General features: G+C 65.1%; 57 protein-coding genes, 2 tRNA genes and 3 pseudogenes (1 of these 62 running past the window's edge). 40 read left to right on the top strand and 22 right to left on the bottom strand.

What is annotated here, in order from left to right; genetic code table 11:
- Positions 1-1,722, bottom strand: partial view of a PAS domain S-box protein gene (locus QJT78_RS07055; protein ID WP_049807406.1) — the 5' portion only. It extends 1,131 nt beyond the left edge of the window; 1,722 of the gene's 2,853 nt are visible here — the first part of the coding sequence; the start codon lies at positions 1,720-1,722; its stop codon lies off the left edge, out of view.
- Between the two features lie 195 nt (positions 1,723-1,917).
- Here QJT78_RS07055 and QJT78_RS07050 point away from each other — a divergent pair, with 195 nt between their 5' ends.
- Complete coding sequence (locus QJT78_RS07050; RefSeq protein WP_038941985.1) at positions 1,918-2,304, top strand: response regulator; 387 nt, start codon at positions 1,918-1,920, stop codon at positions 2,302-2,304.
- Positions 2,305-2,378: 74 nt separating this feature from the next.
- Here QJT78_RS07050 and QJT78_RS07045 read toward each other — a convergent pair whose 3' ends face one another.
- From QJT78_RS07045 to QJT78_RS07025, 5 genes are all read right to left on the bottom strand, one after another.
- Complete coding sequence (locus QJT78_RS07045) at positions 2,379-3,497, bottom strand: branched-chain amino acid ABC transporter substrate-binding protein (RefSeq protein WP_028147453.1); 1,119 nt, start codon at positions 3,495-3,497, stop codon at positions 2,379-2,381.
- A 161-nt stretch (positions 3,498-3,658) separates the two neighbouring features.
- Positions 3,659-4,402, bottom strand: a complete 744-nt coding sequence (locus QJT78_RS07040) for an ABC transporter ATP-binding protein (RefSeq protein WP_028147452.1) — start codon at positions 4,400-4,402, stop codon at positions 3,659-3,661.
- On the bottom strand, positions 4,399-5,238 hold the full coding sequence (locus QJT78_RS07035; protein WP_038941984.1) for an ATP-binding cassette domain-containing protein: 840 nt from the start codon (positions 5,236-5,238) through the stop codon (positions 4,399-4,401). The genes QJT78_RS07040 and QJT78_RS07035 overlap by 4 nt, the downstream gene beginning before the upstream one ends.
- Complete coding sequence (livM, locus tag QJT78_RS07030) at positions 5,235-6,554, bottom strand: high-affinity branched-chain amino acid ABC transporter permease LivM (RefSeq protein ID WP_028147450.1); 1,320 nt, start codon at positions 6,552-6,554, stop codon at positions 5,235-5,237. Before livM ends, QJT78_RS07035 begins: the two co-directional genes overlap by 4 nt.
- A 10-nt stretch (positions 6,555-6,564) precedes the next feature.
- A complete protein-coding gene (locus tag QJT78_RS07025; RefSeq protein ID WP_028147449.1) occupies positions 6,565-7,482 on the bottom strand; it encodes a branched-chain amino acid ABC transporter permease in 918 nt (305 codons plus the stop codon).
- 287 nt (positions 7,483-7,769) lie between these two features.
- Between QJT78_RS07025 and QJT78_RS07020 the strand changes: the two genes are divergently transcribed.
- Together QJT78_RS07020 and QJT78_RS07015 are read left to right on the top strand one after the other, a co-directional pair.
- Positions 7,770-7,940, top strand: a complete 171-nt coding sequence (locus tag QJT78_RS07020) for a hypothetical protein (RefSeq protein ID WP_193376118.1) — start codon at positions 7,770-7,772, stop codon at positions 7,938-7,940.
- Positions 7,941-8,120: 180 nt separating this feature from the next.
- Positions 8,121-8,657: a hypothetical protein gene (locus QJT78_RS07015; protein WP_028147448.1), complete on the top strand. Its 537-nt coding sequence runs from the start codon at positions 8,121-8,123 to the stop codon at positions 8,655-8,657.
- Here QJT78_RS07015 and QJT78_RS07010 read toward each other — a convergent pair.
- The 3 genes from QJT78_RS07010 to QJT78_RS07000 all read right to left on the bottom strand — a co-directional run bounded on the left by QJT78_RS07010 (position 8,619) and on the right by QJT78_RS07000 (position 11,334).
- Positions 8,619-9,011, bottom strand: coding sequence for a carboxymuconolactone decarboxylase family protein (locus QJT78_RS07010; protein WP_014494190.1), 393 nt, complete (start codon positions 9,009-9,011; stop codon positions 8,619-8,621). The two genes, QJT78_RS07015 and QJT78_RS07010, sit on opposite strands and share 39 nt — an antisense overlap.
- Before the next feature lie 109 nt (positions 9,012-9,120).
- On the bottom strand, positions 9,121-9,903 hold the full coding sequence (pcaD, locus tag QJT78_RS07005) for a 3-oxoadipate enol-lactonase (protein WP_038941983.1): 783 nt from the start codon (positions 9,901-9,903) through the stop codon (positions 9,121-9,123).
- Positions 9,904-9,978: 75 nt separating this feature from the next.
- Positions 9,979-11,334 (bottom strand): 3-carboxy-cis,cis-muconate cycloisomerase, encoded by a 1,356-nt coding sequence (locus QJT78_RS07000; RefSeq protein WP_028147446.1) that lies wholly within the window; start codon positions 11,332-11,334, stop codon positions 9,979-9,981.
- Positions 11,335-11,504: 170 nt separating this feature from the next.
- Between QJT78_RS07000 and QJT78_RS06995 the strand changes: the two genes are divergently transcribed.
- From QJT78_RS06995 to QJT78_RS06955, 9 genes are all read left to right on the top strand, one after another.
- On the top strand, positions 11,505-11,951 hold the full coding sequence (locus QJT78_RS06995) for a carbon monoxide dehydrogenase subunit G (RefSeq protein WP_038941982.1): 447 nt from the start codon (positions 11,505-11,507) through the stop codon (positions 11,949-11,951).
- Between the two features lie 135 nt (positions 11,952-12,086).
- On the top strand, positions 12,087-12,572 hold the full coding sequence (locus tag QJT78_RS06990) for a (2Fe-2S)-binding protein (RefSeq protein WP_014494194.1): 486 nt from the start codon (positions 12,087-12,089) through the stop codon (positions 12,570-12,572).
- Positions 12,573-12,604: 32 nt separating this feature from the next.
- Entirely contained in the window at positions 12,605-13,411 is an 807-nt protein-coding gene (locus tag QJT78_RS06985; protein ID WP_038941981.1) for a xanthine dehydrogenase family protein subunit M, read from the top strand.
- A gap of 62 nt (positions 13,412-13,473) precedes the next feature.
- Positions 13,474-14,382 carry a MoxR family ATPase gene (locus tag QJT78_RS06980; RefSeq protein WP_028147443.1) on the top strand — a complete coding sequence of 303 codons (909 nt, stop codon included), beginning with the start codon at positions 13,474-13,476 and terminating at the stop codon, positions 14,380-14,382.
- Between the two features lie 140 nt (positions 14,383-14,522).
- A complete protein-coding gene (locus tag QJT78_RS06975; protein WP_028147442.1) occupies positions 14,523-15,725 on the top strand; it encodes a VWA domain-containing protein in 1,203 nt (400 codons plus the stop codon).
- Between the two features lie 11 nt (positions 15,726-15,736).
- The gene (locus QJT78_RS06970; RefSeq protein WP_007602422.1) at positions 15,737-16,060 is read left to right on the top strand and encodes an XdhC family protein; all 324 of its coding nucleotides are present in this window, start codon (positions 15,737-15,739) and stop codon (positions 16,058-16,060) included.
- Between the two features lie 2 nt (positions 16,061-16,062).
- Positions 16,063-16,764: an XdhC family protein gene (locus QJT78_RS06965; protein WP_028147441.1), complete on the top strand. Its 702-nt coding sequence runs from the start codon at positions 16,063-16,065 to the stop codon at positions 16,762-16,764.
- Positions 16,761-18,365: a molybdopterin-binding/glycosyltransferase family 2 protein gene (locus QJT78_RS06960; RefSeq protein ID WP_028147440.1), complete on the top strand. Its 1,605-nt coding sequence runs from the start codon at positions 16,761-16,763 to the stop codon at positions 18,363-18,365. Before QJT78_RS06965 ends, QJT78_RS06960 begins: the two co-directional genes overlap by 4 nt.
- A gap of 230 nt (positions 18,366-18,595) precedes the next feature.
- Positions 18,596-18,985: a DUF4189 domain-containing protein gene (locus tag QJT78_RS06955; RefSeq protein WP_028147439.1), complete on the top strand. Its 390-nt coding sequence runs from the start codon at positions 18,596-18,598 to the stop codon at positions 18,983-18,985.
- Positions 18,986-19,115: 130 nt separating this feature from the next.
- On the opposite strand, the gene QJT78_RS06950 is transcribed toward QJT78_RS06955, so the two are convergent.
- The 3 genes and pseudogenes from QJT78_RS06950 to QJT78_RS06940 form a co-directional block, all read right to left on the bottom strand.
- Positions 19,116-19,529: a GFA family protein gene (locus QJT78_RS06950; RefSeq protein WP_028147438.1), complete on the bottom strand. Its 414-nt coding sequence runs from the start codon at positions 19,527-19,529 to the stop codon at positions 19,116-19,118.
- Between the two features lie 15 nt (positions 19,530-19,544).
- Positions 19,545-20,018, bottom strand: a complete 474-nt coding sequence (locus tag QJT78_RS06945) for an SRPBCC domain-containing protein (RefSeq protein ID WP_028147437.1) — start codon at positions 20,016-20,018, stop codon at positions 19,545-19,547.
- A pseudogene (locus QJT78_RS06940) lies at positions 20,015-20,349 on the bottom strand (metalloregulator ArsR/SmtB family transcription factor). The gene QJT78_RS06945 and the pseudogene QJT78_RS06940 overlap by 4 nt, the downstream one beginning before the upstream one ends.
- A gap of 102 nt (positions 20,350-20,451) precedes the next feature.
- On the opposite strand from QJT78_RS06940, the gene QJT78_RS06935 reads away from it, so the two are divergent.
- From QJT78_RS06935 to QJT78_RS06890, 10 genes and pseudogenes are all read left to right on the top strand, one after another.
- A complete protein-coding gene (locus QJT78_RS06935) occupies positions 20,452-21,141 on the top strand; it encodes a TetR/AcrR family transcriptional regulator (protein ID WP_028147436.1) in 690 nt (229 codons plus the stop codon).
- The gene (locus QJT78_RS06930) at positions 21,138-21,926 is read left to right on the top strand and encodes an efflux RND transporter periplasmic adaptor subunit (RefSeq protein ID WP_028147435.1); all 789 of its coding nucleotides are present in this window, start codon (positions 21,138-21,140) and stop codon (positions 21,924-21,926) included. Before QJT78_RS06935 ends, QJT78_RS06930 begins: the two co-directional genes overlap by 4 nt.
- Positions 21,923-22,855: an ABC transporter ATP-binding protein gene (locus tag QJT78_RS06925; protein WP_028147434.1), complete on the top strand. Its 933-nt coding sequence runs from the start codon at positions 21,923-21,925 to the stop codon at positions 22,853-22,855. Before QJT78_RS06930 ends, QJT78_RS06925 begins: the two co-directional genes overlap by 4 nt.
- Entirely contained in the window at positions 22,852-24,015 is a 1,164-nt protein-coding gene (locus QJT78_RS06920; RefSeq protein WP_028147433.1) for an ABC transporter permease, read from the top strand. Before QJT78_RS06925 ends, QJT78_RS06920 begins: the two co-directional genes overlap by 4 nt.
- 29 nt (positions 24,016-24,044) lie before the next feature.
- Positions 24,045-25,352, top strand: coding sequence for an adenylate/guanylate cyclase domain-containing protein (locus tag QJT78_RS06915; protein ID WP_028147432.1), 1,308 nt, complete (start codon positions 24,045-24,047; stop codon positions 25,350-25,352).
- Positions 25,353-25,464: 112 nt separating this feature from the next.
- Positions 25,465-25,653: a hypothetical protein gene (locus QJT78_RS06910; protein ID WP_028147431.1), complete on the top strand. Its 189-nt coding sequence runs from the start codon at positions 25,465-25,467 to the stop codon at positions 25,651-25,653.
- A gap of 128 nt (positions 25,654-25,781) precedes the next feature.
- Positions 25,782-26,513, top strand: coding sequence for a GntR family transcriptional regulator (locus QJT78_RS06905; protein ID WP_281460202.1), 732 nt, complete (start codon positions 25,782-25,784; stop codon positions 26,511-26,513).
- A 49-nt stretch (positions 26,514-26,562) separates the two neighbouring features.
- Positions 26,563-27,803 (top strand): annotated as a pseudogene (locus tag QJT78_RS06900) (MFS transporter).
- Positions 27,804-27,825: 22 nt separating this feature from the next.
- Positions 27,826-28,725, top strand: coding sequence for an amidohydrolase family protein (locus QJT78_RS06895; RefSeq protein WP_028147428.1), 900 nt, complete (start codon positions 27,826-27,828; stop codon positions 28,723-28,725).
- Positions 28,726-28,849: 124 nt separating this feature from the next.
- Positions 28,850-29,764 (top strand): PhzF family phenazine biosynthesis protein, encoded by a 915-nt coding sequence (locus QJT78_RS06890; RefSeq protein WP_028147427.1) that lies wholly within the window; start codon positions 28,850-28,852, stop codon positions 29,762-29,764.
- A gap of 25 nt (positions 29,765-29,789) precedes the next feature.
- On the opposite strand, the gene QJT78_RS06885 is transcribed toward QJT78_RS06890, so the two are convergent.
- Positions 29,790-30,251 (bottom strand): DUF488 domain-containing protein, encoded by a 462-nt coding sequence (locus QJT78_RS06885; protein WP_028147426.1) that lies wholly within the window; start codon positions 30,249-30,251, stop codon positions 29,790-29,792.
- A 9-nt stretch (positions 30,252-30,260) separates the two neighbouring features.
- Positions 30,261-31,097, bottom strand: coding sequence for a DUF72 domain-containing protein (locus tag QJT78_RS06880; RefSeq protein WP_085965506.1), 837 nt, complete (start codon positions 31,095-31,097; stop codon positions 30,261-30,263).
- Between the two features lie 100 nt (positions 31,098-31,197).
- Between QJT78_RS06880 and QJT78_RS06875 the strand changes: the two genes are divergently transcribed.
- The 4 genes from QJT78_RS06875 to QJT78_RS06860 all read left to right on the top strand — a co-directional run bounded on the left by QJT78_RS06875 (position 31,198) and on the right by QJT78_RS06860 (position 34,840).
- A complete protein-coding gene (locus tag QJT78_RS06875; protein WP_028147424.1) occupies positions 31,198-31,581 on the top strand; it encodes a hypothetical protein in 384 nt (127 codons plus the stop codon).
- A gap of 144 nt (positions 31,582-31,725) precedes the next feature.
- Positions 31,726-31,926, top strand: a complete 201-nt coding sequence (locus QJT78_RS06870) for a hypothetical protein (RefSeq protein WP_028147423.1) — start codon at positions 31,726-31,728, stop codon at positions 31,924-31,926.
- A 271-nt stretch (positions 31,927-32,197) separates the two neighbouring features.
- Positions 32,198-33,331 (top strand): glycosyltransferase family 2 protein, encoded by a 1,134-nt coding sequence (locus QJT78_RS06865; RefSeq protein WP_028147422.1) that lies wholly within the window; start codon positions 32,198-32,200, stop codon positions 33,329-33,331.
- Between the two features lie 6 nt (positions 33,332-33,337).
- Positions 33,338-34,840: a glycosyltransferase family 39 protein gene (locus QJT78_RS06860; RefSeq protein ID WP_281460201.1), complete on the top strand. Its 1,503-nt coding sequence runs from the start codon at positions 33,338-33,340 to the stop codon at positions 34,838-34,840.
- Positions 34,841-34,852: 12 nt separating this feature from the next.
- Here QJT78_RS06860 and QJT78_RS06855 read toward each other — a convergent pair whose 3' ends face one another.
- A complete protein-coding gene (locus QJT78_RS06855; protein WP_028147420.1) occupies positions 34,853-36,739 on the bottom strand; it encodes an adenylate/guanylate cyclase domain-containing protein in 1,887 nt (628 codons plus the stop codon).
- Positions 36,740-36,800: 61 nt separating this feature from the next.
- A complete protein-coding gene (locus QJT78_RS06850; protein ID WP_038943999.1) occupies positions 36,801-37,325 on the bottom strand; it encodes a FecR domain-containing protein in 525 nt (174 codons plus the stop codon).
- 668 nt (positions 37,326-37,993) lie between these two features.
- On the opposite strand from QJT78_RS06850, the gene QJT78_RS06845 reads away from it, so the two are divergent.
- The gene (locus tag QJT78_RS06845) at positions 37,994-39,076 is read left to right on the top strand and encodes a DUF2778 domain-containing protein (RefSeq protein ID WP_028147418.1); all 1,083 of its coding nucleotides are present in this window, start codon (positions 37,994-37,996) and stop codon (positions 39,074-39,076) included.
- Between the two features lie 60 nt (positions 39,077-39,136).
- On the opposite strand, the gene QJT78_RS06840 is transcribed toward QJT78_RS06845, so the two are convergent.
- Together QJT78_RS06840 and QJT78_RS06835 are read right to left on the bottom strand one after the other, a co-directional pair.
- Positions 39,137-39,961 (bottom strand): SDR family NAD(P)-dependent oxidoreductase, encoded by an 825-nt coding sequence (locus QJT78_RS06840; protein WP_028147417.1) that lies wholly within the window; start codon positions 39,959-39,961, stop codon positions 39,137-39,139.
- Positions 39,962-39,983: 22 nt separating this feature from the next.
- Positions 39,984-40,817: a MurR/RpiR family transcriptional regulator gene (locus tag QJT78_RS06835; protein ID WP_028147416.1), complete on the bottom strand. Its 834-nt coding sequence runs from the start codon at positions 40,815-40,817 to the stop codon at positions 39,984-39,986.
- A 136-nt stretch (positions 40,818-40,953) separates the two neighbouring features.
- Here QJT78_RS06835 and QJT78_RS06830 point away from each other — a divergent pair, with 136 nt between their 5' ends.
- From QJT78_RS06830 to QJT78_RS06800, 7 genes and pseudogenes are all read left to right on the top strand, one after another.
- The gene (locus tag QJT78_RS06830; RefSeq protein ID WP_028147415.1) at positions 40,954-42,246 is read left to right on the top strand and encodes an ABC transporter substrate-binding protein; all 1,293 of its coding nucleotides are present in this window, start codon (positions 40,954-40,956) and stop codon (positions 42,244-42,246) included.
- An 81-nt stretch (positions 42,247-42,327) separates the two neighbouring features.
- A complete protein-coding gene (locus QJT78_RS06825) occupies positions 42,328-43,272 on the top strand; it encodes a branched-chain amino acid ABC transporter permease (RefSeq protein WP_038975556.1) in 945 nt (314 codons plus the stop codon).
- 3 nt (positions 43,273-43,275) lie between these two features.
- A pseudogene (locus QJT78_RS06820) lies at positions 43,276-44,322 on the top strand (branched-chain amino acid ABC transporter permease).
- Positions 44,319-45,062: an ABC transporter ATP-binding protein gene (locus QJT78_RS06815; protein WP_028147412.1), complete on the top strand. Its 744-nt coding sequence runs from the start codon at positions 44,319-44,321 to the stop codon at positions 45,060-45,062. Before QJT78_RS06820 ends, QJT78_RS06815 begins: the two are co-directional and overlap by 4 nt.
- Entirely contained in the window at positions 45,059-45,760 is a 702-nt protein-coding gene (locus QJT78_RS06810) for an ABC transporter ATP-binding protein (RefSeq protein WP_028147411.1), read from the top strand. Before QJT78_RS06815 ends, QJT78_RS06810 begins: the two co-directional genes overlap by 4 nt.
- A complete protein-coding gene (locus tag QJT78_RS06805; protein ID WP_028147410.1) occupies positions 45,761-46,408 on the top strand; it encodes an ATP-binding cassette domain-containing protein in 648 nt (215 codons plus the stop codon). It begins immediately after the preceding gene.
- Positions 46,409-46,420: 12 nt separating this feature from the next.
- Positions 46,421-47,857 carry an NAD-dependent succinate-semialdehyde dehydrogenase gene (locus QJT78_RS06800; protein ID WP_028147409.1) on the top strand — a complete coding sequence of 479 codons (1,437 nt, stop codon included), beginning with the start codon at positions 46,421-46,423 and terminating at the stop codon, positions 47,855-47,857.
- Positions 47,858-47,896: 39 nt separating this feature from the next.
- Here QJT78_RS06800 and QJT78_RS06795 read toward each other — a convergent pair whose 3' ends face one another.
- The 3 genes from QJT78_RS06795 to QJT78_RS06785 all read right to left on the bottom strand — a co-directional run bounded on the left by QJT78_RS06795 (position 47,897) and on the right by QJT78_RS06785 (position 50,519).
- Positions 47,897-49,261, bottom strand: coding sequence for a caspase family protein (locus tag QJT78_RS06795; RefSeq protein WP_028147408.1), 1,365 nt, complete (start codon positions 49,259-49,261; stop codon positions 47,897-47,899).
- Between the two features lie 109 nt (positions 49,262-49,370).
- Positions 49,371-50,009 (bottom strand): glutathione binding-like protein, encoded by a 639-nt coding sequence (locus tag QJT78_RS06790; protein WP_028147407.1) that lies wholly within the window; start codon positions 50,007-50,009, stop codon positions 49,371-49,373.
- A 12-nt stretch (positions 50,010-50,021) separates the two neighbouring features.
- Complete coding sequence (locus tag QJT78_RS06785; protein WP_281460200.1) at positions 50,022-50,519, bottom strand: cysteine hydrolase family protein; 498 nt, start codon at positions 50,517-50,519, stop codon at positions 50,022-50,024.
- A 105-nt stretch (positions 50,520-50,624) separates the two neighbouring features.
- On the opposite strand from QJT78_RS06785, the gene QJT78_RS06780 reads away from it, so the two are divergent.
- The 6 genes from QJT78_RS06780 to lepB all read left to right on the top strand — a co-directional run bounded on the left by QJT78_RS06780 (position 50,625) and on the right by lepB (position 54,612).
- Positions 50,625-51,458 (top strand): LysR family transcriptional regulator, encoded by an 834-nt coding sequence (locus QJT78_RS06780; protein WP_038943993.1) that lies wholly within the window; start codon positions 50,625-50,627, stop codon positions 51,456-51,458.
- Positions 51,459-51,598: 140 nt separating this feature from the next.
- A complete protein-coding gene (locus QJT78_RS06775) occupies positions 51,599-51,886 on the top strand; it encodes a GIY-YIG nuclease family protein (RefSeq protein ID WP_028154365.1) in 288 nt (95 codons plus the stop codon).
- Positions 51,887-52,088: 202 nt separating this feature from the next.
- Positions 52,089-52,158, top strand: a tRNA-Phe gene (locus tag QJT78_RS06770).
- 4 nt (positions 52,159-52,162) lie between these two features.
- Positions 52,163-52,228, top strand: a tRNA-Asn gene (locus QJT78_RS06765).
- A 332-nt stretch (positions 52,229-52,560) separates the two neighbouring features.
- Complete coding sequence (locus QJT78_RS06760; RefSeq protein ID WP_038943992.1) at positions 52,561-53,712, top strand: slipin family protein; 1,152 nt, start codon at positions 52,561-52,563, stop codon at positions 53,710-53,712.
- Positions 53,713-53,865: 153 nt separating this feature from the next.
- Positions 53,866-54,612, top strand: a complete 747-nt coding sequence (lepB, locus tag QJT78_RS06755; protein ID WP_028154363.1) for a signal peptidase I — start codon at positions 53,866-53,868, stop codon at positions 54,610-54,612.
- Between the two features lie 77 nt (positions 54,613-54,689).
- On the opposite strand, the gene QJT78_RS06750 is transcribed toward lepB, so the two are convergent.
- On the bottom strand, positions 54,690-55,187 hold a 498-nt coding region (locus tag QJT78_RS06750; RefSeq protein WP_281460199.1), incomplete at its 5' end, for a TCP-1/cpn60 chaperonin family protein.

The following is a 55,187-nucleotide window of genomic DNA, read 5'->3' as shown; positions in this document are numbered from 1 at the left end:
CCTGAGCTGGGCCTCCGCGGCCTGCTTCTCGGTGAGGTCGCGGCCGATGAAGAAATGACGCTTCACCGGCTCCGACCAGGTGCCCATCCAGTTCAGCGTCACCTCGTGACCGTCGTAGTGGTAGTAGCGCGCCTCGAAGCTGCGCTTGACCGCGCCACGCCGCGCCGCGCGCATCTCGCTGCGGGTGTTGTCGAGGTCATCGGGGTGAATGAACTCGATGGCGCTGTGCCCGATCATGTCCTCCGGCTTGTACCCCAGGATGTCCTTCACGCTCGGGCTGATCTGGATGAAATTGCCGTAACCGTCGGTCACGAGGATCAGGTCCTGCGAGGTCTCGAAGATGCGCTGGCGCTCCTCGATCTCGCGGTTGAGGGCGGATTCCGCCCGCTTCCGCTCGGTGATGTCGCGGGCGACCTTGGAGGCGCCGATGATCTTGCCGTCGGTCGATCGCAACGGGACCTGGCTCAGCAGGACGTCGATCGGCTGGCCGCTCTTGTGCAGCCGCACGGTCTCGTGCTGGTCGATGACCTCGCCATTGCGGGTGCGGGCCAGCATTTCGGCGACTTCCTCGCGCTGCCCCTCGGGCATAATGATATCGACCTGGCGGCCGATCGCCTCGCTGGCGGAGTAGCCGAAGACGCGCTCGGCCGCCTTGTTCCAGGACGTGATGGTGCCGTCGAGTGACTTCGTGATGATGGCGTCGTTGGAGGACTCGACGACGGCGCTGAACAGCCGCTCGCGCTCGGCATAATAGTTCCGCTCCGAGCTCGACTGCCGCTGTAGCGCGCCGACCATGCCTGCCGTGTTCGCCTGGAGGCGCACGTTCTCGATCAGCAGCACCGCGAGCACGAAACTCGACGCAAAGAGGCCGTAGAGCCGGCCGGTGTAGAAGCCGAGGTCGAAACGCGCGACGTTGACGATCGCCGACAGCGCGATGTCGAACAGCCATGCGCACATCGTGACCATGAGCCAGACGTCGATCACCGTGTGCGGCTTGCGAAACCACAGCGTGACCAGCGCCGCGAAGCTCAGGGACCACACGAACGACACCACGCCGATCATGGTGGGGGTGTAGTGGCCGTCCTTGAGCAGGACCGGCAGCAGGCCGTGCTGCGCAGTCACCAGCCAGGCGAAGACGGTCATCGCGACGACCACGCCGGCGACGGAGAGAGCGATCGCGGGAGCCGCCGAGCCCGCGATCCTGTTGCCGCCGTTGCCGTCCTTGAGCCAGGCATAGGCCAGCACGAACAGCGGGAAACCGGCGTGCCAGATCATGTAGAGCCAGACGGTGGTCTGCGAGCCTGCACCGAACAATCCGGCCGGAGCGAACAGCCCGGGGAAGGTGAGGGCGTGGGTCACCGCGGCGGCCGCCGTGAACAGATAGCCGGTCGACAGCAGCAGCAGCGCGCGGCTGCGCAGGACGGCGAACTGCGACAGCAGCAAGACGGCGGTGATGATGTCGCTGACCGCGAGCGCCGACTGGTAGCTCGCCACGAAGGCCGGCACCTGTGCGAGCGGCAAGCCCGCAAACGGTACCGCCAGCGCGAACAGGATCGCGGAGATGCCGACGATCGCCAAGGCCGCCCTGCGATCGCTTCGCGTAGCCGGCAAGGTCGACAGGAATGTGCTTCGGTCGTTAGGCGCTAGCACGTCGATCTCTCGTAAGCCGGCATGATGACCTCCTACGTCAATCTCTTCCGGCCGGGAAGCCGCTACCCGCATGGTAGCCCGCTCCGGGCGCGCATCCTGACAGAAAGCGCATGCGACTCAACCGAAGGTTACAGCTTATTTAACTTGGGGTGGGACTTGGAATAGGTAGCTGGTAAGAGGTGATTTACCGGGACAGACCCATACTGCCTTGCCGGGCACTTGCGGTGAATTGAACCAAATAATGATACGTATCCGGGAGTTGTTCCCATGCGCCGTGTCCTCGTTGTCGACGACCAGAAGGAGGTCCGCGCCATGGTCGCGATCGTGCTTCGGGTCAACCGCTTTGACGTCGTCGAGGCCGAGAGCGGCGCAGCGGGCCTGAAAGCCTTCAGCGAGGGCGCTTTCGATGCCGCGATCGTCGATATTTTCCTGGCCGACACTAGCGGCGTCGACGTCATGGTGGCCATTCGCGAGCGAGTTCCCGGGTTCCCGATCGTCGCGGTCTCCGGCATGACCGCGCTGGATTTCATGGGCGAGGCGCCTGGTCTGGCCGACGTGGTATGCCTGCAAAAGCCATTTCGGCCGAACGCTCTCCTGCAAGCGCTCCACAAGGCCCAGGCTGCGGCGGGCGGCGAGCTCTCCGCAGCCGTGTGACCGCACGGCGAAAGAAAACGCCCCGGCGAACCGGGGCGTTGGATTGATCTGATTAAAAGGTCAGGCATCCTGTCTCAGGTGCCGTTGCCCTTGATCTCGGCGTAGCCGCCCTTGGCGTCCCATTTGTAGACGACATAGTCGAGCTGCTTGATGTCGCCCTTGGCGTCATACTCGATCGGGCCGATCACGGTGTCCCACTTGCCGGCCTTGATCGCCGCCATGACCTTCTTGGCGTCCGTGGTGCCGGCCTTCTTCGCCGCCTGCGACCAGACCTGCATCGCCGCGTAGGTGTAGAGCGTATAGCCCTCGGGGTCGATGTTCTTGGCCTTGAAGGCGTCGACGATCTTCTTCGCGGTCGGCTTGTTGCGCGGATCGGGGCCGAAGGTGAACAGCGTGCCTTCGCCGGCCGGACCGGTGATGGAGGCGTACTCCTTGTCGGCGAGCGCATCGCCGGCCATCAGGATCGTCTTGAGGCCCTGGTCACGCATCTGGCGCAGGATCAGGCCGCTCTCCTGATGATAGCCGCCGACATAGACGAGGTCGATGTTGTCGCGCTTCAGCCGCGAGACGATCGCGTTGAAGTCCTTGTCGCCCTTGTTGTAGGACTCGTACATCTTCTCGGTGATGCCGGCCTTGTTGAGCGCCTTCTTGGTCTCGTCGGCGAGACCCTTGCCGTAGGTGGTCTTGTCGTTGAGGATCGCGATGTTCTTGCCCTTGTAGTTCTTGGCGATGTACTGCGCCGCGACCAGGCCCTGCTGGTCGTCACGGCCGCAGACGCGCGCCACGTTCCAGAGTCCGCTGTCGGTGAACTTCGGATTGGTCGAGGCGGGGGTGATCTGGAGCACGTTGCCGTCGGCATAGGCTTCGGAGGCGGGGATCGACGACGACGAGCAATAGTGCCCGGCCACGAACGGGATTTTCGCGCCGGCGATCTTCTCGGCGATCGAGCGCGCCTGCTTCGGATCGCAGGCATCGTCCTCGACGTTGAGCGCGAGCTTCTTGCCGTTGACGCCGCCGGCGGCGTTGATGTCAGCCACGGCCATCTCGGCGCCGTTCTTCATCTGGCGGCCGAAGGCGGACTCTCCGCCGGTCATCGGGCCTGCGACTGCGACGGTGACATCCTGCGCGAACGCCGCGCTCGATAGCGCGATCGACGCGCCGAATGCCAGACCGATGAGCTTCAGTGATTTCATGAGATACCTCGCGGGTGGTCGTCTGTGGAAGTTGCCGGATACGCCCGGTCCAAACCGGCGCCATTCTCGAATGAATCTCGGGAGAAGTCACCGGCAAAATACGGGCATTGGCGGAGATATCTCGCCACATTCGGCCGCACGGGCTCCGCCGTCGGGCAGCCTCAGCCGTGCCGGCCGCCTTCCAGGTAGGCGGCGCGAATCTCGGGGCGCTGCAACAACTCGGCGCCGGTGCCGGCCAGCGTGATCAGGCCGTTGACCATGACGTAACCGCGATGGGCGAGCTTCAGCGCATGGTTGGCGTTCTGCTCGACGATCAGGACCGTCAGGCCGTCCTGGCGGTTCAGGGTGCGGATCGCATCGAAAATCTGTCGCGCGATCAGCGGCGCCAGCCCAAGCGAGGGCTCGTCGAGCAGCAGCAGGCGGGGGCGGCTCATCAGGGCGCGGCCGATTGCCAGCATCTGCTGCTCGCCGCCGGACAGCGTTCCACCGCGCTGGGCGTAGCGCTCCTTCAGCCGCGGGAACAGCGTGAACACGCGTTGCAGCGTGGCCTCGCGTTCGGCGTCGGTGCATCCGGTGGCATCCGCCCCCATCTGGAGGTTTTCCGCCACGCTCATGCGCGGGAAGATGCGGCGGCCTTCCGGCGATTGCGCGATGCGCAAACGGGCGATCTCATGGGTGGGAACGTCGGTGATGTCGCGGCCTTCGTACAGGATCTGGCCGGCGCGGGCGCGCGGCTTGCCGAAGATCGTCATCATCAGCGTCGACTTGCCGGCGCCGTTGGCGCCGATCAGCGCGACGATCTCGCCGGCGCTGATCTCGACATCGACGCCCTTCAGCGCCTCGATCTTGCCGTAGGCCGCGCGCAGGCCCCGGATCGAGAGCAGGGGAGTGGACGCCGACGTCACGACCCGCTCTCCATCACGGCCACGGCCACGGCCTCTTCCTCGTCGGTGCCAAGATAGGCGGCGATCACCTTGGGATCGTCGCGGATCTCGCGCGGAGAGCCTTCCGCGATCTTGACGCCATGGTCCATCACCACGATGTGGTCGGAGATCTCCATCACGACCGACATGTCGTGCTCGATCAGCAGGATCGAGGTGCCGAGCTCGTCGCGGATCGAGAGCAGGAGCTCGCTCAGGGCGGCGCTCTCGCGCGCGTTGAGACCCGCGGCGGGCTCGTCCAGGCACAATAGCGCGGGCTCGGTGCACATCGCGCGCGCGATCTCGAGCCGGCGCTGGTCGCCATAGGCGAAATTGCCGGCGGCATCGTCGGCGCGGTCGAGCAGATTGACCCGCTTCAGCCAGTCGGTGGCGAGGTCGATCGCGCGCTTTTCGGCGTCGCGGTAGCCGGGCGCGCCGATGAGGCCGAGAAGGGTGAAGCCGGAGGCGCGCATCAACGCGTTGTGCTGCGCCACCATCAGGTTTTCCAGCGCGGTCATGCCGGGAAACAGGCGGATGTTCTGGAAGGTGCGCGCCACCTTGGCCTGCTTGGCGATGCGGAAATCGTTCAGCCGCTCCAGCGCAATCACCTTGCCGTCGTCATGGGTGAGGCGAATGGCGCCGCCGCTCGGCTTGTAGAAGCCGGTGATGCAGTTGAACACGGTGGTCTTGCCGGCGCCGTTCGGTCCGATCAGCGCGGTGATCTTCTTCCGCTCGGCAGCGAATGAAAGATCCTGCACGGCGACGATGCCGCCGAAGCGCATGGTCAGCCGGTCCACACCGAGAATCTTGTCGCCACTCATCCGTGACCTTCCTTGACGAGGTCGGAGGAGATCGCCTGCGCCTTGGTCAGATACACGGTCGGCGCGCGATGGCCGATCAGGCCGCGCGGCCGCCAGATCATGATCAGCACCATGGCCATGCCGAACACCAGCATGCGGTAGGTCTCGAGGCCGCGGAACAGCTCGAAGCCGCCGATCATGGCAAGCGCGGCGAGCGCGACGCCGAGCTGCGAGCCCATGCCGCCGAGCACGACGATGGCGAGCACCAGCGCCGATTCCTGGAAGGTGAAGGATTCCGGACTGATGAAGCCCTGGCGCGTCGCGAAGAACGCACCGGCAAAGCCGCCGAACATGGCGCCGGTCGCGAACGCCGTGAGCTTGGTGGTCGTGGTGTTGATGCCGAGCGCGCGGCAGGCGACCTCGTCCTCGCGCAAGGCCTCCCAGGCGCGGCCGATCGGCAGGCGGCGCAGCCGGATCGTCACCCAGTTGGTGAGCAGCGCGAGCGCCAGGATCAGGTAGAACAGGAAGACGATGCGGTGGGTCGGCGAATATTCGATGCCGAGCCTGGCGGCGAGCCCGTTGTCGCTGTTGTCCAGCGGGATGCCGAAGAACGAGGGGCGGGGAATGCTGGAGACGCCGTTGGGGCCGCCGGTGAGGCTCTGCCAGTTGATGATGACGAGGCGGATGATCTCGCCGAAGGCGAGCGTCACGATGGCGAGATAGTCGCCGCGCAGGCGCAGCACGGGGAAGCCGAGCAGCACGCCCCAGAACGCGGCGAGGATGCCGGCAAGCGGCAGGCAGACCCAGAACGACCAGCCGAAATTGGTGGCAAGCAGCGCGTAGGAATAGGCGCCCACCGCGTAGAAGGCGACGTAGCCGAGATCGAGCAGGCCGGCGAGCCCGACCACGACGTTCAGCCCCCAGCCCAGCATCACATAGGTGAGCACGAGGATCGCGAGATCGAGGATATAGCGCTGGTCATAGAAGATCACCGGCACAAGCACCGTGAAGATCAGAAGAGCGGGCGCCAGGTAGCGGCCCAGAAACGACATGCCGCTGCGTACAGCCGGTGGCACCAGCTTGTCGGTGCCGCTGGGACCAATCCACTGTCGCAAAAGCCCGAGCACGATCGAGCCGCCGAACACGGCGGCAACGAGGGAGGCGACCTCGCCGAAGCGGGTCCAATAGGTGAGCTGGCCGTCGGAACCCGCTTCGGTGCGGACGCCGACCATCAGCGAGAACAGCACCAGCGCGATCAGGGCGTTGACGAAGGCCGTCTTCAGCAGAGCGGGGATGTCCGTTGCAGGTTTGGCCGTATTGCTCGAGAGAACTGTCACGCGGCGACCGTCAGACTTTTTCGACTTCGGGACGGCCGAGCAGGCCGGTCGGCATGAAGATCAGCACGACGATCAGGATCGAGAACGCCGCGACGTCCTTGTACTCGACCGAGAAATAGGCCGACCAGAACGTCTCGATCAGGCCGATCGCGAGACCGCCCAGCATGGCGCCAGGCAGCGAGCCGATGCCGCCGAGCACGGCCGCGGTGAACGCCTTGATGCCGGCGACGAAGCCCATGAAGAAATCCACAAGGCCGTAATAGAGCAGGTACATCAGGCCCGCGACTGCAGCGAGTGCGGCGCCGATCACGAAGGTCATGGAGATGGTGCGGTCGACGTTGACGCCGAGCAGCGCCGCCATGGTCTGGTCCTGCTCGCAGGCGCGCATGTCGCGGCCAAGCCGGGTGCGCGACACCAGCCAGGTGAAGATCCCAAGCAGCACGATGGTGGTGAGAACCACCATGATCTGGATGTTGGAGAGCTGGATCACAAAGCCGTCCGCGCTTTCGTGCAGCGTATAGCCGCCGGTGATGAAGGGCGGAATCGGCTTGACGCGCGCTCCCTGCGCCACCTGCGAGTAATTCGTCAGCACGAAGGACATGCCGATCGCCGACAGCATCGGGGCGAGGCGGAACGAATGACGCAGGGGCCGGTAGGCAATGCGCTCGATGGTCCAGCCATAGAGCGCGGTGATCGCCATCGACACCAGCAGCACCACCAGCAGGATCACCGGGATCGCGGTCAGGCCGAGCGAGATCAGGATCAGGAAGGTGATCAGGGCGATGAAGCCGCCGATCATGAAGACATCGCCATGGGCGAAATTGATCATGCCGACGATGCCGTAGACCATCGTATAGCCGATGGCGATCAGGCCGTAGATCGAGCCCAGAACGAGACCGTTGATGAGCTGCTGGGCGAAATAATCCATGGGCTGCCGTTACCACCTGACGCGGCTCAAAGGGAGCTCTTCGAGAGAGAGTTTCTGCGAATTTCTTCTCGGGCCCCGGCAGCCCCTAAGCATTCTTCCCGTTTTGTAACAGGAGGGAACTGGCGGCTGCAACTGGCCATGCCTCGGCACAAAGGCTTGTACAGTGGTCATTTCGTTACGGACGTCATTTCGGTTCCGCAGGTGCGAGGAACCGGGTTCCGCAGAGCAACCAAACTGAATCCCGGCCGTTGTCTCTCCTCTGAGGTCCAACAAGGGAGTTCCCCCGAATGTCGAAGCAGCAAGATCAGAATCCGGGCCAGCAGACTCAGAACCCCGGCCAGAAACCCGGGCAGCAGCAGGGTGGCGGGCAGAAACCCGGACAGCAGCAGCAGGATCCGCAGCGCCAGGGCGAGAAGCCCGGCCAGCAACAGGGCGGCCGGCACGGTCAGGACAAGTAGTTTCGGAGCCAGGAGTGAAGAGGGCCCCGCCGGGAGGCGGGGCTTTTTCCTTGGGCGCGCCGCCCGGCGGGCCGGTTAAGGTAAACAAAGGGTTTAAATTGCCGCCATGGTCTGATGCGAGTTAGCTCCTCGGCAAAGCCTTCCCATGGAAGGCGCGCGGCGAGCGAAGCGGGAAGCGGCATGTTCAGGAATTGGCGGATCGGTTCGGTCAACGGCGCCCTGCTGGCGGCCTATTTCATCCCGGCCTGGACGCTCGTGGCCTTCAACATCATGGTGGCACCGGTGCACGGCCTTTACGAGCGGCCGAGTGTCGCGGTGGCGCTGTTCCTCAGTGATCATCTTCAGATGGCGGGGATGAGCACGGTGCGCGCCGCCTGGCTGCTGGCGCTGGGTCGGCTGACGGTGGTGGCGTTCTTTGCCATCTATCTCGCGCTTCTGTGCATTCCCCGCGTCCGCAAGAATGGCGGCAGCGACGAGGCGCTCGGCATTGCGCTTGCGATCGGCAGCCTCATTTCGTTTACGAGCATGTTGATGGCCTCGAAGGTCGGCGAGCTGGCCGCGCTCCGGCTGCATGCCACCGAGCTCCTGCTGCTGCTCGGCGCTGCCATCGTGGTGGTGATCGAGCGGCCCGCGCCGGCGCCCAAGGACGTTCGGGAGACCGTCGAGACCGCCGCGCCGCTAGCTCTTGAGCAGGCCGAGCTCCTGCACAATGGCTGAGGCTTCCTTGACGGCGTGGTTCGCCGCCGGCACGCCGCAATAGATTGCCTGCTGAAGCAGGATTTCCTTGATGTCGTCGGGGGTGAAGCCGCCCTCGGCGAGTGCCGCGCGCACATGCAGGCGGAATTCGTCCCATTGCCCCAGCGCGACCATGGTGCCGATCACGAGCACGCGCCGCGTGCGCTCGTCGAAATGCGGTCGCGTCCAGATCTCGCCCCAGGCGTAGCGCGTGATCATGTCCTGGAAGTCGGTGTTGAAGGCATTGCGGTTTGCGATCGACTTGTCGACCCAGGCATTGCCCAGCACTTTGCGGCGCACGTTCATGCCGGCATCGCGGCGCTTCTGGTCGTCCATGTTTTTTCCTCCTCTCCGTCATTGCGAGCGTAGCGAAGCAATCCAGTATCCCTCCGCGGCGATAGTCTGGATTGCTTCGTCGCTACGCTCCTCGCAATGACGGCCGTGGTTAGCGCTGGGTCAAAAAGCCGACCACCGCGTCGGTGAACGCGTGCGGCTGCTCGACATTGGAAATGTGCGCGGCGTCGATGATGGTCATGCTGGCGCCGGGAATGTTGGAGCGGATCAATTCGCCCGCCGAGATCGGCGTCGCCATGTCGTGGCGGCCGGCGATCACCAGCGTCGGGCTCTTGATCTTGGCGAGCATCTCGCGCTGGTCGAGCGTCGACAGCGCCTCGCAGCAGGCGAGATAGCCTTCGACGGGGGAAGCGAGCAGCATCGACTTCATCTTCGCCGTGATCTGCGGCTCGCGCTCGCGGAAATCCTGGGTCAGCCAGCCCGCGATCACGGCATCGGCCACCGCGGCGATGCCGCCCTTCTTCACCGCGTCGATGCGCTCCAGCCATTTGGTCGGCTCGGCGTAGTAGCAGGAGGTGTTGGCGAGGATGAGCTTGCCGAAGCGCTCCGGCGCATTGGCCCCTAGCCACTGCCCGACCATGCCGCCCATCGACAGGCCGCACCAATGCACCTTCTCGATGTTGAGATCGTCGAGGATCGCCAGCACGTCGCGGCCGAAGCGCTCCATCGTATAGGGGGCGGGCGGAACGCTGGACTTGCCGTGGCCGCGGCGGTCGTAGCGGATGACGCGGAACACCTGCGTCAACGCCTTCATCTGCGGCTCCCACATCTGCAACGTGCAGCCGAGCGAATTGGACAGCATCAGCGTCGGCCCGCCGTCGCGGCCCTCGACAGAGACGCTGATCAGGCAACCGTCGGCATCGATCATGGGCATGCTGGGCGTCTCCGTTCTGGAGCATGATCCGGAAAAGTGTGGAGCGGTTTTCCGAAAAAGATCATGCTCAAACAATTAATCTCGCTCGAGGCTGTCGAGCAGCCGGTCGATCAGGGCTTGGGAAGCCCCTTGATAGGCCATCGGCTCGAACAATGCCGCAATTTTTTCCTGCGAAAGATGCGCGGTCACCTGCGAATCGGCCGCGAGAACCTCGCGCAGGTGCTTCTTCTCGGCGACCGCGCGCTTGCTCGCGGCCTCGATCAAATGATGCGCATCGCTCTTGCCGATCTTGTCGGCCAGCGCAAACGTAACGGCTTCCGCCATGATGAGCCCATGCGTCGTATCGAGATTGCTGCGCATGCGCGCGGCATCGACGTCGAGGCCCTCGGCGATGTCGACGATGGCGGCGAGCGCGCCCGAGGCGACCAGCATCAATTGCGGCAGCGTCGGCCATTCCGCGTGCCAGGGGCCGGCGCTGCGCTCATGGTCCTGCACCTGGGCTGCAAAGATCGTCGCGGCGAGTTGCGGCGCCATGGTTGCGCAGCCCAGCGCGCTCGCGGCCGCGACCGGGTTGCGCTTGTGCGGCATGGTCGAGGAGCCGCCGCGGCCTTCGCCGGCGGGCTCGAACGCCTCGCCAACATCGGTCTGCATCATCAGCGAGACGTCGCGCGCGATCTTGCCGCAGCTTCCGGCGAGAATCGCAAAGCATGATGCGGCTTCGGCGATCCTGTCGCGATGGGTGTGCCAGGGCGCTTCCGGCAGCGGCAGGTTGAGCTCCTGCGCTAATCGCTCTGCAACGATGAGCCCCTTGTCGCCGAGGGCCGCGAGCGTGCCGGCCGCGCCGCCGAATTGCAGCGCAAGACCCTCGCGGGAGAGCCGCCGCAGGCGGCAGCGGGCGCGGGCGAGGCTTGATGCGTATTCCGCGGCCTTGAGCCCGAACGGCATCGGCAGCGCGTGCTGGAGCCAGGTCCGCGCCACCATGGCGGTGTTGCGATGGCTCCGCGCCAGGGCGGCAAAGCCCTTGATGGCGCGGCTGAGATCGGCATCGAGTGCGTCGATGCCGGCGCGAAGCGTCAGCATGGTCGCGGTGTCGATGACATCCTGGCTCGTCGCGCCCCAATGGACGTAGCGGGCGGCCTCCGCATCGGCCTTGCCGACATTGGCCGTGAGCGCTTTGACCAGGGGAATCGCGAGATTGCCGGATCGCGTCGCGGCCTCGCCCAGAGCGGCCATGTCAAAGCTATCAGCCTTGCATGCGGCTTCGATCGGGCCCACCGCGGATGCGGAAATCACATCCGTGGCGGCCTCGGCGCGTGCCAGGGCTGCCTCGAAATCGAGCATGTTCTGGAGGGTCGACCGGTCGTCGCAGACCGCGCGCATGGCTGGGCTCGACAGCATCGGCGCGAGCAGGGGGGAGAGGGCTGTGCTCATGTTGCGCGGGACCTAATCACCATGCCCCGGCTCTGCCAATCCCAAACCATCACCGCAAAGCTTTTTGCAGTTGCGAATATGCATTGCACGTGGCCGGGGGCTGCCCTTTCCTTTGCGGCCTCCGTGCGTTACTTGAGCAGCATTATAGCGAAGCATCCGGGAGGTACCCCATGGCCATGACGATGAACGGCGAAGTCCAGCTTGCGGCGCCGCGCGAGGCCGTGTGGGAGAAGCTCAACAATCCCGAGGTGCTGAAGGCCTGCATCCCCGGCTGCGAGGAGCTGGAGAAGACCGACGACGGCGGCTTTCGCGCGACGGCGAAAATGAAGGTCGGGCCGGTGTCGGCGCGCTTCAAGGGCAAGGTCACACTCTCCGATCTCGACCCGCCGAACGGCTACAAGATCTCCGGCGAAGGCGAGGGCGGGGTGGCCGGCTTCGCCAAGGGCGGCGCCGTGGTCAAGCTCGCGGAGCAGGACGGCGGTACGCTGCTCTCCTACGAGGTCGAGGCGCAGATCGGCGGCAAGTTGGCGCAGCTCGGCCAGCGCCTCATCAACGGCACCGCCAAGAAACTGGCCGACGAATTTTTCGCGAACTTCGCCAATGCGGTACAGGGCTGAAGGCTATCGCCTTTCGGCATGGCGCCTTGCGTCCGGGGCGATGTTGCCCCCGGGCATAATGGCCCATATGATGGGTTGGAATAATTATAAGAACCGCTTCGACGGGACCCGTCGGGGCGCTGATAGAGAGTGCTTATGGCAAAAATCTCCCTCATCGTGAACGGCAATCCTGTCACGGCCAACGTCGATCCCCGCACCCTTCTGGTGCAGTTCCTGCGCGAGAATCTGCGCCTGACCGGCACCCATGTCGGCTGCGACACCTCGCAGTGCGGCGCCTGTGTCGTGCATCTCGACGGCAAGGCCGTGAAGTCCTGCACCACGCTGGCCGTGATGGCCGACGGCCACGAGGTCAAGACGATCGAGGGACTGGCCGCCGACGGCGCTCCGCTGCATCCGATGCAGGAGGCCTTCCGCGAGCACCATGGCCTGCAGTGCGGCTTCTGCACGCCGGGCATGATCATGACGGCGATCGACATCGTCCATCGCAAGGGCCACGAGCTCGACGACCACACCATCCGCGAGGAGCTGGAAGGCAATCTCTGCCGCTGCACCGGCTACCAGAACATCGTCGCTTCGATCTCCGCCGGCGCCAAGGCGATGGCGAAATCCGATCTCGCCTAACCGCGCGCGCATTCTGCGATCAGGACATTCAGATGTACGAATTCAAATACCATCGCCCTGGGACCGTTCGCCAGGCGGCCAACCTCCTGGTGAAGAACGAAGACGCCAAGGTGATCGCCGGCGGCCACACGCTGATTCCCGTCATGAAGCAGCGTCTCGCGAGCCCGCCCCATCTGGTCGACCTCTCCCATATCGAGGGGCTCAACACGATCGAGATGAAGGGCCGCGCGCTCGTGATCGGCGCCACCGCCAGGCATGCCGAGGTCGCAAGCTCTGCGATCGTCGGTGAGGCGATCCCGGCGCTGGCCGATCTTGCCGGCCAGATCGGCGACCCCGCCGTGCGCCATAAGGGCACGATCGGCGGCTCGCTCGCCAACAACGATCCGACCGCGGACTATCCGGCCGCGGTGCTCGCGCTCGGCGCCACCATCGTCACCAACAAGCGCCGCCTCAAGGCGGAAGAGTATTTCCAGGGCCTGTTCACGACGGCGCTCGAAGCCGACGAGATCATCACCAAAGTGATGTTCCCGCTGCCGAAGAAGGCGGCCTACATCAAGTTCCGCAACCAGGCCTCGCGCTATGCGCTGGTCGGCGTATTCGTGGCGCGGCGTCCTTCGGACGTGCGCGTTGCCGTCACCGGTGCTGGCTCCGAAGGCGTGTTCCGCGCCACCGCGTTCGAGGAAGCTCTGAAGAAGCGCTTCGCCGCGAAGGCGCTCGACGGCATCGAGGTGCCGGCGGAAGGCCTCAACAGCGACATCCACGGCAGCGCCGAATACCGTGCGCATCTCATCGGGGTGCTGACGCGGCGCGCCCTCGACGCCGCCAACGCCAAGGAGTGAGTGAACCTCACGCCTCGGCCCAAACTTGTCCCCGGTGAGGGCGTAGCGAGACTGGCTTTTTCATGACTCTCACGGCCCTGCCGGCATCGGTCGATGCGATGCTCGAACTCTTGACTTCGCGCGGTTATCTCGCGGAGCGATCGCTGGCGACGGTGACCTATCTGTCGCTGCGCATGGGCCGGCCGCTGTTCCTCGAGGGCGAAGCCGGCGTCGGCAAGACCGAGATCGCAAAGGTGCTGTCGGCGGCGCTGGGGCGGAAGCTGATCCGCCTGCAGTGCTACGAGGGCCTCGACGTCTCCTCCGCCGTCTACGAGTGGAACAGCGCCGCGCAGATGATCGCGATCCGGATGGCGGAAGCCGCCGGCGACACCGACCGCGATCAGCTCTCGTCTGACATCTTCGCCGATCGCTACATGATCAAGCGGCCGCTGCTCCAAGCGCTCGAGCCCGACGTTGCGGGGCCGCCGGTGCTGTTGATCGACGAGCTCGACCGCGCCGACGAAGCGTTCGAGGCATACCTGCTCGAAATCCTCAGCGACTTCCAGGTGACCATTCCCGAATTCGGCACCGTGAAGGCGCCGCATCCGCCGATCGTCATCATCACCTCCAACCGCACCCGCGAGATCCATGACGCGCTGAAGCGGCGCTGTCTTTATCACTGGGTCGACTATCCCGAAGCCGAGCGCGAGCTCGCAATCGTCAAGACGCGCGTGCCCGGCATCTCCGCCAAGCTGTCGCAGCAGGTCGTGCGTTTCGTCCAGGCGCTGCGCAACCAGGATTTCTACAAGTCGCCAGGCGTCGCTGAGACCATCGACTGGGCCACTGCGCTGTCGGAGCTCGACGCCCGCTCGCTGACCCCGCAAGTGGTCGGCGACACGCTGGGCGCGCTGCTCAAGTACCAGGACGACATCACCCGCATGCAGGGCGACGCCCTGCAAAAGGTGCTGAAGGAAGCGACGAGCGAGAATTGATCTTGCGCCACTAGTACTCCGGTCATTCCGGGGCGACGCGCAGCGTCGAGCCCGGAATCCATAACCACGATCGGGAGTATGGATTCCGGGCTCGCGCCAAGCGACGCGCCCCGGAATGACGAGGGGATGGATACGAGACCATGGCCATCAACCACCTTGCGCCCGACCAGACCGAGCAGTTCGCCGACAACATCGTCGGCTTCGCCCGCGCGTTGCGTGCAGCCAGCATGCCGGTCGGGCCGGGGGCGGTGATCGATGCCATGAGCGCGCTCCAGGTGATTGACATCGGCAACCGCGCCGACGTCTTCACCACGCTGGAGGCGATCTTCGTCAAGCGCCACGAGCATGCGCTGATTTTCAGACAGGCTTTCAACCTGTTCTTCCGCGCGTCGGAAGAGTGGAAGCACATGCTGGATTCGGTGCCGTTGCCGGAGCAGGCCAAGAAGAAGCCGCAGGCTGGCTCCCGCCGCGTGCAGGAGGCGATGTCGCAGCCGCGGATGACGGAGACGCCGCAGCACCAGGAGCAGGATTTGCGTCTGTCGGTCTCCGACAAGGAGATCCTTCAGAAGAAGGATTTTGCGCAGATGAGCGCGGCTGAGATCACCGAAGCGCTCCACGCCGTCGAGCGGATGCGGCTGCCGCAGGCCGAGCTTCTGACGCGCCGGCACCGGCCCGATCCCCGCGGGCTTCGTCTCGATTTGCGCCGCACGCTGCGCGCGTCCTTGCGCACCGGCGGCGACATCATCGACATCCATCGCCTCGGGCGCATCGAGAAGCCGGCGCCGATCGTCGCGCTGCTCGATATCTCGGGCTCGATGAGCGAGTACACCCGCCTGTTCCTGCATTTCCTGCATGCCATCGGGGACGCGCGAAAGCGCGTCTCGGTGTTCCTGTTCGGCACCCGGCTGACCAACGTCACCCGGGCACTGCGCCAGCGCGACCCTGATGAGGCGCTGGCGAGCTGCTCGGCCTCGGTCGAGGACTGGGCCGGCGGCACCCGGATTTCGGCCTCGCTGCACAACTTCAACAAATTGTGGGCGCGGCGGGTGCTGAGCCAGGGCGCCATCGTGCTGCTGATCTCCGACGGGCTGGAGCGGGAGGCCGATTCCAGGCTCGCCTTCGAGATGGACCGGCTGCACCGGTCCTGCCGGCGACTGATCTGGCTCAACCCGCTTCTGCGGTTCGGCGGCTTCGAGGCCAAGGCCCAGGGCATCAAAATGATGCTTCCGCACGTTGACGAATTCCGCCCGGTACATAATTTGAGTTCAATCCAGGAGCTGATCACAACGCTCTCCCGGCCGCTGCCGCCGCATCACCGCAGCCTGATCCGTTCCGCAGCTTGAGAGGTTAAGCCATGCTCGATCGCGACGAGGATATTCTGAAGGCGGCGGAGGATTGGCAGAAGGCCGGCCGGGGCGTCGCGCTGGCCACCGTTGTCGAGACCTGGGGCTCGGCGCCGCGCCCGGCGGGCTCGAGCCTCGTCATCAATGATGAGGGCACGTTTCTGGGGTCGGTGTCCGGCGGCTGCGTCGAGGGTGCCGTGGTCACCGAGGCCATGGACGTGATCCAGAGCGGCAAGCCCAGGATGCTGGAGTTCGGCGTTGCCGATGAGACGGCCTGGAATGTCGGGCTGTCCTGCGGCGGCACCATCCGCGTCTTCGTCGAGAAGGTCGGCTAGCTGTGAGGCTCGCAATCCTGCACGAACTCAATGCCGAGCGCGCCGCGCGCCGGCCGGCGATTTTGGTGACCGACACCGAGACCGGCGAGCAGCGCCTGGTGAAGGCTGCGGATTTTGCAAAAGATCCGCTGCGTGCCGAACTGGACAAGCAGCTTCGCATGGGCAAGAGCGCCAGTGTCGAAGCCGGCGGCAAAAAACTGTTCCTCAACGTCTACGCGCCGACCGCAAAGCTCGTCATCGTCGGCGCGGTCCATATCAGCCAGGCCCTGGCGCCGCTGGCGCGCTCGCTTGGCTATGACGTCACCGTGGTCGATCCCCGCACGGCGTTTGCGAGCGCGGAGCGCTTCCCGGACATTCCCTTGGTCGCCGAATGGCCCGACACGGCGCTGCCGTCGCTCAATGTCGATGCCTACACGGCTTTCGTCGCGGTGACGCACGATCCGAAGATCGATGATCCCGCGCTGTTGCACGCCTTCGAGCGCAACTGCTTCTATATCGGCGCGCTCGGCTCGCGGAAGACGCACGCCAAGCGCGGCGACCGGTTGCGCGCGCAGGGCGCCGAGGACAGCGACATCGCCCGCATCCACGCACCCATAGGGCTTGCGATCGGCGCGGTCTCGCCGTCCGAGATCGCGGTGTCGATCATGGCCGAGATCACGGCGGTGCTGCGCCTGCCTCCCAAAGAAAAAGAAGAAGCGGCATGAAATTCGGACCGGCGAGCCCCAAGGATGCGATCGGCGGGGTGACCGTCCACACCCTGCGCCAGGGTCCGCTGGTGCTGAAGAAAGGCACGACGATCGGCCCGGCCGAGGTCGAGGCGCTGACGCGCGCCGGCATCAAGGACGTCGTGGTGGTGCGCATGGAGGAGGATGACGTCTCCGAGGATGTCGCCGCCGCCAGCATCGCGCTGGCCGTCGGCGGCGAGGGCATTCATGTCGAGCGCGCCTTCACCGGCCGCGCCAATCTGTTCGCCGCGCGCCCGGGCGTGCTGGTGATCGACCGCGCCGCGGTCGACCGCATCAACAATATCGACGAGGCCATCACCTTTGCGACGCTCACCGCCTACAAGCCGGTGGTCGAGGGCGAGATGGTCGGCACCGTCAAGATCATCCCGTTCGGCGTCGAAGGCAATTTGCGTGATGCAGCGGTGAAGGCGGCGGGCAGGGACGTGCTGAAGATCGCGCCCTACGTCATCAAGCGCGTCGGCGTGGTCTCGACGCTGCTGCCGGGCCTCTCGTCGAAGGTGATCGACAAGACGCTGCGCGTCACCGCCGAGCGGCTCGCGCCGGCCGGCGCCAGCATCATTGCCGAGCGGCGGGTGCAGCATGAGGAGCGGGCGCTGTCGGCCGCGATCAAGGAATTGCTCGGGCTCGGTGCGGAGCTCGTCATCGTGTTCGGGGCGTCCGCAATCGCCGACCGCCGCGACGTCATTCCGGCGGCCGTCACCGGGATCGGCGGTGAGATCGAGCATTTCGGCATGCCGGTCGACCCCGGCAATTTGCTGCTGATCGCGCGGGCCGGCGGGGTGCCGGTGCTGGGCGCGCCGGGCTGTGCACGCTCGCCGGTCGAGAATGGTTTTGACTGGGTGCTGATGCGGCTGCTCGCCGGCATCAAGGTGACGCGTTCCGAGTTGATGGGCATGGGCGTCGGCGGCCTCCTGATGGAGATCGTCACGCGGCCGCAGCCGCGCGCAGAACCCGCGATCGAGGGCAACAGCCAGGTCGCGGCCATCGTGCTCGCGGCGGGCCGCTCGACCCGGATGGGCGGACCGAACAAACTGCTAGCCGAGCTCGACGGCAAGAAGCTGGTGCGGATCGCGACCGAGCAGGCGCTGGCTTCCAAGGCCTCCGAGGTGATCGTCGTCACCGGCCATCAGACCGAGCTGGTCGAGCAGGCGCTGCAGGGCTTGAAGGTGAAGTTCGTCCGCAATCCGGATTTCGCCGGCGGCATCGCGAGCTCGGTCAAGGCCGGCATCGCGGCCGTGCCTGAGGCTTGCGACGGCGCCGTGGTCTGTTTGGGCGACATGCCACTGATCGATGCCGGCCTGATCGACCGTCTCATCGACGGCTTTGCGCCGGACCGCGGCAACCTCATCGTCGTGCCCGTCAGTGACGGGCGCCGCGGCAATCCCGTGCTGTGGTCGCGCCGCTTCTTCAAGGAATTGATGACGCTCGACGGCGACGTCGGCGCGCGCCATCTGATCGCCAAGCACACCGAAGCGGTGGCCGAAGTCCCCGTGGATGGCGAGGGCGCCTTCCTCGACATCGACACGCCGCAGGCGCTGGAAGCGGCAAGACGCGGATGACGGTGCCGTAGGGTGGGCAAAGCGACTTGTCCGCCGTAGCTCGTAGAGCGAAGGCGGAAGCGTGCCCAGCAATTTTGAATGATGGTGCGGATGGATGGTGGGCACGGCGCTTTGCGCCTTTGCCCACCCTACGGCACTCTCATTCGTTCGATTTCAACTCCTCGTTCACCATCTGGAAACGTCCACCGCCTAGAGTCCTCCCCACCTGCCTTGGGGGGAGGGGTTTTTCCATGGCTTCGAATGTCGTCGCGCGCCGTTGCGCGATGTTTTTCTTTGCGCTGTCGGTTTGTGTCGCCGGCGCTCGCTACATCACGGATGCGCATGCTGCCGGTGCGTTTGCGGTCGGCAAGTGCGGCGCCTATGGCCAGGCTTTTGATTACGGCGCCGAGCGCGCGGCCCGTGCCGCGGCACAGAAGCAGTGCAAGGGGGACTGCACGACCGTGACCATGAAGCGCGCTTGCGCCGCGATGTCGGTCGATATGGCCAACCCGTGCGGCGCCTATGGCTATGCCGTCAAGCCGAAGATATCGGCCTCGCTCAATGCCGCCACGCGCGAGTGCTACAAATACGGCGGCAAGGAATGCGTGATCCGCGCCTGGGCCTGCGACGCCAAGGGATAATCCTCCTGCTGTCATTGACGATGCGCCGGGTACCGCGCGAGGCGCGGACCGGAGCATTGCGTCAGGAATGACATTCGGGACAGTCCGGCCATGACGATGCCGAGACTTCGACACTCCAAATACAGTCGCCTCACCCCGGCGGCATGCCTGCGAATTTCGGCAGGTCGGGATCGAGACGATCCCAGTCATGTCCGCGTGCGGCGTAGGTGACCACCTGCGGCTTGTAGCGGGCGGGCTCGTCGAGGCTTGCGGCGCGGATGGTGAAGATGTCGGGCATTGCGGCGAAGGTCATGTAGACCGGCAAACCGCACTGCGTGCAGAAACCGCGTGTCTTCACGTTGCCGCTGTCGCCGACCATGTCCCAATGTTTTGCTTCGCCCGTCATCGTGACGCCGGCGCGTGCGAAGGTCATGTACGAGCCGTGGCCGCTACCACTTTCCCGCTGGCAATCCCGGCACTGGCAGTGATTGCTGAACAGCGGCTCACCCAGAATCGAATAGCGGATCGCGCCGCAGGCGCAGCCGCCGGTAAAAGGCCTGGTCATCGAAATATCTCCCACTCACTTCTCGCCACTGATCTCGTCGAGCTGGCGGACAACCTTCTTCCAGCCGCCGCTCATGACCGTGTAGGCCGACTCGTTCCTGGGCATGACGAAGCCCGCATGCACCAGGCGGATCCGCGTGCCGGCTTCGACCGGGGTGAGGGACCACGTCACGACGGTATCGAGCGGCGCGCCGTAGCCGGTGTTGCGTTCGTCGCCGCCCTTCCAGGCATAGACGAGGCGCCGGTTCGGTACGACTTCCAGAACCCGGCAATGGATCACGCCATCCCAGTTGCCTCCCGGCGTGGTCTGGAACGTGAAGGCCTTGCCTTCGACGGCTTCGAAGCCGGTCGGCTGCATCAGCCAGCGCGCGATCAACTGGGCGCTGGTCAGCGTCTTCCAGATCGTCTCGGGCGCGTGAGGGAAGACCTCCTCCAAAACAATGTCTTGGACGCTGTCTTTTGTCTCGGCTTTGAACTCGGCTGCACTCACGGATCGATCTCCTTCAAGAGGTCACGCAGATTCTGGAACGCTCGCGCCAGAACACGCCGTAATGGTCCATCCAGGTGACCAGCGGCTCGAGTCCTTGCGGCGCGGCGCGGTAATAGACGTTGCGGCCCTCGGCGCGCTCGGCGACGAGGCCGGCCTGCTTCAGCGACTTCAAATGCTGCGAGATCGCGCCCTGGGTGACGCCGCTGCCGCGGGTGAGCTCGGCGACGCTGATCTCCTTGCTCTCGAACACGCGCTCGAACACGGCACGCCGGGTCGGATCGGCGAGGGCGCGCATCACGGTGGTGACGGGATTTGGGGCGGCTTCGATCATGGACATTCAATTAGCATATGCTAATGCATTAGTAAATACTAATTTGTGCTTGGGCTAGATCGTTGTCTTGACTATGACTGACCAGTCAGTCATAAATGGGGGATGACAAAGAAGCCAACCGAAGCAGCCACGCCAGCCGCAGCTCGCGCCGATGCGAAGGGCCGTGCGCCCGCCGACGCCGCGCCCGCTTCGAACCGTGCCACACGTGCGGCCGAGCGTCGGTCGGCCATCGTGGAAGCGGCGATGGAGGAGTTCATCGCGCGTGGCTTTGCCGCGACGCGGCTCGACGACATCGCCAAGCGGGCGGGCGTGGCCAAGGGCACGATCTACCTGCACTTCAAGGACAAGGAATCGATGTTCGAGGAGCTGGTGCGCACGGTGATCGTGCCGGTCGTGGCGAAGCTGAATGCGCTGCCGCCGCCGACGGGCTCGGTGCGCGATCTCGTCGAGGCCTTCGCCGGCAACTTTTTGAAAGAGGTCATCGGCACGAGACGCGGCGATCTCGTGCGATTGATCGTGGCGGAAGGGCCGCGCTTTCCGTCCGTCGCCGATTTCTACTATCGCGAGGTCGTCTCGCGCGGGATCGCCGGCATGCGCGCGCTGATCGAGCTCGGCATTGCCCGCGGCGAGATCCGCGAGAAGAACCTCGCGCGCTATCCGCAGATCCTGGTCGCACCCGCGATGATCGCGGTGATCTGGCAGAGCCTGTTTGCGCGGCACGCGCCGCTCGACGCCCAGGACATGCTGCGCGTCCATCTCGATTTGATTTTTGGCGAACGGAGGACGACATGAGGTCGTCGCGGGCAATTTTTGTGTTGGCATTGGCTGCCGTCCTTGCAACCGGCCTTGCCGGTTGCAAGGACAAGCGCGATCCCGGATTTCAGGGTTGGGTCGAGGCCGACATGATCTTCGTCAGCCCCGACGAAGCGGGCCGGGTGACGAAGCTCAATGTCCGCGAGGGCGACGAGGTGAAGGTCGGCGATGCCCTCTATTCCGTCGACGACGATCTCCAGCTTGCCGACCTCAACCAGAACAAGGCGACACTGGCCAATGCGCAGCAGACCTATGATCGCGCGGCCTCGCTGAACAAGACCGGCTCCGGCACGCAGGCCAATCTCGATTCCGCCGTGTCGTCCTTGCGTGTCGCCGAAGCGCGGGTCGCGACGTCGGAGACGCGAATGGCGCGGCGCAGGGGCTTTGCGCCCGTTGCCGGCACCATCCAGCAGATCTACTTCCGCGAGGGCGAGATGGTGGCGGCGCAGCGGCCGGTGCTCTCGATCATGCCGCCCGGCAACATGAAGCTGCGCTTCTTCGTGCCCGAGACCGAGCTGCCGAAGCTTGCGATCGGCGACACGGTGCGCATCTCTTGCGACAATTGCGCGGCGGATCTCACCGCAAAGATCTATTTCATCGCGACCTCGGCCGAATACACTCCGCCTGTCATCTACAGCCTCGATGAGCGCAACAAGCTGGTCTATTTGATTCAGGCGCGGCCCTCGCGGCCCGATGCCCTGCGGGTCGGACAGCCAATCGACGTCTATCTCCATCCAAAAACGCCGGTGGCGGACAAGCGATGAACGGCGGCAACGGCATCGCGATCGACGTCAAGGGCCTGACCAAGTCGTTTGGCGGCCGCGAGGTCGTGCACGATCTGTCGATGCAGGTGAAGCGCGGCTCGATTTACGGCTTCCTCGGGCCGAACGGCTCGGGCAAGACCACCACCATCCGCATCCTCTGCGGCCTGCTCACGCCCGACAGCGGCGAAGGGACCTGCCTCGGCTACGACATCCGGCGCGATGCCGAAAAGATCAAGCGCCAGGTCGGCTACATGACCCAGCGCTTCAGCTTGTACCAGGACCTCTCGGTGCGCGAGAACCTCGAATTCGTCGCGCGGCTCTATGGGCTCGCTGATGCACGCGGCGCCGCGCGCGACATGATCAAGCGGCTCGGGCTGTCGGGGCGCGAGGAGCAGCTCGCGGGCGAGCTCTCCGGCGGCTGGAAGCAGCGGCTCGCGCTCGGGGCCTGCACGCTGCCCAGTCCGAAGCTGCTGCTGCTGGACGAGCCGACCGCCGGCGTCGATCCCAAGGCGCGGCGCGATTTCTGGAACGAGATCCATGCGCTCGCGGCTGACGGCCTCACCGTCCTGGTCTCGACCCACTACATGGACGAGGCCGAGCGCTGCCACGAGATCGCCTACATCGCCTACGGCCATCTGCTGGCGCACGGCACGGTGGAGGAGGTGATCGCGAAGTCCGCCCTGACGACCTACACCGTGACGGGCGAGGAGCTCAACGGGCTGACGGCCGCGCTCACCGGCAAGCCCGGTGTGGACATGGTGGCGCCGTTCGGTACTTCGCTGCACGTTTCCGGGCGCGACGTCGCCGCGCTCGAGGCCAGCATCGCACCGTGGCGCGAGAAGGGCGGCCTGCACTGGCACAAATCATCGCCCTCGCTCGAAGACGTGTTCATCGAATTGATGAGCCGTTCCAGGGACAATTTCCAATGAGCACCGCCGATCACCCCGCATCCGCGCACGAAATCCGCGAGCGCTTCGGCTTCTGGAAGCGCTCCTATGCGATGCTGGTCAAGGAGTTCATCCAGCTCAAGCGCGACCGGGTCTCGTTCGCGATGATCGTGATGCTGCCGGTGATGCAGCTTCTGTTGTTCGGCTATGCCATCAACACCACGCCGCACCATCTGCCGAGCGCGGTGCTGCTCCAGGAGGATTCGGATCTTGCCCGCTCGGTGTTGAAGGCGCTGGAGAACACCGCCTATTTCCGCTTCATCTACGAGGTGCACGACGTCGACGATTTCGACAACCTGCTGAAATCGGGCAAGGTGCTGTTCGGCGTCGAGATTCCGCGCGGCTTCGAGCGGGCGGTGCGGCGCGGCGACAGGCCGGCGCTGCTGGTTGCGGCCGACGCCACCGATCCCGTTGCGGCCAGCGCCGCGCTCGGCTCGCTCGGCATGGTCGTGCAGACCGCGCTTGCGCACGATCTCTATATCGGCAATCCGCCCGAGATGCCGTTCGAGATCCGCGCGCATGCGCGCTACAATCCGGCCGCGTCGTCCAGCCTCAATATCGTGCCGGGCCTCGTCGGCACCATCCTCACCATGACCATGCTGATCTTTACCGCGCTCTCGGTCACCCGCGAGGTCGAGCGGGGCACCATGGAAAGCCTGCTGTCGATGCCGATCAAGCCGGTCGAGGTGATGTTCGGCAAGATCGTTCCTTATGTGCTGGTTGGCTTCCTTCAGGCCTTCCTCATCATCGGCATCGGTGTCGGCTTGTTCGGCGTGCCCTTGCTCGGCAATCTGTTCCTGCTCGCGCTGCTGTCGACCTTGTTCATCGCGACAAATCTGTCGATTGGCTACACCATCTCGACGGTGGTGCAGAACCAGCTCCAGGCCATGCAGATGGCCATGATGTTCTTCCTTCCAAGCATTCTGCTCTCCGGATTCATGTTCCCGTTCGCCGGCATGCCGGTCTGGGCGCAATATCTCGGTGAATGCCTGCCGCTGACCCACTACTTGCGGATCGTCCGCGCCATCATGCTGAAGGGCGCGACCATGCAGAATTTGCGCTTCGACACGCTGGCGCTGGCGATCCTGATGCTGGTCGCCATGACCATCGCGGTGACGCGCTTCCGCCGTACGCTGGATTGAGGCACAATGCCCCTGAATCGAGGGGAGAAATGGTCAGGTTTGCCAGCAGGAAGACCCGGCAACACGCCGTGCTATCGGAGGATTTCGAGCGCGAGCTGACGCGGGAAGTGCTGCGCACCGAGCTGTTGCGCGTGCGGACACTGATCATCACCGGCTGCGTCATGATCTTGTTCCTCACCGCAACCTACCTGATCGACCCTGCTCTCGTGAACCGGGTCTGGCGCGGGACGGAGGGCCTCGTCCACGAATACATTCTCTTGACGGGGTTCATCCTCTTCGAGGTTTGGATTCACCGTCAGATCAGGCGAAACCTCAAGCTCGATCGCGACCTGCCGGTGATCAGGCGCTATATCGGCGCTCTCATCGAAACGTCGCTGCCGACGATCATTCTGATCCTGCAGATTCGCAGCATGGGCGCGAGCCAGGCGCTCGGTTTCGTGCTGCCACTGGTTTATTTCATTTTCGTCATTCTTTCGACGCTGCGGCTCGATTTCTGGCTGTCCACCTTCACTGGATTTGTGGCCGCAGCCGAGCTCTTGGCCGTCGCGCTGTATTACAATTCGGCCAACGACGCCGGCGAACCCCTGATCTACTTTCACGCGGTGCGCAGCACCATCATCCTGATTTGCGGCGTGCTCGCGGGCGCCGTCGGCGCGCGGTTGCGGCGGCAATTTGCCGCGAGCATTGTGGCGGCCACCGCGCGTGATCGCGTCACCAACCTGTTCGGCCAGCACGTCTCACCGCAGGTGGTGGAACGGCTGATGGCGGCGGGGCCCAGCGCGGGCGGCGACATTCGCCGCGTCGCGGTGATGTTCGTCGATTTCCGCGGCTTCACCGCCGGCGCGCGGTTGCGCACCCCGCAGGAGGTGGTTGACCGGCTCGACGGCGCGTTCGCCGTGCTGGTCGACATCCTCGATCGTCAGGGCGGCATCGTGAACAAGTTCTTGGGCGATGGCTTCCTCGCCCTGTTCGGCGCGCCGCTGGAGGCCTCCGACGCCGCGCACCGCGCGGTTGCCGCGGGGCGCGAGATGCTGGCCGCGATGGACCGCATCAACGCGCAAACGAGCTGGCCGCTGCGGATCGGCATCGGCATCCATTTCGGCGAGGTCGTTGCCGGCAATATCGGCTCGCCCCGGCGCAAGGAGTACACGGTGATCGGCGACACCGTGAACTTCGCCTCGCGGCTGGAGGCACTCAACAAGGAGTTCGGCTCGCAGCTCCTGATCTCCGAGTCCGTCCGCGAGGCGCTCGGCGACGACGGTGAGGACGCCGTCGCGCTCGGCGAGGTCGCGGTTCGCGGCTACGAGCACAAGGTGGCGGTGTTTCAACTGGGGTGAGGGTGCTCGCGTTTCGTTGAAGGCGCGTGATGAAATATCTCACGGCGATTTCCGCTCATGTTGTCAGGACGCCGAAACCTCTCGGCTTCCGTTTGCCACGCGGAGAGAACCCATGACCCGATTGACTCTTGTCTCGGCCGCCCTGATCGCCGCCGCCGTCTATCAAACCCAGGCCGCAGCCGCTCGCGACGTCGCTGCGCGGCGCGCCCCGCCTCAGGCGGCTGCGGATTGCGTGAGGGCTCCAGCACAGGGCGCCTTTGCCTCAGCGCCCTACAAGCAGCCGCCCTGCACGCCGAAGTGAGCGAATTAACGCGCAAGGCGAGGTCGGGTTGGCAACGTCCGCCGGCCCGACCTCGCGTCGCCGGTCTCGTAATTGCGGTATCTTGGTAGTTCTTGACTCCTATCTCATCTAGTCATCTATATGACTATATGAATGCAACTCCGCACGACGACCGCCTGCCACGCTACCAGCGCCTGCGCGACGACCTCGCCGCGCGGATCAACCGCAATGAATGGCGGCCGGGCGAGCCGATCCCGTCGGAGGCCGAGCTTGCTGCGCATTACGGCGTCGCCATCGGCACCGTGCGCAAAGCGATCGATCGGCTCGTTGCGGATGCCGTGCTGGAGCGCCAGCAGGGCCGCGGCACCTTCGTGCGGCGGGCGCGCTTCAACTCCTCGCTGTTCCGCTTCTTCCGCTTCCAGTCCGAGAGCGGCGAGCGGCGCGTGCCGAAGAGCCGCATCATCCGGCGCAAGAGCGTTCCGGCGAATTCGGCCGTTGCGTCGGCGCTGCGCATCCCTGTCGGCGAGCCCGTGATCAGCCTGTCGCGTCTGCGCCTGATCGACGATGTACCGCTGCTCGCCGAAGAAATCTGGCTCCAGCAATCGCGCTTCGCGCCGATCCTGGAGATCGACACCGCCGAATTCGGCGACCTGCTTTATCCGCTCTACGAGGAGCGCTGCGGGGAGGTGGTGGTGTCGGCCGAGGAAATTCTGACGGTCGAAATGGCCAACGAGATGCAGGCGCGGCTGCTGCGCCTCGAAGCGCACGCACCATTGATCGTGATCGAGCGCCTCGCGCTCGATCTGGAGCGGCGGCCGATTGAATGGCGCAGGTCGCGGGGGCCGGCCGACCGGTTCCGCTACCACGCCGAGATCAGGTGAGAGCGACCTTTCAACGACATCAAGCAATAACGAATTCAAGGGAGAAACAATGTCAAACTGGTACAGCGAAAGCTCGCCGCTGGAGCGGCGCACCTTCTGGGCAAGCTTTGGCGGCTGGGCGCTGGATGCGCTCGACGTCCAGATGTTCGGCCTTGCCATTCCCGCGCTGATCGCCGCCTTCGGCATCAGCAAGGCCGATGCGGGCCTGCTCGGCTCGGTCACGCTGTTCTTCGGCGCGTTCGGCGGCTGGCTCGGCGGCGCGCTCGGCGACCGTTTTGGCCGCGTCAAGGCGCTTCAGATTACCGTTGCGACCTTTGCGCTCGCGACCTTCGCCTGCGCGTTCGCGATGACTTACAACCAGCTCCTGATCCTGAAGGCGATTCAGGGCCTCGGCTTCGGCGCCGAATGGGCTTGCGGCGCGGTGCTGATGGCCGAGATCATTCGCCCCGAGCATCGCGGCAAGGCGCTGGGCTCGGTGCAGAGCGCCTGGGCCGTGGGGTGGGGCGCAGCTGTGCTGCTCTCGGCCCTCGTGTTCACTTATGCACCCGCCGACATCGCCTGGCGGCTGCTGTTTGCGCTGGGGCTGTTGCCCCGCTCCTCATCATCTTCATCCGCCGCGGCTTGAAGGAGCCGCCGCGCGCGGTCGCAGCCGGAAAGACGCCGTTCTTCGCCACGCTCTCGGGCATCTTCCATCGCGACGTGCTGCGCTCGACGCTGATCGGAGGCCTGTTTGGCATCGGCGCCCACGGCGGCTACGCGGCCCTGACCACGTTCCTGCCGACATACTTGCGCGAAGTGCGGCATCTGTCGGTGCTGGGCTCCAGCGGCTATCTCGCAGTCATCATCGTTGCCTTCTTCTGCGGCTGCATAGCGAGCGGCATCATCAGCGACCGCATCGGCCGCAGGGCCAATGTCACCTTCTTCGCCAGCGCCTGCATCGTCACCGTGCTGATCTACATCTTCGCGCCGCTGACCAATGGCGAGATGCTGGTGCTCGGCTTTCCGCTCGGCTTCTTCTCGGCCGGCATTCCGGCCAGCATGGCGGCGCTGTTCAGCGAACTCTATCCAACGGGCGTGCGCGGCACCGGTGTCGGCTTCTGCTACAATTTCGGCCGTATCGTCTCCGCCGCGTTCCCCTTCCTCGTGGGCTATCTCAGCGACCATATCGGGCTCGGACCGGCGATCGGCATCGATGCGGCCTTCGCCTATTCGCTGGTGCTGATCGCGGTGGTGCTGCTGCCCGAAACCCGCGGCAAGGTTTTCGAACAAGCCGCGGCGACGCGCGCCTGACGCCGGATGGGGAGCAGTCACCATGATATCCCGCGAGCGTGGCCTGACGCGCCGCCAATTCGGCACAGGCCTTGTATCCCTCGTGTCGGCCACGGCCGTCGCGAGCCGAGCGAAGAGTGAGACGAGCTTGCCGACAATCGATACCCATGCCCATGTCTTCCACCGCGGCCTCAAGCTCGCGCCCGGCCGGCGCTATGCCCCCGATTACGATGCGCCGCTGGCGCTGTATCTGGAGCAGATCGACCGCAATGGCATGAGCAATGGCGCGCTGGTGCAGCCGAGCTTTCTCGGCACCGACAATTCATATCTGGTCGAGAGCCTGAAGACGGCCGGCGGACGCCTGCGTGGCATCGCAGTGGTCGATCCTTCCGTGACCGCGGACGAACTGCGCGCGCTCGATCGCGCCGGCGTCGTCGGCATCCGCCTCAATCTCGTCGGCCAGCCCTTGCCCGATCTCGCTGCCGGCGAATGGAAGGCGCTGCTCGGAAACGTGAAATCGATGGGCTGGCAAGTCGAGCTCCAGCGCAGCGCGTCCGATCTCGCACTGCTGGCGCCGCAGCTGCTCGATCACGGCGTCACCGTCGTGCTCGATCACTACGCGCTGCCGGATCCAAAGCTCGGCGTCGCCGATCCCGGCTTTCAGTCGGTACTGAAGTTAGGGGCGACGAAGAACGTCTGGGTGAAGATCTCGGCGCCGTATCGCAACGGCACGGCTGGCGAGAGCTTTGCGAAGGAAACCTATCCGCTGCTGCGTAGTGCTTACGGTCTTGATCGTCTGCTGTGGGGCAGCGACTGGCCGCACACACAGTTCGAGGCGTCGCAGAGCTATGAGAGGAACCGCCAGTTTCTCGACACGCTGATCACCGATCCAGCCGAGCGTGCGCAAGTGCTCGTATCGCCACGTTCACTCTTCCGCTTCTGAAGCGTCTTCCGCGATTGCTCCGATTGCACTCAATTTTGGGGCATGACGGGCGATGTCGCCGGCTTGTAGAGTGCCGGCGATGCAGCCGAGCGCGGCTGCGATTTGCGTGAAGAGGAAATGAGCGATGCAGCGCCGCTACATCACCGTCGACGTGTTCACCGACCGCGCCTTCGGCGGCAACCAGCTCGCCGTGGTGCTCGATGCCGGCGGGCTCACGACGCAGCAGATGCAGGCGATCGCGACCGAGTTCAACTATTCCGAGACGACCTTCGTGCTGCCGCCGCACAACCCCGGCCACGACGCGGAGGTCCGCATCTTCACGCCGGTGAGGGAGCTTCCCTTCGCGGGTCATCCCAATGTCGGCACCGCTTTCGTGCTGGCCCGGCGCAGCAATGAGCCCTGGCCGCGGTTGTTGTTCGAAGAGAAAGCCGGGATCGTGCCGGTCGAGATCTGGCGGGAGCAGGGCAAGGTCGTCGGCGCCGAGCTGACCGCGCCGCAGCCGCTGGCGCGACTTGCAAAGCTGTCCGCCGCCGAGGTCGCCGCGTGCCTGTCATTGACCGCGGACGACATCAGGACCGATCGTCATGTGCCGGAGGTCGTCGGCGTCGGCACGCCGTTCGTCGTCGCGGAATTGCATTCGCGCGACGCGCTGCGGCGGGCGGCGCCCGATGCTGCGGCGTTCGGCCGGACACTGCCGCGCGACGGCGCGTTCTCGATCTATTTCTACACGCGCGATATCCCGGCGGCGCAGGCGCCTTGCGACCTCCAGGCGCGGATGTTCATGCGCGGTGCCAGCGGTTTCGCCGAGGATCCGGCCACCGGCAGCGCAACGGTCGCCGCCGCCGCGCTGCTCGCCACGCTCGATCCACTCCGCGACGGCGAGCTGAAGCTCATCATCGGCCAGGGTTTTGACATGGGCCGGCCGAGCATCCTGCGGACGACAGTGGAAAAGGAGGGCGGCGCCCTTCTTGATGCCTATGTCGGCGGCCATTGCGTGCAGATGATGGAGGGGACGTTCGAGCTGGCGGGAGAGGGGTAGGGTCTCTCCGTCATGCCCGGGACGATCACACCTGCCGCCCCGCCAAATTTCTCACCGCCACGCCATCGCGCTCCTCGATGATCTCCGCGATCATCTGGCGGTGGCAATGGGTGTGATCGCGCTCGTAGCAGAGCAGGCAGACCGGGCCGGCCTTCATCACCAGCGCCGAGAGCTCGTCCATCTCTTCCCGGGCCTGAGGCGTCTTCAGGTGCTTTGAATAGATCTTCTCCAGCACTTCGTATTGGCCGCTGCGCGCGGCGAGGCGGCCCTCCTTCGGCGTGCCGAGCGCGGCGAGATGGACGTAGGCGATGCCGCGTTCATCGAGGCCTGCGGACAACTGCTTCTTCGAAAAGCCGGGCCGGCGCGAAGAGGTCACCGCGCGCACGTCGACCACGAGCTTGACGCCGGCCTTTTCCAGTTCGTCGAGCACCGCCTTGGGTGGCGTCTGCTCATAACCGATGGTGAAGAGCTTTTTCGCCTTTGCCATGGAGCATCCTCAGCTCACCCGCGCGATCAGTTCCATGGCGCCGGCCGGTGCGCGCACCTTGCCCTCGTGGATGACATAGGCGAACACGTCGCGCGGCTCCTTCTTCGGCTTGGCCTCGTCGACCTTCGGCAAATCGTCGGGTTCACTCCCCTCGGCCCAGTCCTGAAGGCGCTTGGCCCAGGCATCGAGCTGCTTCGGCGGATAGCAGGTCTTGATCTCGTCATTGCCCTTCTGGAGCCGTGCATAGACGAAATCGCCGGCGACGTCGGCGATCGCCGGATATTTGCCGTGCTCGGCGAACACGACAGGCGTCTCGAACTCGCGGATCAGCGCGACGAAGTCCGGCGCGCAAAAGCTGTCGTGGCGGACCTCGACGACATGGCGCAGCGCGCGCCCCTCGAGCTTGCGCGGCAGCAGCTCGAGGAATTTGCCGAAATCGGCGCCGTCGAATTTTTTCGTCGGCGCGAACTGCCACAGCACCGGTCCGAGATGGTCGCCGAGTTCCAGCACGCCGGAATCATAGAACCGCTTGATGGAATCGCCGGCCTCGGCGAGTACGCGCCGGTTGGTGGCGAAGCGCGGTCCCTTCACCGAGAACACGAAACCATCGGGCACTTCGCTGGCCCATTTGCGAAAGCTCTCCGGCTTCTGCGAGCCGTAATAGGTGCCGTTGATCTCGATCGAGGTCAGCTTCGAGGCGGCATAAGACAGCTCCTTGGCCTGCGTGAGCTTCTCCGGGTAGAACACGCCGCGCCAGGGCTCGAAGGTCCAGCCGCCGACGCCGATGAAAATGTTGCCGGATTTTTTGGACGCGGTTTTTGCTTTGGCCACGGGAGGGTCTCGCATCGACGGGGAGGGACCTCATCCTAATCAAACCAGATGTGATTGGCCAGTTGCGCCATCCCGTCTAAGGTCGTAACGGGACCCGCGCAAAAGGAGAACAAGAATGCGGATGCTGATGGTGGGAGCGGCGCTCGTCATGATGACATCTGCTGCCATGACATTTGGTGCCATGGCCGACGATGACGACGATGCCAAGGGCGTGCAGAAGCTCGCCATGCAGGGCCGCGACGATTACTGGCATTGCCTGGCGCGGGAATATTCGCGCGACTCCAATCAGGGAATGTCAGAACAGGATTTCGGCCGCTCGGTCGCGGGCGCCTGTCCGTCGGAGCGGCAATATTACCGGGTGGCGTTGCTCGACTATCTCACCACGCAATATCCGAACATCGATGCCGGCGCCCATCTCGCCACCGCGAACAGGGCGGTCGAGTCGGCGCAGAAGGACATCGTGACGGCCTTCGTCAAGCACAGGCCGCCGACGAAGTAGGGAATGGGGAGTGGCGAATAGCGAGTAGGGCAGAAGCCGGGCTTGCCTTATTCGCTACTCACCATTCGCCCCCTTCGGCAGCCCTTCCAGCTCCGCGCGCATCCATGGTATCACTGGTGGCATCTGGAACGGGGATGGGCTTCCATGTCGTCTGAGTCGGTGGGTGGCATTCTGGGCGCGATCGTCGCGGCGGTCGTGCTCGCGGTCGCCGTCGTATTGGGGCCGATCGGCCAGTACGGCAAGCCGCCCAGGCCGGCAAAGGCCGAGCCGGCTCCGGCCGCAGCGCCCGCTGTCCCGGCCGCCCCCGCGCCGCGTGGGCCCGTGATCAAGGAAGTCCCGAACTAGCAAGGGTCTGAAAAAGAGCCGCTATGCCCCCTTGCGAAGCGGTTTTGCCGTACCTATTTAGCCTCTAACGGCGACGTTGAGTGAAACCTCCGGCGCTGGAACGACCTTGGAATAGCTTGGGCTTGCGCCGGATGTACGCGCGGTCCGCCGTTCCGGGGTCGTTGGCATTTTTGGGCCCTTTTTGGGCCTTTCCCCACAGACCCCCAGCTCGGTAGATCTTGGCAGCGCAACGTCTTGGCAGCGCAGGACGCGGCGGATATACGCTGCCGTCATGAATGAAGCGATCAGACCGGGCTCCGGCACTCCCCCGCAGGCTCAAGAGGCGCCGGAACTGTCGGTCATCGTCCCGACGTTCAACGAGCGCGACAACGTCACGGTGCTGTACCGGCGGCTGGAGGCGACGCTCGTCAACGTCGCCTGGGAAGTCGTGTTCGTCGACGATAATTCGCCCGACGGCACCTGGGACGTCGTGCGCGCGCTGGCACAGCGCGACAACCGCGTGCGCTGTGTCCGCCGCATCGGCCGCCGCGGCCTGTCGGGCGCCTGCATCGAGGGCATCCTGGCCTCCAGTGCGCCCTATGTGGCCGTGATCGATGCCGACCTCCAGCACGATGAGACGCAACTGCCGAAGATGCTGTTGCTGCTCGCAAGCGACCAGGCCGATCTCGTCGTCGGCAGCCGCTACATCGAGGGCTACAAGAGCGAAGGCTTCAACAAGCAGCGCGCCGGCGCCAGCGCGCTGGCGACCGAGGTCGCAAAGAAGGTGCTGCGGGTCGAGATCGCCGATCCCATGAGCGGCTTCTTCATGGTTCGCCGCGACCGTTTCGAGGAGCTCGCGCCGAAGCTGTCGGTGCACGGCTTCAAGATCCTGCTCGACCTCGTCGCGAGCGCGAACGGTGGCTTGCGAGCCGTTGAAATTCCCTACACGTTCGGTCAGCGCCAGCACGGCGAGAGCAAGCTCGATTCCATGGTCGCGCTGGATTTTCTCGGCCTGGTGCTGGCCAAGTTCACCAACGATGCGGTCTCGCTGCGCTTCATCCTGTTCGCGATGGTCGGCGGCATCGGCCTCGTGGTGCATCTGACGACGCTGTTCATCGCCCTTCAGCTGTTCAAGGCGCCGTTCGCGGAGGCGCAGGCCGCGGGCGCCGTCGTCGCCATGACCAGCAACTTCGTCCTCAACAACTTCCTCACCTATCGTGACCAGCGGCTGAAGGGCTTTGCGCTGCTGCGCGGCCTGATCGCCTTCTACATCGTGTGCAGCGTCGGCCTGCTCGCCAATGTCGGCGTCGCCTTCTCGGTCTACGACCAGGAGCCGATCTGGTGGCTGGCCGGCATGGCCGGCGCGCTGATGGGCGTGGTGTGGAACTACGCGATGTCCGGACTGTTCGTCTGGCGCAAGAAATAGCTCGACATGGGCGGGGCTGACGCGCGGATTGTCCGCAATACCGCGCTGGCGATCGTCGCGCTGGTCGGCTTGCGGCTGGTTGCGGCCGCGTTCACGCCGATCACCTTCGATGAAGCCTATTACTGGATGTGGTCGAAGAACCTCGCCGGGGGGTATTACGACCACCCGCCGATGGTCGCCTATGTGATCCGCGCCGGCACCATGATCGCCGGCGACACCGAGCTCGCCGTCCGCGTGTTCTCGATCCTGCTCGCGCTGCCGATGAGCTACGCGATCTACCGCTCCGCCGCCATCCTGTTCGGCGGCGCGCGGGTGGCGGCGACCAGCGCCATCCTGCTCAATGTGACGATGATGGCCTCGGTCGGCACGCTGATCGTGACGCCCGATGCGCCGCTGCTGGTTGCCTCCAGCTTTGTGCTGTTCTTCCTCGCCAAGGTGCTGGAGACCGGCCGCGGCGTCTGGTGGCTCGCTGTCGGCGCGGCGGTCGGCGCGGCGCTGCTGTCGAAATACACCGCGATGTTCTTTGGCGCCGCGATCCTGATCTGGCTCGCGGCCGTGCCGAAACTGCGGCGCTGGTTCCTCTCGCCTTGGCCTTATCTCGGCGGTCTCGTGGCGTTCGCGCTGTTCTCACCGGTGATCCTGTGGAATGCGGATCACCAATGGGTCTCGTTCGTAAAGCAGCTCGGCCGCGCCAAGATCGAGGACTTCCGTCCCGTCTTCATCGCCGAGCTGATCCCGACCCAGATCGCCTTCGCGACCCCACTGGTCTTCATCCTCGGCGCGATGGGCCTGCACGCGCTGACCTGGCGCCGGGCCGGCGCGCTGGCTTCGCGTGTGCTGATCGAGACGCTGTTCTGGACCATCGTCGTCTATTTCGTCTGGCATTCGCTGCATGCCCGCGTCGAGGCCAACTGGTTCGCGCCGGTCTATCCGCCCTTCATCGTTGCCGCGGCCGCCGCCACCAATCTCGTGCCGTGGCAACCACGCGCGCGCCGCCTGGTGGATTTCTGCCTGCGCTGGGCCGCGCCCGTGGGCATCGTGATGTTTGCCGCGCTGATCGTGCAGGCCAACACCGGCTGGCTGTCGGGCTATCGCCGCGACGCGACGGTGCGCAGCGTCGGCGTCGGCTGGCGCGAGCTCGCCGCCGAGATCGAGGCGGTGCGCGTGCGCAGTGGCGCGACCTGCGTGCTCGCGCAGGACTACGGCACCACGGGCTGGCTCGCCTTTTACTTGCCGCGTGGCACCTGCGTGCTGCAGCAGAACCAGCGCATCCGCTGGGTCAACATGCCCGAGCCCGATCCAAAGCTGCTTGCCGGCAAGCTGATCTCTGTCGACGACCTGCGCCCGGACGGCCATCCCGCCCTCGACGAGCTCTTCGCGAAGGTGACGCAAATTGCGCAATTGCAGCGCAAGCGCGGACCGCTCGTGGTCGAGACCTACGGCATTGATCTGCTCGAAGGCGCCAAGGGCGACGTGCTCGACCGCTCGCCGCCGCCGGAAGCGCGGTAGGCGGCCCCAAAATCAGTCGATCATTTCGGCCCTGGTGGCGGCCTGACCCGGCCCGTTCTGGTCGCGCCAGAACCAGACGGTCACGACGCCGGAGCGGCCGCGGACCTGTGTGAGCAGGGGACCTGACAGAATGCCGTCGGGAGCGCCGTGGAAGTCGGCCGCATCCAGCAGCGTATCGCTGAGCGCGAGCCGCGCGCAGTTCTGGGCGGCAACCTCCATCAAGCGGTTCGCGACGTTGACCGTGTCGCCGGTCGCCGTGATGTGCTGGTGGCTTTCGCCGAGGCGGGAGGCGACGATCGGGCCGAAATGCGCACCGATCTTGAAACCAAGCTGGCCGCGAAGGGCAGGCGGCAGCGAAGCGATCCAGCGATCGACGCTGCGATACAGGTCGATCGAGCATTGCAGCGCGCGCGCCGCGTTGTCGGGCATCGGGTGTGGCAGTCCGAACAGGATCATGGCGCCGTCGCCGAGAAAGCCGGTGATCAGGCCGCCGCAATCGACCGCGGCCTTGTCGATCCGCGCGTGAAATGCCCTCAGAAGATCCTGGAGCTCGTCCGGATCGATCCGTTCGCTGAGCGTCGTGAAGCCTGAGAGATCGATGAAGACGACCGCCGCATCCTGCCGGACCGGCCTGGACAGGAAATTCGGATCGCGCGTCAGCCATTCCTGCACGGCGGGCGCCTGGAATTGCGCCAGCGACTTGCTCTTGGCGGCAAAATATTGCGTGCGGCGGCCGCCGGCCCACAATTGCACGCCGGCAAAGACCGCGACCGGCGGCACCGCGGCGGCAAGTGTCGTCGCGGCGTTCAGCCAAACGCCGTGCGTGAAGGCGAACAGATTGAGCCCGGCCCAGGCGATCATCACCGCGGCGGCCGCGACAATGCCAGGCGCGCTGCGCCGCCAGGCGAGCAGGCCGACCAGCAGCATCGGCAAGAGGATCGCGATAAGCGCGTCGGCGATGTGGACCTTGCGGTCGCGCATGATGCCGTCACCGGCGACGAGATGGGTGATCGCGGTCGAGATCACCTCGACGCCGGGCATCAGGGAATCGAACGGTGTCGGATAGAAGTCGCCGCCGCCGGCGACCGCGGCGCCGATCACGACGATGCGGTTCTCGATCGCCGCGCGATTGAGCGTGCCGTCGAAAATGCTCTGGGCGCTGACGGTGCGGATGGTCCGGCGCGGACCGTAATAGGTGATCGGCAGCGCGAAGTCGGAGTCGGTCAACACCGCGCGATCGCCGAGCATGAGATGATCCGGCGCGATCGTCAGCGGCTTGTCGAGCGCGCGCGCCGCGACCCGCAAGGGAAACGACAGCTCGACCTTGTCACGGGTCCGGAACAGCATCGGCACCGAAAGCGGCGAGCCCGACTGCCCCGTCGCGACGTTGACGACCCCGACCTCGGCGTGATCGGCGAAGGCGGGCAGCGGCAGCAGGAAGCGCTCGGCCTGTGGCAGGGCGGCGAGTGGACCTTGGGCGCCCGGCTCCACGGTCTCGCTGGCGGTCGGGAAGATCGCCGCGGCGGCGAGCACCATGGGGCCGGTTGCGAGCGTGTTGGCCAGCGTCGCATCGCCGATCGCCGCGCTGCGGTCGACCAGCAGCAGGTCGATCCCGACGACCTTCGGCTTGAACTGCACGATGGTGTCGACGACGCGCGCGAGATCGGCACGCGGCAGCGGATAGCTGCCGCCGCGTTTCACGACGGTGTCGTCGATGGCGACGATGGTGACGAGATCGGGTGGCGCCTGCACGCCGCGGACCTGGGTCCGCCAATCCGTCAGCGTCGCCTCGAGCCGATCGAGAAAGCGCAGATGACCGTTGGCGTGGCCGGCATAGATGCCGGCACCCCACAGCGCGGTGAGGACGAGTGCCACCAGGATCTGAACGCGTCTAGTCATTACGTACTGCAATCTTCTTTGTCGCCCGGGCGTTGCTGCGTGGGCCTTAATTGTCCAGGCCTTATTGACCCAGTCTTGCCATCAGCGCGTCGACGCGCGGCTGGCCCCAGGTCTTGACGGTCAACGGGCCCGTTGCCTCGACATCGACGCCTTGGCCCGGTCCGAGCACAACGCCGCGTCCACGAGCCCTGCGGCTCACGCCGACACGGCCGTCGGCAACGAAGACCGCGGTCTTGGCTTCAGCGACATCGACGGCCCATTTGGTCCCGCGCACTGCGGCGATCGCCTGCGGCGTCAGCACCTTGAAGGGATTGCCGCCGGGCTTCTTGGGCACCTCGATCAGCAGCGCCTTGCTGCTCAACTCCACGGAGTCAATATGTCCGTCGCGGTTGGCGTCCTTAAGTTCAAATCTGGCGCCGTTTTCCGCAACGATGGTGATGCCGTTGTCGCAGCGCCAGACCTGCGTGCCCGCAGCCGATGGCGATGCCGTGCAGCCGACATTGGCAACCGGCTGTGCGTTCGCAGACCCGATCAACTGAAACAACCACGCCAGAGCGAAAATACCGGCGCCCGCGATCCCTCTCATGCCAGCCTCCGTTTGCGTGCTTGGCACAGTTCAAAGCGATGTTGATACGGTACCGTATCACACGCAGAGGCTGCTGAAAAGTGCCGCTCTCGGAGCTATTTCCTCGGTGCGGTCTTTTCCAGTCCGACGCGATCAACTTTCAGTCAGGGCGCCGTGCCGCGTGAGCACTCTGTGCGCGATGTGTGATGTGGGACGGGCTTGCTGCCACCCTGCTGGCACCCGCTGGAGAGGGCGGCGCGCACCAGCCTCGCGCAATGCTTCCCCGCTATTGTCCGGGTATTGAAGACCACGAAAACGACTTGGTTGGATGGCCTTAGAGGGGCGGCCTGTGACGTCCGTCGAACGTGCCGAACCGGCCGAGAATTATAGTTAACAGACGCTCCTAAGTCCGTAGTTCTGCGGACTTTTTTCTCGAAATGGGACAGCGTTAACGCGGTGCCTCACATCTGCCCGAACTTAATCTGCATTTAACTAAAAGTCGCCTTAATGACGCTCCGACCTCCTGCGAGATGCTGTTCCCGGATCGTGACCAGCGGCACTTCGAAGGGGGACTGAGTGACACCGTCCTGGACGCAAGGCGAATGAGTACAAGTATCGCTGCGCAGAGTAACGCGGCACGGAAGTCCAAAAATCCTGGCAAGAATTCTCTTCGGAAGCCTTCCCGGAAAATGACCACCACCAATTGGCTGGGCGCGGCGGCGATCGGCTGCGTCGTGATGGGCGCCGGCTGGACCATTTACAGCAACGTCTTCGGCGCCAGCGTCTATCCGACCGTCGGCAGCCTTGGCTACGACGAGCCCGTGATCAAGCGCGCGCCCAGGGTGGCGCTGCGCGAGGCCGGCGAGGCCATCGGGGACACCTTTGCGCTGCTGCCCGACCGGCTCCAGGTCGCAGCCCCGATCTCGCGCGAGATGTTCAACGAGCGCTTTGCCGCGGCCGCGACCCAGGGCGTGGCGTCGAATGCGGCGAGCGCCGCGCCCGCAACCCAGGTCGCCGTCGTCAAGGACGCGCCCAAGCAGAGCGTGATCGCGAAGGTCGCGGACGCGCTGAAGCCGGCGGCACCGGCCAAGATTGCCGACAAGACTGCGGACAAGGCCAAGCGCGCGCCGGATGCGCAGATGCAACTGGCTTCGGCCGATCCGGCCGAGATTGTGCCGGCGCCCGAGGCGAGGCCGAAATCGTTTGCCGATCGCGCCAAGGCCGCGGTGATGTCGATCACCGGGCCGCGCCAGTCGATGGTCGAGAAGCTCTGGGGCAAGCGCGAGCCGTCCGGCGGGCTGCTGGCCTATGCCTCGGCCGATGCCAGCGTGACCGCGTCCATCGCGCCGAGGGAGCAGAACCCCATGCTCGGCGGTTCGGCGCCCTATGAGCGCGACACGGCGGTCTACGACATCACCGCCAAGATGGTTTACCTGCCCGACGGCACCAAGCTCGAGGCGCATTCCGGCCTCGGCTCCAATCTCGACGATCCGCGCTCCTCGCGCGTCCGCATGCGCGGCGTGACGCCGCCGCACATCTACACGCTGAAGCCGCGCGAAGCGCTGTTCCATGGCGTGCCGGCGCTGCGCCTGACCCCGATCGGCGGCGAGAGCGCGATCTACGGCCGCGACGGCCTGCTCGCCCACACCTTCATGCTCGGGCCGAACGGCGATTCCAACGGCTGCGTGTCGTTCAAGGATTATTACGCGTTCCTCGACGCCTACCGTAACAAGGGCATCCGCAAGCTCGCGGTGCTGGCGCGGGTCGAGTGAGCTCGGTCAATTCACGATGATCTCAAAGGGCCGCTTGCAGCGGCCCTTTTCTTTTCTGCTTTAGCCCGGCCAGCATTGTCCGCCGCCGTCGATCCTGAGCACTTGGCCCGAGACGAAGGCGCCCATGGGACCTGCAAAGAACTCGACGACGCGTGCGACCTCGTCGACGGTCGCGATGCGGTCGAGCGTGCCGGTCTCGACCATCCTGTCGGGGTCCACCGCGCGCGTGCCGAGGAAGCGGCCGGTGCGGGTATCGCCGGGCGCGATGCAGTTGACGGCGATGTCGTAAGCGCGGAGCTGGTCGGCCAGGCATCGCGTGTAGTGGGTCACGCCGGCCTTCGACACCGCGTAGATCGAGCCCTGGGTGCGGCCCTTGAACGCGGCGACCGAACCGAGCGTGACGATGCGGCCGCGCCGCCGCTCCATCATGCCCTTCGCGACCGCCTGGCAGGTCAGGATGGTCGAGAGCAGATTGCGCTCCAGCACCGCGCGCACATCTGCCTCCTTGATGTTCACCGCGTCGTTCGGGTCCGGCTTGCCGCCGGCGGCTGCGATGTCGCCGCCGGCATTGTGCACGAGGATGTCGATCGGGCCGAGCGCGGCCTCCGTCTCGGCGATCACGCGCGCGATGTCCTCGCCTTTGGTGAGATCGCCGAGCACTCGCTGGCTGCGGACGCCAAATTGCTGGCCGATCTCGGCGGCCACTGCGGTGAGGGTGGTACCCTCGCCATATTCCGCCGGTCCGTTCTCGCGCATGCCGTGGATGGCGACGTCGGCGCCGAGCGCGGCGAGCTTCTCTGCAAAGGCGCGTCCGAGCCCGCGTCCCGCACCGGTCACCAGCGCGACTTTGCCTGCCAAGAGCTTCGCCGTGTCATGCGATGTCATGATCTTTTTCCTGTTGTGAATGTCAGTCTGCCGCGAGATCGAGCCCGATCGCCATCGCCTGCACGAGGCACATCGGTGCGACCAGCGTGCGCAGCGCCGGCTCGGGCATGTCCTGGATCTCAAACACGACGCTTGCGCCTTCGACGATCGGGCTCAGGAGGCTGTCGGTGATGGAAATCGTGGGTACGCCGCGCGCAACGAGTTCGGGAAACAGCCGCGCCGTATCCGGATAGTAGTTCCGGAAGCTGATCGCGACCAGCGCGTCCTCCGTGGTCGCGGCATGCGACTGCTCGTGGATGCTGCCGCCCGTGCCATCGAGCAGGACGACGCGACGTCCGAGCTTGCGCAGCACATAGGCGAGGTGGGTCGCAACCGGAAACGAGCCGCCGAGGCCGAGCAGATAGATGTCGCGCGCTTTCGCGAGGATCGCGGTTGCCGCGTCGAGCTCGCGCGCATGCACGGACTGGCTCAGCGTCACCAGCGCCGATTGCGCTTCCGAGACGAAGCGCGACAGCACCGCGGCCGGCTGGCGGCCGAGCACCGATTTCTCCTCGCTCTTCATGCGGGCGAGCCGGGCCTTGTAGCTTGGCGCGACGCCGGCGACGAGGCGGGAGCGGAACACCTGCTGCATCTCGGTGAAGCCGCCAAAGCCGAGTGCATGGGCGAAGCGAACGATCGCCGAGGGCGGCACGCCCGAGCGCTGTGCCACCTCTGCGACGGTGCCGAGCGCGACATCGGTCGGGTGATCGAGCACGAACTCCGCGATCTGCTGCAGCCGGCCGGACAGCGCCCGGTGCCGCTGCGCAATGGCGCCGCGCAGCTCGTCGTAGCTCATCGCGCCTTGTGCCTTGTTCATCGTCTCGGGTCTCCAGATCGGTCGCCTGTTTAACGGCATTTCACCGTTTGGATCAAATATTCTACTTTACATAATAAATAGAATGAATATTCTAACCACACAAAAAAGCAAAAGATTTCGAAAACGGGAGGAAACGATGAGAGGGCGTCAGATCTCACGGCGAAGCGTTCTGAAGGGCAGCTTGATGGCCAGCGTCATCGGCGGCACCGGCAGTTTCTTCGGGCCGTGGAAAGAGAATCATGCGTGGGCGCAAGGCGCGAAGCCGATCAAGCTCGGCCTGACCTGCGACGCCAGCGGCCAATACGGCAACAGCGGCCAGGATGATTTCCGCGGCATCAAGATGGCCATCGACGAGTTCAACGCCAAAGGCGGCGTGCTCGGGCGCCAGGTCTCGTTCATCACCGCGGACACCGAAACGACGCCGGCGACAGGCAGCCGCGTCGCCGAACGCTTCATCAGCCGCGAGGACTGCACCATCCTGATCGGCGCGCTGCATTCCGGCGTCGCCAACGCCATCACCCAGGTCGCCAGCAAATACGGCGTGATCTACATGAACACCAATTCCTCCGCGCCGAGCGAGGCCGGAGAGAACTGCTCGCGTGTGAAATTCGTCTGGGACGGCAACGGCACCAATTTCTCGAAGGCATCGGTCAGGAACGCCGTCGATTCCATCGGCAAGAACTGGATGCTGCTGACCAACGATTACGTCTGGGGTCACACGACGTCCGCCGCGACCAAGGCGCAGGTCGAGGCTGCCGGCGGCAAGATCATCGACAATCTCCTGGTGCCGCAGAACACGCGCGACTTCACCGCCTATCTCCTGAAGATCCAGCAGTCGAAACCCGACGTGGTGGCGACTGCGATCGGCGGTGACGACATCAAGGCGCTGCGCGAGCAGGTGGCGCAGCTCAAGCTCGACGGCAAGCCCGCCTGGATCAACAACCAGCAGGACTGGCCCGACGTCTGGGGCGCGCCCGACAGCCTGTTCGGCGTGTTCGGCACGACCTGGTATCACAAGCTGCAGCTGCCCGGCGTCGCCGACTTCGTCAAGAAATGGCAAGCCGCCAACAAGGACGGTCCGATCCCGGTGCCCGGCAACGTTTCCTACAACGGTTACATGTCGACGCGCGAATTGCTCCGTGCGATCGAGCGGGCAGGGTCGACCAACAACGTCAAGATCATCAAGGAACTCGAGAGCCTCAAGGTCTCGGCGACCGACCGCATGCAGCATTTCGACGCCTACATGGATCCGGCGACGCATCAGATGCAGCAGACGATCTATCTGGCGCGGCGCAACGCCAAGCCGGCCGACAACACAGATCTGTTCGAGATCATCAGCTGGACGGAGCCGAAATCGGCCGCCGATGACGCTGCGCCCGGCAAGTGCAAGCTCACGCCCTACGAGCAGGTGCCGACCGTCGATTCCTAGAGACGGTACGTCACGTCGCAGAACGGCGGCGCGCAATCTCGTGCGCCGCGCGCCCGGACCATCCGCGTCCCCGGGTGAAGCATGCCAGTTGCGAGAGCCAAGACCTTGTTCGACCTTCTTCCGCATCTCCTCAACGGCCTGACGCTCGGCCTGTTGTTCGCGCTGATCGCGCTCGGCTTCATGCTCATTGTCGGGCTGATGGAGCAGATCAACCTTGCGCATGGGTCCCTGTTCGCGCTCGGGGCTTATGTTGCCATGCAACTGACCGGACCGCGCCCGCCATTGCCGGCCGATCTTGCGAAAGCGTGGCTCGCGCTCCCGCTCGGCTGGCGCTATGCCGCGACGCTCGTGATCTCACCCGTGATCGTGAGTCTCGTCGGCATGCTGATCGAGCTCTGCATGCGGCGCACCTATGGCAAGGACCCGCTGTACGGGCTTCTCCTGACCTTCGGCGCAGCGATGGTGATCGAGGAGTTGATCCGCCTGGTCTGGGGCACGCGCGACTATGTGCTGCAGGTGCCGTCCGCCATCAACGGCGGCTTCCTGTTCGGCGATCTGATCTGGTCGACCTATCGCTTCTACGCGGCGGGCATCGCGGCCGGGATCATCGGCCTGGTCTGGCTGTTGATCGAAAAGACGTCGTTCGGCGCAACCGTCAAGGCCGGTACGCATGACAGCGAGATCGTCCGCGCGCTCGGCATCAACCTGTCGCGCTTGCGGCTGCTGGTGTTCGTGTTCGGCACGATGCTGGCCGCGATCGCGGGCATCATCGTTGCGCCGATCTGGGGCATTCGTCCGCATATGGGCGTCGATGCCGTCATCCCCGCGTTCCTGGTGATCGTGCTCGGCGGCGTCGGCAGCTTTTGGGGCGCGGTCGTGGCGGGGCTGCTGGTCGGGCTCTGTGTCGGCCTTGCCGGTGCCTACGCGTCCGAATGGTCGCTGTTGTCGATGTACATCCTGCTGGTTGCCGTCGTGACGTTCCGTGCACGTGGCCTGTGGGGCAAGAAAAGCGTGCTTGAGGCCTAGGGAATGATTGTGGGATCAAATTCTTCATCCGACGCCGCGCGCCTCGTCACGCCGACGATGCTGGTGCTCTGGCTCGTGCTTGCAACGGTGCCGCTCTGGATCACGCGGATCGGGCTCTATCCCTATCTCGGGATCGAGATCCTGATCTGGTCGCTCTACGCGCTTGCGTTCAACCTGGTGCTGGGCACGGCCGGACTTCCCTCATTCGGACATGGCGCCTATTTCGGCATCGGCGCCTATGCGTTCGGGCTCTGCCAGTTCGACATTGTCGCCAATCTCTGGATCTGTCTCGCTGCCGCGGCCGTGGTCGCGGGGCTTGCCGGCGTGCTGGTGGCGCTGTTCATCTCGCACCGGCGCGGCATCTACTATGCCTTCATGACAATCGCCTTCGGCCAGATCTTCTGGACACTGGCGATCAAGTCGCACCGCATCACCGGCGGTGAGGATGGGCTGCTCAAGATCAAGCGGCTGCCGGCCGATTTCGGACTGGTGTCGTTCGATCTCACCGACAATGTCGCGTTCTACTATTTCGTGCTCGCGGTCTTCGCGGTCGGTACCGCCGTCTTGTGAAGGCGGCTGGTGCACTCGCCCTATGGCCGCGTGGTCGCTGCGATCAGGCAGAGCGAGGTTCGCGCCGCCCATCTCGGCTATAACGTGTGGCTCTACAAGGCGTCGGTCTTTGCGCTGTCGGCGGCCGTGTCCGGCTTTGCCGGCGGACTGTTCGCGATGGCGCAGCTCGCCGCATTCCCCGACGTCATGAGCCTGCATCAATCCGGCTACGTCGTGATGATGACGCTGGTCGGTGGCGGGCTCGTCAGCTTCTGGGGGCCGGTGATCGGCGTGTTTCTCTTCCTCACCGCGCGCGACGTGATCGGCGCTCTGACCAATGCCTGGATGCTCTATTTTGGTCTGCTGTTCATTGCGATCGTGCTGTTCCGCCCGGAAGGCATTGCGGGCGCGCTCTCGGCCGCCGTGCAGCAACATTCATTGAACGCGCTAAGGCGACGCGGCACGTCCGCGATGCGACTGCTGGTCGGGGGCGGGCGATGAGCATGATCGAGGCCGCAGGTGTGCACGTTCGCTTCGGCGATCGCGTCGTGCTGGAAAGCGTCGATCTCGCGGTGGCCGAGGGCGAGTTTCACGGCGTGATGGGCCCCAACGGCGCGGGCAAGACCACCTTCTTCAACGTCCTCACCGGCAGGGTGAAACCGAGCCGCGGCCGAGTCCTGCTCGGCGGCGAGGATGTCACGGGATTGAGCCCGCACCGCATCGCCGCCAAGGGCATCGCCCGCTCGTTTCAGATCATGACCCTGTTCGACGAATTTTCCGCCCGCGACAACGTCATGATGGGCTTGCCCGCGTTTCGCGCCCGTGGCCTCGATATCGCCCGGGCCGCAGCCGGTGACCGCAGGTTTGCCGAGCAGGCATCCGAAGCGCTCGCCGCTGTGGGGCTTGCCGACAAGGGCGATGTCCGCGCCAAGGATCTGTCCTATGGCGACCGCCGCGCACTCGAGATCGCGGTCGCCCTGGCGCAGGCCCCGCGCGTGCTGTGCCTGGACGAGCCGACCTCCGGCCTCGGCTCCGACGGTGTGCAGCGGCTGGCAGCTCTGGTGGCGCGCCTGAAGGGCCAGCTGACCATCGTCGCCATCGAGCACGACATGGAGTTCCTGTTCTCGCTCGCCGATCGCATCTCGGTCATCCATTGGGGCCAGGTGGTGGCGCGTGGCACGCCGCACGAGCTGCAGCAGAACGAATGGGTGCGTCGCTCCAATCTCGGGAAGTTCGCATGATCCTCGAAGTGGATGGGGTCGATACCTTCTACGGCGAGACCCAGGCGCTGTTCGGCGCTTCGCTCGCTATCGAGCACGCCAAGGTGTTTGCACTGCTCGGGCCGAACGGCGCCGGCAAGACCACCATGCTCCGTTCGATTCTCGGGCTGACCCGCCCGCGCCGCGGCGCGGTTCGCTTCGACGGGCATGATGTGACGCGCGATCCGACCCATGAGATCGCGCGCGCCGGCATCGGCTGGGTGCCCGACGACCGGCGGCTGTGCCCGACCTTGTCGGTGGCGCGCAACCTCGCGATCGCGCAGAAGCGCACGCGCTTCCGCAACTGGAGCGTCAAGGAGGCCGCCGCGATCTTTTCGCCGCTCGAATATCTCATGGAGCGCGACTGCGAGAACCTGTCAGGCGGCGAGATGCAGATGGTTGCGATTGCACGCGCATTGGTCGGATCGCCGGGACTGGTCCTGTTCGACGAGCCGAGCCAGGGTCTTGCGCCAAAGATCGTCGGCGACGTGCTCGCGACCATATTGCGCATGAAAGAGGAGGGGATCGCCTCGCTGGTCGTGGAACAGAATGCGGAGATCGCGCTGTCGGTCGCAGACCACGCCGCGGTGATCGATCGCGGCCGGATCGTCTGGACCGGTGAGGCCGCGACCTTGCGTGATGATCGCGCCCTTCGGCAGCGCTTGCTGGGAGTACAATAAGTGGCCGCACCTCTGCTCGTTCTCGATGATGTCCGCAAGGTCTATACCAGGGGCCGCGTTATTCGCCGTCCGACATTCACGCTTCAGGCAAACCTGTCTCTCGAGGAGCCGGGTATCGTCGGCGTGGTCGGGCCGAACGGCGCCGGCAAGACGACCTTGTTCGAGATGATGACCGGCTCCAACGCGCCGACCTCGGGCCGCGTGCTAGTCGCGGGCACCGACATCCACGGCGTCAAATATCGCGAGCGCGACCGGCTCGCGATCCACTATCACCAATCCTATCAGGTCAGGCGGTTTCGCAAGCGCATTCCGTCCGCCTTGCTGGCGCCGTCGCCGACCCGGACGCCGCTGGTTCACTTGTTCGACGAACCGCAGTTCAACCTGCAGGACGGCTATATCGGCTTCATGCTCGATTTCTTCCGCAAGCTGCGCGACGAGGGTAGGCTGGTCATCCTCTGCATGCATCCGACAGCTAGCTGGCACCTCGACATCCTCGCCGAGATCGCCGGGCAATTCCTGTTCGTCGCTGGTGGCGGCGTGACGCGGATGGCGGACTTCCGCACGCTCGCCGCCGAGCCGCGCTTCCGCCTCTATCTCGGACCGGAGATGACGCGCGCAGCGGACGCCATCTGTCACAGCTCGACGTAAAAGGAGACTCCGTTGACCTATTCGAACACGCAGCTTTTCATTGGCGGCAAATGGCGCCCGGCCCATTCGGGCAAGGTGATCGAGGTGCGCAATCCCGCGACCGAGGAGGTGATCGGCACCGTCGCGCATGCCGGCCAATCCGATCTCGACGAGGCGCTCGCCGCTGCTTCCGCCGGCTTCAAGGTCTGGCGCAATGTCGCGCCGTTCGAGCGTTGCCGGATCATGCGCAAGGCTGCCGCGATCATGCGCGAGCGTAATGACGAGATCGCGCCGCTGCTGACGATGGAGCAGGGCAAGACGCTGGGCGAGGCCAAAATGGAGGCGATGGCCGCCGCTGACGTGATCGAGTGGTTCGCGGAGGAGGCCAAGCGCGCCTACGGCCGGTTGATCCCCGCGCGCGGCCCCGGCATCTACCAGATCGCGATGAAGGAGCCGGTCGGTCCGGTCGCCGCGTTCACGCCCTGGAATTTCCCGATCAACCAGGTCGTGCGCAAGCTTTCCGCAGCGCTCGCCGCCGGCTGCTCGATCATCGTCAAGGCGCCGGAGGAGACGCCAGCCTCGCCCGCGCAGCTGATCCGTGCGTTTGCCGATGCGGGCGTGCCCGATGGCGTCATCAACCTCGTCTACGGCGTGCCGTCGGAGATCTCCGAATATCTGATCCCGCATCCGGTGATCCGAAAAATCTCCTTCACCGGCTCGACCCATGTCGGCAAGCAGCTCAATGCGCTTGCGGGCCTGCACATGAAGCGCGCCACCATGGAGCTCGGCGGCCATGCGCCGGCGATCGTCTTTGGGGATGCCGACGTCGCGTCGGCCGCGAAGATCCTCGCGGCGGCGAAATATCGCAACGCCGGCCAGGTCTGCATTTCGCCGACGCGGATGCTGGTGCAGGACGATGTGTTCCGCGAATTCGTCGACAAATTCGTCGACAGCGCCAAGGCGTTCAAGGTCGGCAACGGCCTCGATCCCGACTCCAAGATGGGCTCGCTCGCCAATCCGCGCCGCGTCACCGCCATCGAAGGCATGGTGCAGGATGCCGTCGGCAAGGGCGCCAGGCTCGAGACCGGCGGCAAGCGGGTCGGCAACAAGGGCCACTTCTTCGAGCCGACCGTGGTGAGCGATGTGCCGAAGGATGCGCGCGCGATGAACGAGGAGCCGTTCGGCCCGCTCGCGCTGATCTCCCGCTTCTCGTCATTCGACGACGTGGTCGAGGAGGCCAACCGGCTGCCCTTTGGCCTTGCCTCCTACGCCTTCACCAGCTCGGCCAAGACGGCGGCTGCGATCGGCGCGGCGGTCGAGGCCGGCATGATGTCGATCAACAGCTTTGGTCTGGCACTGCCCGAAGTGCCGTTTGGCGGGATCAAGGATTCCGGCTATGGCTCGGAAGGCGGCACCGAGGCGATGGAAGGCTACTTCAACACCAAGTTCATCAGCCAGACGGGCGTGTGAGCGGGCGTTGCATGCGACGCCGCGCGATGATCGCGCGGCTTAGCGCTTGACGAAAACCAGGTTGCAGGCACGCGCCTCGTTACGCTTGCCGCTGCCGCGGGTGCGATCGAAATGCGCGTCGACCGTGAAGGCGTAGGGCGAGCCGGGTGCGAGGTTGTTGAGTGTGTAGGTGCTCGCCCCCGTCGTGCCGCGCGCGCTCAAGGTCGTCTTGCCGTCCGCGGGGATCTGGCCGTCGATCTCCAGCCGATTGACACCGCCCGGGCCCTGCACCTCGGCGTGAAACACGCCATTGGTCACGGTGGCGACCAGGGGCCTGGTGAAGCCCTGCGCCTTGCCGGAAGCCGGGCAGTTCAACGTCACGTCCCAGCTGCCGTCGAAATCCTTGCTTCCCGTGGTTCTGACGTTGCCGGAAGGCGCCAGCGCCACTTTCTGCTTCAGGCCCTCAATGCGTGCCTTGGCGAGGGTGGCGAAGATGCAGTTCGGGAATCTCGCGAGATGATCCTCAAAGGCACCCAGCGTGCCGATGCCCTCAGCAGCCTTCCAGTGCGCCTCGGCGGCCGCGCAGGGATCGGCCTTCGGTGCAGCTTGGGGGGCCGCCGGCGCGACCGTGACCGTTACAGGCCCGTTCAGATAGAACTTGCCGATGATCGACAGCGACAGCTCCGGCAGCTGGGTCTTGCCGCTGGAATCATAGACGTCGCTGCTGATGTCGCGAAAGACGTCGCCGATTTCCTGCGGCTCCTCGATGTGCTTGAGGAACGCGGTCGTGTAGGGGCTGTTGCGGCCGGTGCCGTCGGCGGCGACCTGCCCTGATTGCGTCGAGAACGACACGATCGTGCCGCGGGGCGCCTCGACTTTCGACAAGCCACGTCCGATCGAGGCGGCGCGGGTCGAGCCGGCAGAGCGCTTCAAGGTTTCGGCCAGTGGATTGTCGCGGCAGGAATCGAGCACGAGGATGCGCAAATTCTTGGCCTGCTGCAAATCGTTCACGATGTCGTCGACGCGCACGAAGCGCTTGAGGTCGGCTTCATCCGTCAGCACGGCGTCGACGGGCATCAGATAGTTGACGCCGTTGTACTGCATCGCATGGCCGCTGTAGTAGAACATCGCGACATCGGCGCGGCTGGCGGCGCGCGAGAAGCGGATGGTCAGGTCCTGCATGTCGGCCTGGCGCAGGTCGATACCCTGGAACACCTCGAAACCGCTGCGCTTGAGCGAGGCCGCGACGTCTTCGGCGTCATGCGACGGGTTGGGTAGCTGCGCCGTAGAGACATAAGCGCCGTTGCCGATCACCAGCGCGACCCGCGTTTCCGCCGATGCGGGGGTAAGGCTCAGTCCTAGGCTCAGCCAGAGGGCGAGGAGGGTCAGGAAAAAATGACGCAAAATTCCAGAAGGAGCACGCATGAATGCCTTCCAGGGAAATATCGAAAAATATCCCCCAGATTAGCGCATGCCGCGTCGGTATCAATGCCCTCGCTGTGGACCCGTCAGATTTGGCGACCGTGACATCCTGTCACGCCGGGTTTGCCGCCACCGTCTTGCGCAGCTCCATCTCGGTTGCAATCGCTTCCCGCACGGCGGGCCGTGCCTGCATGCGCGCGAGATAGGCCGACAGGCTTGGCCATTGCGCGATGTCGACGCCCGCGGGACGGAGCAGCAGCAGGGCCCAGGCGAGGTGTGCATCTGCGACGGTGAAACGGTCGCCGACGAGGAATTCGCGGTCCGCGAGATGTGCCGACGGCACCGCCAATGTCTGCGTGATCCTCGCACGCGGCTTGGCGAGCGAGCCATCGTCCTTGTACCAGAAGGTCGGAAACAGGAATGCCTTGTGGATCTCGGCGCCGATGAAGCTCAGCCATTCCTGCAGGCGGTAGCGGTCGGGATCGCCGAACCGGGGCGCGAGACCCGCCTCCGGCTTCGCATCGGCGATGTATTGCAGCACCGCCGCGCTTTCGGTCAGCCGGTCGCCGTTCTCCAGCACCAGGACCGGCACCGCGCCCATCGGCGACACGCCGCGGAAATCGCCGTCGTCGTCCGCGACCGTCTTGGTCCGGAGATGCACCAGATGATAGCGCGCATCGAGGCCGGCCTCCATCAGCGCGATGCGGCTCGCAAGCGAGCAGGCCATCGGCGAGAAATAGAGCTGCAGCATCGCGATGCTCCGTTATTTCAGTGCATCGCCGCGCGCGATGATCGCGAAGCGGTCGGATAGCTCGGCGAGTGCAACCTCGTGGATGGTCCGGGCGTCCAGCGTGCCGCCGCGGCCGTCGGGCAGGTCGCGCGTGGCGCAGGCATCGGCGTCAACAGTCGTGCGAAAGCCGAGGTCGAGCGCGGCACGGGCGGTGGAGCTGACGCACATATGCGTCATGAAGCCGGCCAGTACGATGTTCTTCCTGTCGGTTGCGGCAAGGCGCACCTGCAGATCGGTGCCGGCAAACGCATTGGGCAACTCCTTCTCGATCACCAGCTCGCCGGCACGGGGACTCAGCTCGGCGACGATGGCGCCGCGGTCGGCACCGCGATCGAACAGGCTGCCGGCCTTGCCGCGATGGGCGATATGGATGATCGCGGCTCCGCTCTCGCGTGCCCGTGCCAGGAGCGCGGCCGCCCGCGCTGCAGCAGGGTCTTTGCGGTCGTCATGGTCTGGAAATCTCCGGGGCAAAAGGCTGCACAAACATAGCCCCGGGAATGCCTGCCGATATGCAGGGATATTGCAGCGGGTGGCTGCGATATTGCAGGCTGTTCCCGGCCGGTATAGCCTGACGCCATGAACTGGGACGATCTGCGCATCATCGCCGCCGTCAGGGACGAGGGCACCTACGCGGGCGCCAGCGCGCGGCTGCGCATCGACGAAACCACGGTCGGACGCAGGCTGTCGCGCATCGAGCGTGCGCTCGGTTTGCGTCTGTTCGAGGCGGCCGACGGCGTCCGCAGACCGACGCGGAGTTGCGAGGCGGTGCTGGCGCATGTCGAAGCGATGGCCGCACATGCCGCCGAGATCGGTCGCGTCGGCGCGAGCCTGGCAGGTCCGGTGGGACGCCTGCGCATCGCCTCCACCAACACGTTTGCCGAGGAGGTGCTGTCGCCGCGCGCGAGCGACTTCCTGCGCGCCAATCCCGGTCTGACGCTGCAATTCCTCACCTCGAGCGAGAACGTCAAGTTCTCGCGCTGGGAGGCCGATCTCGCCATCCGGCTACGCAAACCCGACAAGGGTGACTTCGCGATCTCCAGGCTCGGCGAGATCCGCATTTACTATTTCGAGCCTGTCGCGACCGAGGGCGAGCCGGTGCTGTGCGCCTATCCGGACGAACTCGGTGCCATTCCCGAGATGCAATTCCTGCGCATGAAGCAAGCTCGCGCGCGCTGCGTCACCGACAACGTTCGCGTCATCCGTAACCTGATCCGCGCGCATCGGGCCGTCGGCGTGTTGCCGGAGTATGTTTGCGCGGACTTGCTCGGCGATCGCCGCCTGCGCGCCACGCTGCTGCCGAAGCGGCGCGACGCCTGGCTGCTGGTGCAGAACCATCTCAAGCGCGATCCCGCGACGCGTGTGACGATCGACTGGGTGAGGGCGTGTTTTCAGGAAACGTCGCGCGGTTGACGTCACGCTTCAGTCATTCGATAGCAAGATCTCTTGCTGTATCTTTTGATTGAGATTGCCTTCCTGATCCTAACATCCGGTCGTCATTCCGGGGCGGCGCGAAGCGCCGAGCCCGGAATCCATAACCACAGGCTGGTGGAATGGCCTACTACGTCTACATCCTGGCAAGTAGGAAGTACGGCACGTTGTACATCGGTGTAACGAGCGACCTCGTTCGACGCGTCTACGAGCACAAGACCAAGATCGTCCCGGGTTTCACCAAGCGATACGCTATCGACAAGCTGGTTCTGTTCGAGATTTTCGATGACCCCGTAAGCGCAATCGCTCGCGAGAAAGAGCTCAAGAAGTGGCGGCGGGATTGGAAGACGCGATTGATCGATGAACAGAATCCGAATTGGGATGATCTCTACAGCGGCATCTCCAATTAGGCCTGTGGTTATGGATTCCGGGCTCGCGGCTTCGCCGCGCCCCGGAATGACAAACCAAAAAATCTCGCACCACCCCCTTGCAACCCGAACGTGCTTCGTCTATTAGCGCCCTCCTTCGCTAGGCCATGGGTTCGGGCTCTCTGAGATCCCGACCGGCGCGGGCCGCTCTGCGGTTTCGTGTTCCGCCGAATGAAGGGCAAACGCAGGATGTGGCTCATGGAGAGCGTCGGGCTGAAAACCCGAAGGCATCGGTTCGATTCCGGTCTCTTGCACAAAGGATAGCTCAGTTTGGTAGAGCAGATGACTGTTACTCATCGTGACGCGGGTTCGAATCCCGCTCCAGCGCTCCGTTTCAGCCTGAAAAGCTGATACCTCTGAAGGGGACCGGACGCGCGCTTCAGTCGCCGTCCGGCCGTATTGCCCTAAAGGCTTTCGTCCGAACAACGACACTGTGAGACCGGCTTCGCGCCGCGGTGGATACCGCCTGCGCTGATGCCGGGTGGCTCCGCATGACCGCTCGACACGCGTCGAGCGATCGCGCGCGTGCGCCCGTCATCATGCAAGCTCCGGCCCGCCGATCTCCCGGGAAGCGTCGTCCGCGTCCTCATGTCCTTTGCAAACGAAACCCGCTATCCGGCCGCGTGCGGCCGGAGGCAACATGATGGAGGCGTGCCATGACCTGGCACTTGCTGATGCTGAACGTGACGGTGAAGGATGGCGAGCGCGCGTTGCTCACGCGCAACGGACAGCTCGTGCGCGTGCTCGCGCCCGGCAAGCACCGGCTGTTCGATCCCCTGCACGAGCTGAAGGCCGAGGTGCTCGACGTGGTCCGCAGCGAATTCTCCGCGGATCGCTACGCGGTGCTGAAGGCCGCGCGGCCTGATCTGGCCGCGGAGCTGTTCGAGGCGATCGAGACCAAGGCGGACGAGATCGCCATCGTCAGCCTCGACGGCCGGCCCGTGCATCTGATGACGCCCTGGCAGGTGCGCGTCTACTGGAAGGTCGCGACCCGCATCGATGTCGAGCGCATCGATGTGTCCGCCGATCCCCGGGTTGGCGCGCGGCACCTGACCATGATCGAGCGCAACCGCTCGACTGTCGTGATGGAAGCGGTGGTCGAGAACCACGAGGCGGGCCTGCTCTATGTCGAGGGCCGGCTCGTGGAGCGGCTTGCGCCTGGCCGGCACGCCTTCTGGACTGTCGGCCGCAAGATCGAGGTGAAGCGCCTCGACCTGCGGCCCCAGGCGGTCGAGATCACCGCACAGGAGATGCTGACCAAGGATCGCATCGCGCTGCGGGTGACGCTGACGGCGTTCCGCAGGATCGTCGATCCCGAGCGCACGGTTGCGACCGTGCCCGACGTGGATGCGTGGCTGTACCGCCTGGTGCAGTTCGCGATCCGCGAGGCGGTGGCGGGCCGGACGCTGGACGAGGTGCTGTCTGCGAAGGCGGCGCTGGATGCGGAGCTGCGCGACTATGTGCGGGCACGCGTCGCAGAGTCCGGCGTGGAGGTGACCGAGCTCGGCGTCAAGGATGTGATCCTGCCCGGCGAGATCCGGGAGCTGGTGAACAAGGTGGTGGAGGCGGAGCGGGTCGCGAAGGCGAACCTGATCCGCCGGCAGGAGGAGACCGCGGCGACGCGTTCGCTCCTGAACACCGCCCGCCTGATGGAGGAGAACCCCCTGCTGCTGCGGCTCAAGGAGCTGGAGTCGCTGGAGCGGCTGGTCGAGAAGGTCGGCCGCATCGACCTCCATGCCGGCAACGGCGAGGGCCTCGATGCCCTCCTGGCCCGGCTCGTGCGCCTGAAGGCGCCCGAGAGCGCATGACGCAGAAGGGCCGCCCACGGGCGGCCCTTCACATCTCCATTGTCGACGTTTGCGATGAACGCGTGCGCGCGCCGGTGCGACCAAAACCATGAGTGGGTATTGCACGCGCGCGAAGGTTGCGTAATCTCACGGTGACTCGATCATGGCAAGCGAATGACCACTCTTCAGCAAACGATCCGCCCTACGGCCCGGCCGCGGGAATGGAAGGCGATCGTCGTCCTGATCCTGTTGATCCCGGTGCTGTGGTCGCCGCCGTTCCTGTTTCGCTTCTTCCTGTATCAGCCGTTCAACATCCCGTCGGGTTCGATGGCACCGACGCTGATGGTCGGCGACTACGTCTTTGCCGCCAAATATGCTTATGGCTACGGCCGCTATTCCTTCCCTTTCGCGCCGTCCTGGATCTCGGGCCGTGTCTTTGCCGCCGAGCCCGAGCACGGTGACGTCGTCGTGTTTCGCGCGCCGAAGGACACCTCGGTCGACTACGTCAAGCGCGTGGTCGGGCTGCCCGGCGACCGCATCCAGATGCGGCAGGGACAGCTTTTCCTCAATGACAGGCCGGTGACGCGCGTCGCGCTCGCAAACGGGCTCGCCGGCACCGCCTGCGGTCTGGATGGCAGCGTCAAGGTCAAGCGCTGGCGCGAGACGCTGCCCAATGGCAATTCCTACATCACCTACGACTGCGTCGAGAACGGCTATTACGACAACACCAATGTCTACGCCGTGCCGCCCGGCCATTTCTTCGTGCTGGGCGACAACCGCGACAACTCGAGCGACAGCCGCGTGATGGCAACGATGGGTTTCATCCCGATGGACAACCTCGTCGGGCGGGTGACCCGGATCTTCTGGTCGCTCGATGAAGATGGCGAGCCGCACATGGAGCGGCTGGGGAAGGTCTGGTGACGGGGGGAGAGAGTTTGCCCAAAACAAAAACCCCGGCATCGCTGCCGGGGTTTCGTAGTCCTTGAGGTGGTTGGACCTTAGAAGTCCATGCCGCCCATGCCGCCGCCCGGGGGCATCGCCGGACCGGCGCCGCCCTTCTTGGGCAGCTCGGCGACCATGGCTTCCGTGGTGATCAGGAGCGCCGCAACCGAAGCTGCGTTCTGGATCGCGGTACGGACCACCTTGGTCGGGTCGATGATGCCCTTCTTGACGAGGTCGGCATAGTCGCCGGTCTGGGAGTCGAAGCCGTAGGCGTACGTCTTGTTCTCCAGGATCTTGCCGACGATCACCGAACCGTCTTCACCGGCGTTGATCGCGATCTGGCGAGCGGGAGCCGACAGCGCCTTACGGACGATCTCGACGCCGGTCTTCTGGTCGTCGTTCTTGGTGCGCAGACCCTTGAGCTGCTCGGAGGCACGGAGCAGGGCGACGCCGCCGCCCGGGACGATGCCTTCCTCGACCGCCGCGCGGGTCGCATGCATCGCGTCATCAACGCGATCCTTGCGCTCCTTCACCTCGACCTCGGTCGCGCCGCC

The organism is Bradyrhizobium sp. Mp27 (assembly GCF_029953005.1).
In the GTDB taxonomy this organism is placed as follows: Bacteria; Pseudomonadota; Alphaproteobacteria; order Rhizobiales; family Xanthobacteraceae; genus Bradyrhizobium; species Bradyrhizobium barranii.
Note: the sequence above shows the minus strand (reverse complement) of the source record. Positions and strands in the feature narration are given on the sequence as shown.

Bases quoted from the DNA above. Each gene is read 5' to 3' on its own strand.
- QJT78_RS06795 (WP_028147408.1), bottom strand. From the start codon at position 49,261: ATGCGTGCTCCTTCTGGAATTTTGCGTCATTTTTTCCTGACCCTCCTC.
- QJT78_RS06920 (WP_028147433.1), top strand. From the start codon at position 22,852: ATGAGCACCGCCGATCACCCCGCATCCGCGCACGAAATCCGCGAGCGC.
- QJT78_RS06845 (WP_028147418.1), top strand. From the start codon at position 37,994: ATGACCACCACCAATTGGCTGGGCGCGGCGGCGATCGGCTGCGTCGTG.
- QJT78_RS06865 (WP_028147422.1), top strand. From the start codon at position 32,198: ATGAATGAAGCGATCAGACCGGGCTCCGGCACTCCCCCGCAGGCTCAA.
- QJT78_RS06905 (WP_281460202.1), top strand. From the start codon at position 25,782: ATGAATGCAACTCCGCACGACGACCGCCTGCCACGCTACCAGCGCCTG.
- QJT78_RS06995 (WP_038941982.1), top strand. From the start codon at position 11,505: ATGGCCATGACGATGAACGGCGAAGTCCAGCTTGCGGCGCCGCGCGAG.
- QJT78_RS06760 (WP_038943992.1), top strand. From the start codon at position 52,561: ATGACCTGGCACTTGCTGATGCTGAACGTGACGGTGAAGGATGGCGAG.
- QJT78_RS06925 (WP_028147434.1), top strand. From the start codon at position 21,923: ATGAACGGCGGCAACGGCATCGCGATCGACGTCAAGGGCCTGACCAAG.
- QJT78_RS06895 (WP_028147428.1), top strand. From the start codon at position 27,826: ATGATATCCCGCGAGCGTGGCCTGACGCGCCGCCAATTCGGCACAGGC.
- QJT78_RS06985 (WP_038941981.1), top strand. From the start codon at position 12,605: ATGTACGAATTCAAATACCATCGCCCTGGGACCGTTCGCCAGGCGGCC.
- QJT78_RS06840 (WP_028147417.1), bottom strand. From the start codon at position 39,961: ATGACATCGCATGACACGGCGAAGCTCTTGGCAGGCAAAGTCGCGCTG.
- QJT78_RS06810 (WP_028147411.1), top strand. From the start codon at position 45,059: ATGATCCTCGAAGTGGATGGGGTCGATACCTTCTACGGCGAGACCCAG.
- QJT78_RS06915 (WP_028147432.1), top strand. From the start codon at position 24,045: ATGGTCAGGTTTGCCAGCAGGAAGACCCGGCAACACGCCGTGCTATCG.
- QJT78_RS06980 (WP_028147443.1), top strand. From the start codon at position 13,474: ATGACTCTCACGGCCCTGCCGGCATCGGTCGATGCGATGCTCGAACTC.
- QJT78_RS07050 (WP_038941985.1), top strand. From the start codon at position 1,918: ATGCGCCGTGTCCTCGTTGTCGACGACCAGAAGGAGGTCCGCGCCATG.
- QJT78_RS06960 (WP_028147440.1), top strand. From the start codon at position 16,761: ATGAAATTCGGACCGGCGAGCCCCAAGGATGCGATCGGCGGGGTGACC.
- QJT78_RS06860 (WP_281460201.1), top strand. From the start codon at position 33,338: ATGGGCGGGGCTGACGCGCGGATTGTCCGCAATACCGCGCTGGCGATC.
- lepB (WP_028154363.1), top strand. From the start codon at position 53,866: ATGACCACTCTTCAGCAAACGATCCGCCCTACGGCCCGGCCGCGGGAA.
- pcaD (WP_038941983.1), bottom strand. From the start codon at position 9,903: ATGCCCATGATCGATGCCGACGGTTGCCTGATCAGCGTCTCTGTCGAG.
- QJT78_RS07035 (WP_038941984.1), bottom strand. From the start codon at position 5,238: ATGAGTGGCGACAAGATTCTCGGTGTGGACCGGCTGACCATGCGCTTC.
- QJT78_RS06870 (WP_028147423.1), top strand. From the start codon at position 31,726: ATGTCGTCTGAGTCGGTGGGTGGCATTCTGGGCGCGATCGTCGCGGCG.
- QJT78_RS07025 (WP_028147449.1), bottom strand. From the start codon at position 7,482: ATGGATTATTTCGCCCAGCAGCTCATCAACGGTCTCGTTCTGGGCTCG.
- QJT78_RS06885 (WP_028147426.1), bottom strand. From the start codon at position 30,251: ATGGCAAAGGCGAAAAAGCTCTTCACCATCGGTTATGAGCAGACGCCA.
- QJT78_RS06970 (WP_007602422.1), top strand. From the start codon at position 15,737: ATGCTCGATCGCGACGAGGATATTCTGAAGGCGGCGGAGGATTGGCAG.
- QJT78_RS06875 (WP_028147424.1), top strand. From the start codon at position 31,198: ATGCGGATGCTGATGGTGGGAGCGGCGCTCGTCATGATGACATCTGCT.
- QJT78_RS06780 (WP_038943993.1), top strand. From the start codon at position 50,625: ATGAACTGGGACGATCTGCGCATCATCGCCGCCGTCAGGGACGAGGGC.
- QJT78_RS07020 (WP_193376118.1), top strand. From the start codon at position 7,770: ATGTCGAAGCAGCAAGATCAGAATCCGGGCCAGCAGACTCAGAACCCC.
- QJT78_RS06990 (WP_014494194.1), top strand. From the start codon at position 12,087: ATGGCAAAAATCTCCCTCATCGTGAACGGCAATCCTGTCACGGCCAAC.
- QJT78_RS06880 (WP_085965506.1), bottom strand. From the start codon at position 31,097: ATGCGAGACCCTCCCGTGGCCAAAGCAAAAACCGCGTCCAAAAAATCC.
- QJT78_RS07010 (WP_014494190.1), bottom strand. From the start codon at position 9,011: ATGGACGACCAGAAGCGCCGCGATGCCGGCATGAACGTGCGCCGCAAA.
- QJT78_RS06975 (WP_028147442.1), top strand. From the start codon at position 14,523: ATGGCCATCAACCACCTTGCGCCCGACCAGACCGAGCAGTTCGCCGAC.
- QJT78_RS06955 (WP_028147439.1), top strand. From the start codon at position 18,596: ATGGCTTCGAATGTCGTCGCGCGCCGTTGCGCGATGTTTTTCTTTGCG.
- QJT78_RS06790 (WP_028147407.1), bottom strand. From the start codon at position 50,009: ATGCTGCAGCTCTATTTCTCGCCGATGGCCTGCTCGCTTGCGAGCCGC.
- QJT78_RS06935 (WP_028147436.1), top strand. From the start codon at position 20,452: ATGACAAAGAAGCCAACCGAAGCAGCCACGCCAGCCGCAGCTCGCGCC.
- QJT78_RS06850 (WP_038943999.1), bottom strand. From the start codon at position 37,325: ATGAGAGGGATCGCGGGCGCCGGTATTTTCGCTCTGGCGTGGTTGTTT.
- QJT78_RS06910 (WP_028147431.1), top strand. From the start codon at position 25,465: ATGACCCGATTGACTCTTGTCTCGGCCGCCCTGATCGCCGCCGCCGTC.
- QJT78_RS06890 (WP_028147427.1), top strand. From the start codon at position 28,850: ATGCAGCGCCGCTACATCACCGTCGACGTGTTCACCGACCGCGCCTTC.
- QJT78_RS06930 (WP_028147435.1), top strand. From the start codon at position 21,138: ATGAGGTCGTCGCGGGCAATTTTTGTGTTGGCATTGGCTGCCGTCCTT.
- QJT78_RS06775 (WP_028154365.1), top strand. From the start codon at position 51,599: ATGGCCTACTACGTCTACATCCTGGCAAGTAGGAAGTACGGCACGTTG.
- QJT78_RS06830 (WP_028147415.1), top strand. From the start codon at position 40,954: ATGAGAGGGCGTCAGATCTCACGGCGAAGCGTTCTGAAGGGCAGCTTG.
- QJT78_RS06950 (WP_028147438.1), bottom strand. From the start codon at position 19,529: ATGACCAGGCCTTTTACCGGCGGCTGCGCCTGCGGCGCGATCCGCTAT.
- QJT78_RS07015 (WP_028147448.1), top strand. From the start codon at position 8,121: ATGTTCAGGAATTGGCGGATCGGTTCGGTCAACGGCGCCCTGCTGGCG.
- QJT78_RS06825 (WP_038975556.1), top strand. From the start codon at position 42,328: ATGCCAGTTGCGAGAGCCAAGACCTTGTTCGACCTTCTTCCGCATCTC.
- QJT78_RS06815 (WP_028147412.1), top strand. From the start codon at position 44,319: ATGAGCATGATCGAGGCCGCAGGTGTGCACGTTCGCTTCGGCGATCGC.
- QJT78_RS07045 (WP_028147453.1), bottom strand. From the start codon at position 3,497: ATGAAATCACTGAAGCTCATCGGTCTGGCATTCGGCGCGTCGATCGCG.
- QJT78_RS06855 (WP_028147420.1), bottom strand. From the start codon at position 36,739: ATGACTAGACGCGTTCAGATCCTGGTGGCACTCGTCCTCACCGCGCTG.
- QJT78_RS06835 (WP_028147416.1), bottom strand. From the start codon at position 40,817: ATGAACAAGGCACAAGGCGCGATGAGCTACGACGAGCTGCGCGGCGCC.
- QJT78_RS07000 (WP_028147446.1), bottom strand. From the start codon at position 11,334: ATGAGCACAGCCCTCTCCCCCCTGCTCGCGCCGATGCTGTCGAGCCCA.